The 51444-nt window shown below is 71.5% G+C and carries 36 protein-coding genes and 2 pseudogenes; 23 read left to right on the top strand and 15 right to left on the bottom strand.

The window, feature by feature from the left end:
* Positions 1-241 precede the first annotated feature (241 nt).
* Positions 242-1048: an SAM-dependent methyltransferase gene (locus Acy02nite_RS42790; protein ID WP_203755005.1), complete on the top strand. Its 807-nt coding sequence runs from the start codon at positions 242-244 to the stop codon at positions 1046-1048.
* Positions 1049-1726: 678 nt separating this feature from the next.
* Here Acy02nite_RS42790 and Acy02nite_RS42785 read toward each other — a convergent pair.
* Positions 1727-2638: a glycosyltransferase gene (locus Acy02nite_RS42785; protein WP_203755003.1), complete on the bottom strand. Its 912-nt coding sequence runs from the start codon at positions 2636-2638 to the stop codon at positions 1727-1729.
* 62 nt (positions 2639-2700) lie between these two features.
* Complete coding sequence (locus tag Acy02nite_RS42780) at positions 2701-3930, bottom strand: cytochrome P450 (protein ID WP_203755001.1); 1230 nt, start codon at positions 3928-3930, stop codon at positions 2701-2703.
* A 145-nt stretch (positions 3931-4075) separates the two neighbouring features.
* Here Acy02nite_RS42780 and Acy02nite_RS42775 point away from each other — a divergent pair, with 145 nt between their 5' ends.
* From Acy02nite_RS42775 to Acy02nite_RS42735, 9 genes are all read left to right on the top strand, one after another.
* The gene (locus Acy02nite_RS42775; protein ID WP_203754999.1) at positions 4076-7027 is read left to right on the top strand and encodes a type I polyketide synthase; all 2952 of its coding nucleotides are present in this window, start codon (positions 4076-4078) and stop codon (positions 7025-7027) included.
* Positions 7028-7039: 12 nt separating this feature from the next.
* The gene (locus Acy02nite_RS42770) at positions 7040-8986 is read left to right on the top strand and encodes a non-ribosomal peptide synthetase (protein ID WP_203754995.1); all 1947 of its coding nucleotides are present in this window, start codon (positions 7040-7042) and stop codon (positions 8984-8986) included.
* Positions 8976-9701, top strand: a complete 726-nt coding sequence (locus Acy02nite_RS42765) for a thioesterase II family protein (protein WP_239175784.1) — start codon at positions 8976-8978, stop codon at positions 9699-9701. The genes Acy02nite_RS42770 and Acy02nite_RS42765 overlap by 11 nt, the downstream gene beginning before the upstream one ends.
* Entirely contained in the window at positions 9698-10750 is a 1053-nt protein-coding gene (locus tag Acy02nite_RS42760) for an alpha/beta hydrolase (RefSeq protein WP_239175782.1), read from the top strand. Before Acy02nite_RS42765 ends, Acy02nite_RS42760 begins: the two co-directional genes overlap by 4 nt.
* A 1-nt stretch (position 10751) precedes the next feature.
* Positions 10752-12032 (top strand): aminotransferase class III-fold pyridoxal phosphate-dependent enzyme, encoded by a 1281-nt coding sequence (locus Acy02nite_RS42755; RefSeq protein WP_203754992.1) that lies wholly within the window; start codon positions 10752-10754, stop codon positions 12030-12032.
* 29 nt (positions 12033-12061) lie between these two features.
* Positions 12062-13105: a polysaccharide deacetylase family protein gene (locus tag Acy02nite_RS42750; RefSeq protein WP_203754989.1), complete on the top strand. Its 1044-nt coding sequence runs from the start codon at positions 12062-12064 to the stop codon at positions 13103-13105.
* Between the two features lie 28 nt (positions 13106-13133).
* A complete protein-coding gene (locus Acy02nite_RS42745) occupies positions 13134-13931 on the top strand; it encodes a phytanoyl-CoA dioxygenase family protein (protein WP_203754986.1) in 798 nt (265 codons plus the stop codon).
* Between the two features lie 99 nt (positions 13932-14030).
* Positions 14031-14771 (top strand): SDR family NAD(P)-dependent oxidoreductase, encoded by a 741-nt coding sequence (locus Acy02nite_RS42740; RefSeq protein ID WP_203754983.1) that lies wholly within the window; start codon positions 14031-14033, stop codon positions 14769-14771.
* A gap of 31 nt (positions 14772-14802) precedes the next feature.
* Entirely contained in the window at positions 14803-15705 is a 903-nt protein-coding gene (locus tag Acy02nite_RS42735) for a TauD/TfdA dioxygenase family protein (protein WP_203754980.1), read from the top strand.
* 75 nt (positions 15706-15780) lie between these two features.
* On the opposite strand, the gene Acy02nite_RS42730 is transcribed toward Acy02nite_RS42735, so the two are convergent.
* Positions 15781-16602: a glycosyltransferase family 8 protein gene (locus Acy02nite_RS42730; RefSeq protein ID WP_203754977.1), complete on the bottom strand. Its 822-nt coding sequence runs from the start codon at positions 16600-16602 to the stop codon at positions 15781-15783.
* A gap of 239 nt (positions 16603-16841) precedes the next feature.
* Between Acy02nite_RS42730 and Acy02nite_RS42725 the strand changes: the two genes are divergently transcribed.
* Complete coding sequence (locus Acy02nite_RS42725; RefSeq protein ID WP_203754974.1) at positions 16842-18092, top strand: multidrug effflux MFS transporter; 1251 nt, start codon at positions 16842-16844, stop codon at positions 18090-18092.
* An 85-nt stretch (positions 18093-18177) separates the two neighbouring features.
* Here the strand turns inward: Acy02nite_RS42725 and Acy02nite_RS42720 are convergent, their stop codons facing one another.
* The 4 genes from Acy02nite_RS42720 to Acy02nite_RS42705 all read right to left on the bottom strand — a co-directional run bounded on the left by Acy02nite_RS42720 (position 18178) and on the right by Acy02nite_RS42705 (position 24114).
* Positions 18178-20124 (bottom strand): elongation factor G, encoded by a 1947-nt coding sequence (locus tag Acy02nite_RS42720; protein WP_239175781.1) that lies wholly within the window; start codon positions 20122-20124, stop codon positions 18178-18180.
* 223 nt (positions 20125-20347) lie between these two features.
* The gene (locus tag Acy02nite_RS42715; protein ID WP_203754969.1) at positions 20348-21478 is read right to left on the bottom strand and encodes a glycosyltransferase family protein; all 1131 of its coding nucleotides are present in this window, start codon (positions 21476-21478) and stop codon (positions 20348-20350) included.
* A 42-nt stretch (positions 21479-21520) separates the two neighbouring features.
* Positions 21521-22702 (bottom strand): glycosyltransferase, encoded by a 1182-nt coding sequence (locus Acy02nite_RS42710; RefSeq protein ID WP_203754967.1) that lies wholly within the window; start codon positions 22700-22702, stop codon positions 21521-21523.
* Entirely contained in the window at positions 22699-24114 is a 1416-nt protein-coding gene (locus tag Acy02nite_RS42705) for an MATE family efflux transporter (protein WP_203754965.1), read from the bottom strand. Before Acy02nite_RS42705 ends, Acy02nite_RS42710 begins: the two co-directional genes overlap by 4 nt.
* A gap of 201 nt (positions 24115-24315) precedes the next feature.
* Between Acy02nite_RS42705 and Acy02nite_RS42700 the strand changes: the two genes are divergently transcribed.
* The gene (locus tag Acy02nite_RS42700) at positions 24316-25113 is read left to right on the top strand and encodes an LLM class F420-dependent oxidoreductase (protein WP_203754963.1); all 798 of its coding nucleotides are present in this window, start codon (positions 24316-24318) and stop codon (positions 25111-25113) included.
* Positions 25114-25150: 37 nt separating this feature from the next.
* Here Acy02nite_RS42700 and galE read toward each other — a convergent pair whose 3' ends face one another.
* The 4 genes from galE to Acy02nite_RS42680 form a co-directional block, all read right to left on the bottom strand.
* Positions 25151-26122, bottom strand: coding sequence for a UDP-glucose 4-epimerase GalE (gene galE, locus Acy02nite_RS42695; RefSeq protein WP_203754961.1), 972 nt, complete (start codon positions 26120-26122; stop codon positions 25151-25153).
* Positions 26123-26285: 163 nt separating this feature from the next.
* A complete protein-coding gene (locus Acy02nite_RS42690) occupies positions 26286-29342 on the bottom strand; it encodes a non-ribosomal peptide synthetase (RefSeq protein WP_203754958.1) in 3057 nt (1018 codons plus the stop codon).
* Between the two features lie 158 nt (positions 29343-29500).
* Positions 29501-30742: a helix-turn-helix domain-containing protein gene (locus Acy02nite_RS42685; protein ID WP_203754955.1), complete on the bottom strand. Its 1242-nt coding sequence runs from the start codon at positions 30740-30742 to the stop codon at positions 29501-29503.
* 130 nt (positions 30743-30872) lie between these two features.
* On the bottom strand, positions 30873-31943 hold the full coding sequence (locus tag Acy02nite_RS42680) for a glycoside hydrolase family protein (RefSeq protein ID WP_203754952.1): 1071 nt from the start codon (positions 31941-31943) through the stop codon (positions 30873-30875).
* 177 nt (positions 31944-32120) lie between these two features.
* Between Acy02nite_RS42680 and Acy02nite_RS42675 the strand changes: the two genes are divergently transcribed.
* The 4 genes and pseudogenes from Acy02nite_RS42675 (at position 32121) to Acy02nite_RS42665 (ending at position 35264) form a co-directional block, all read left to right on the top strand.
* Positions 32121-33446: a D-arabinono-1,4-lactone oxidase gene (locus Acy02nite_RS42675; protein WP_203754949.1), complete on the top strand. Its 1326-nt coding sequence runs from the start codon at positions 32121-32123 to the stop codon at positions 33444-33446.
* A gap of 50 nt (positions 33447-33496) precedes the next feature.
* Positions 33497-33613: pseudogene (locus tag Acy02nite_RS47840) on the top strand (DUF3885 domain-containing protein); the annotation flags it as partial.
* Positions 33614-33737: 124 nt separating this feature from the next.
* Positions 33738-34064 (top strand): annotated as a pseudogene (locus Acy02nite_RS46965) (DUF3885 domain-containing protein); the annotation flags it as partial.
* 507 nt (positions 34065-34571) lie between these two features.
* Positions 34572-35264, top strand: coding sequence for an NUDIX hydrolase (locus Acy02nite_RS42665; protein WP_203754947.1), 693 nt, complete (start codon positions 34572-34574; stop codon positions 35262-35264).
* Between the two features lie 51 nt (positions 35265-35315).
* Here the strand turns inward: Acy02nite_RS42665 and Acy02nite_RS42660 are convergent, their stop codons facing one another.
* Entirely contained in the window at positions 35316-35465 is a 150-nt protein-coding gene (locus Acy02nite_RS42660; RefSeq protein WP_203754945.1) for a hypothetical protein, read from the bottom strand.
* A 321-nt stretch (positions 35466-35786) separates the two neighbouring features.
* On the opposite strand from Acy02nite_RS42660, the gene Acy02nite_RS42655 reads away from it, so the two are divergent.
* The 5 genes from Acy02nite_RS42655 to Acy02nite_RS42635 all read left to right on the top strand — a co-directional run bounded on the left by Acy02nite_RS42655 (position 35787) and on the right by Acy02nite_RS42635 (position 44473).
* On the top strand, positions 35787-36752 hold the full coding sequence (locus Acy02nite_RS42655) for a hypothetical protein (protein ID WP_203754943.1): 966 nt from the start codon (positions 35787-35789) through the stop codon (positions 36750-36752).
* A gap of 538 nt (positions 36753-37290) precedes the next feature.
* Positions 37291-40314 carry an ATP-binding protein gene (locus Acy02nite_RS42650; protein ID WP_203754941.1) on the top strand — a complete coding sequence of 1008 codons (3024 nt, stop codon included), beginning with the start codon at positions 37291-37293 and terminating at the stop codon, positions 40312-40314.
* A 61-nt stretch (positions 40315-40375) separates the two neighbouring features.
* Complete coding sequence (locus Acy02nite_RS42645) at positions 40376-42829, top strand: AAA family ATPase (protein WP_203754939.1); 2454 nt, start codon at positions 40376-40378, stop codon at positions 42827-42829.
* Positions 42826-43200: a hypothetical protein gene (locus Acy02nite_RS42640; protein ID WP_203754937.1), complete on the top strand. Its 375-nt coding sequence runs from the start codon at positions 42826-42828 to the stop codon at positions 43198-43200. Before Acy02nite_RS42645 ends, Acy02nite_RS42640 begins: the two co-directional genes overlap by 4 nt.
* A gap of 43 nt (positions 43201-43243) precedes the next feature.
* On the top strand, positions 43244-44473 hold the full coding sequence (locus tag Acy02nite_RS42635; protein WP_203754934.1) for a phosphorylase family protein: 1230 nt from the start codon (positions 43244-43246) through the stop codon (positions 44471-44473).
* Positions 44474-44479: 6 nt separating this feature from the next.
* Here Acy02nite_RS42635 and Acy02nite_RS42630 read toward each other — a convergent pair whose 3' ends face one another.
* The 3 genes from Acy02nite_RS42630 to Acy02nite_RS42620 are packed head-to-tail and all read right to left on the bottom strand — an operon-like array spanning position 44480 to position 50223.
* Entirely contained in the window at positions 44480-47665 is a 3186-nt protein-coding gene (locus Acy02nite_RS42630; RefSeq protein WP_203754932.1) for an ATP-binding protein, read from the bottom strand.
* Positions 47662-48336 carry a hypothetical protein gene (locus Acy02nite_RS42625; RefSeq protein WP_203754930.1) on the bottom strand — a complete coding sequence of 225 codons (675 nt, stop codon included), beginning with the start codon at positions 48334-48336 and terminating at the stop codon, positions 47662-47664. The genes Acy02nite_RS42630 and Acy02nite_RS42625 overlap by 4 nt, the downstream gene beginning before the upstream one ends.
* A 27-nt stretch (positions 48337-48363) precedes the next feature.
* Positions 48364-50223, bottom strand: coding sequence for a hypothetical protein (locus Acy02nite_RS42620; protein ID WP_203754929.1), 1860 nt, complete (start codon positions 50221-50223; stop codon positions 48364-48366).
* A 428-nt stretch (positions 50224-50651) separates the two neighbouring features.
* On the opposite strand from Acy02nite_RS42620, the gene Acy02nite_RS47680 reads away from it, so the two are divergent.
* Together Acy02nite_RS47680 and Acy02nite_RS46960 are read left to right on the top strand one after the other, a co-directional pair.
* Positions 50652-50903 carry a transposase gene (locus tag Acy02nite_RS47680; protein WP_369009924.1) on the top strand — a complete coding sequence of 84 codons (252 nt, stop codon included), beginning with the start codon at positions 50652-50654 and terminating at the stop codon, positions 50901-50903.
* A partial coding sequence (locus Acy02nite_RS46960) for a transposase (RefSeq protein WP_239175779.1) occupies positions 50807-51444 on the top strand: 638 nt, incomplete at its 3' end. The genes Acy02nite_RS47680 and Acy02nite_RS46960, both read left to right, overlap by 97 nt.

Here is a 51444-nt window from a genome sequence, read left to right as displayed (position 1 = left end):
AGCAGGGTGCGCTCACCCGCAAAGGACGACACCGGCGACACGGCGGGCGAGTTCGGCGACGGCGGTCGCGTCGAGGTCGACCGTGCCGCCGTTGTTCAGATTCACCATGCCAACAGTCGACCAGCGGCACGCAGACGTGGCGCAGACGAAACGTTGACGGTCTCCCCGCGGTGGCATCCCGGCCCGCCGCCGGCCGTGACCGTGCGGACGGCACCACCGACCATCGACTATCGTGACTTTCATGACCGGGGACTCGTCCAGGCTGAACACCGATGTGCCGCACCCGGCACGGCGCTACAACTACTGGCTGGGCGGCAAGGACCACTTCGCCGCCGACCGAGCCTCGGGCGACGAGATCGAGAAAGCCTTTCCCGGCGCCCGGCTGGCGGTGCGCGCCAACCGCGACGCCCTGGGCCGGATGGTCACGTATCTCGCCGGCGAGGCCGGGGTCCGGCAGTTCCTCGACATCGGTACCGGCTTGCCGACAGCGGACAACACCCACGAGGTCGCCCAGCGCATCGCCCCGGACAGCCGGGTGGTGTATGTCGACAACGACCCGCTCGTGCTGACCCATGCCCGGGCTCTTCTCACCAGCTCGCCGCAGGGCAGGACCGCGTACATCGAGGCCGACCTGAACGACCCGGAGGCGATCCTCGACCACCCTCAGCTCCGTGAGGTTCTGGACCTCGGCAAGCCGGTCGCGGTGATGCTGATCGCGGTGGCACATTTCGTCCACGGCGCCGGCGCCGCCAAGCCACTGATCGACGCTCTCCTGGCGCCGCTGGCCCCCGGTAGCCACCTCGCGCTGACCCACGCCACGACCGACCTGATGACGCCGGAGGACCGGCAGGCCTATATGAAGCTGCTGGAGTCCGGACGGCTCGACGTGTGGCCCCGTGACCAGCAGGAGATCGCGCGGCTCTTCGAGGGCATGGAGCTGGTCGAGCCGGGCATCGTGGTCGGCACCCGCTGGCGGCGTGCGGACCAGCCCGGTGATCTGGCACCGGCCGACGCCGGCTTCTGGGCGGCACTGGCCCGCAAGCCGTAGACGCTGAACCGGTTCACGGACGCGCTGCCCTTGCCCGCGCGGGACCCGATGTCCATGGCGGCGGGTAGACGTGCGGTGCCCTTCCCGCCACGATGCTCCGGGACATCTCCGCGCTATCGGTAAAGGTCAACATCTAATGCACGGCGGGCACTCCGCCCACCGGGGATTTGATCAAAAACGAACGATGCAATTGATCATGAAATCCACTGTGGACAGGATGCCTTCGAGGGGAAGGCTGTCCGCTCCGGCGTGCCGCGAAAGTGGCAATCACCGCTATGAACTGGGGTTACGCGCCATCCCCGCCGCGTCGTCGAAGCGCGTCGACAAGTGCTGAGCGGCAACGTGTTTGCCTTCCGAATAGGCGGATACATTGATCGCAACGATTCCAACGGGGAGTATTAGTGATGATCACTTGGTCACATGCAGACACCCTGCTCAAGCCCGCACCGAGCAGCATTCCCGCCGGTCGACAGAACAAGTTGATCACCATAGCCGGGCGCTCCGGCTCGGACATCGACTGGCCGTGACCGCCAGGCGGCGGTGTCCGGACGGCGCGACCTCCGAGACACCGCCGTCTCCTCGATGCCGGCCGAGCGGACGGCTCGGACGCGGGCTGCGCAGAACTAAGGAACCGCCCGCGGGCATGTGCCCGCGGGCGGTCCCCCGTGTCACCCGGCCTCAGCGGCGCGCCGCCGCGAGATAGTCCTGGCAGCTCGGCAGGTTCTCGTTGCGGATGATGTCGTTGATGTCGAACAGGCTGATCATCGGCTCCACGCCGAGCAGGCGGGTGATCGGCGTGTCGTACTTCTCCGCCAGGTAGCGGCGGTTGCGCAGCAACCCCTGCCGGCTCTCCGCCGACCATTCCTTGGGGTGCGGGTGGTGGATGGCGGCGGCGTCGCGGTTCAGCGAGAAGATCGCGCCGTCGCGGTGCAGCCGGTAGCCCAGGTCGATGTCCTCCGAGCCCCACGAGGTGATCGACTCGTCCAGCCCGCCGACCGCCCGGAGCTGCGACGTGCGCGCCGACACGTTGCACGTCCAGTAGAGCCCCCACGGTGCCGGAAGGTTGCGCAGCGGGCCCGGCTCCCGGGCGTAGAACTCCTCCCGGAGATCCAGCCACCGCTGCTCACTCCGTAGTCGCGCGATCGTCGCGTCGACGTCGGCGAAGTCCAGCGTGTCCATCATCTCGGTGGCGTCCTCGTTGTCGAGGTTGAAGCAGTAGACGTAGCCGATCACCGCCGCCGGCTGGTCCTGCTCATGGCTGCGCAGGTGGGCGCGCAGCGCGCCGGAGTGCAGCAGCACGCCGGAGTCCACCAGCACCGACACGTCGCTCGTCGCGTTGGCGATGCCCAGGTTGCGGGCCGCCGCGACGCGGTGCCCCTCGTCCGGCTGGAAAAGATGACGGACGGCCAGCCGGCCGCGGAACTCGGCCACCATCTCGGCGGTGCCGTCGTCGGAGCCGTCGTCCGCGACGAGCACCTCGAAGGCGTCGGTGCCGATGTCCTGGTCGCAGAGCGCGTTCAGGCTCAGGCGCAGCAGGTCCCTGCGGTTGTACGTGGGGATGATGACGCTGCAAGCCGGGGTGGAACTCATCACTGATCTCCTAACACACGGTTTGGCAATACTCTGGCAAAGGCCTGGCGCGGGCGCAGCGGTCAGCGGTACACCAGGCGGATCGGCAGGGTCTCCGGGCCGGCGACCGCGATGGACCGCACCGGGTGCGCCGGGCCGGCCGCTTCGATCCGGTCGGTCCGGTCGAGCAACTCGCCGTAGAGGATGCGCATCTGCGCCCGGGCCAGCGTCGCACCGAGGCAGAAGTGCTCCCCGATGCCCAGCGCGAGGTGACGATTGGGGCTGCGGGCGATGTCGAAGCTGTCCGGTGCGGTGAAGACGTCCTCGTCGCGATTGGCCGAGGGCACCCACAACACCACCCGGTCGCCGGCCGCGATCCGCCGTCCGCCCACCTCGCAGTCGCGGGTCGCGGTCCGCATGCTGTGCGTCGCGCTGGAGGTCCACCGCAGCACCTCCTCCACGGCGGAGGGCAGCAGCGAACGATCGGCGCCGAGCCGCCGCCACTGGTCCGGGTGGTCGAGGAACGCCGCCATCCCGCCGGCGATGGCGAGCCGGCCGTTCTCCGTCGCCCCGACGATGTTCTCGCAGTTGAGCAGCACCTCCTCCTCGGTTAGCAGCTCGTCCTCGACGGTGCCGCCGAGCAGGGCACTGACCAGGTCGTCGGTGGGCTCGGCGAGGCGCTGCTCCATCATCGCGATGAAGTAGCGCATCAGGTCCTGGTGCGCGGCGAGCGAGACGCCCGCCTCGAACGCCTCGTTCGTCCACCGGAACAGGCTTTCGTGGTCGCGCTCGGGCACCCCCATCAGCGATCCGATGAGGTACATCGACACGCGCCCCGCGATGTCGTGCACGAAGTCCACGACCGGTGCCGTTCGCACCTGCTCCAGGCTGCCGCGGACCGCGGTGTGGATCGCCGCCTCGATCTCGCGGACCGCCCGGGTGGTGAACCAGTCGGCGACCACGGCGCGCAGCTGCTTGTGGCGGGGCGGATCGGTCAGCGCCAGGGTCATCCCGCCACCCGGGTCCACTCCCTGGTCACTGGGGCGCAGCAGCACGCCCTGCCGGGACGAGAAGGTGGCCGGGTCCCGGTAGGCGGCGCGGACGTCCGCGTAGCGGGTCAGCGACCAGAACGCGGGCAGGTCGCCGGCCGGGTGGTGGTGCACCGGGGAGTGGCGGCGCATCCAGGACCAGACCGCGTACGGATCACCCTCGGCGTGCCATCCGGCGTCGGTGAGCACCGCCGGATCCGGTGCCTCCGCCTCGGGTGCGGCGGTCACCACCGGCTCGCTGATCTCCTTCGAAGCCGATCGCATACGTCTTCTCCGTCCAGCGCTCGACGACCCCGGCTGTCAGAGCCAGGGTTTGTGACTAATCTTGGCAAGAAGGTTGCCACATGTTGCCTAATGCGGCAACGTGGGGGGTACGACAGATCGTGATCGCACATCCGGAGGTGGGTTCGTGAACCGAGACCGAGCGCTCGACATCGCCGTCACCGGGGTGGCCGCCCGCCTCCCCGGGGTGCCGGGCCTGGACTCATGGTTCGACGCCGTCCGGACCGGCCGGCTGCTGACCCGCCGGTTGACGCGCGACGAGCTGATCGAGGCCGGGGTGCCGGCCGAGCTCGCCGACAACCCCGACTACGTCCCCGTGCGCGGCGTGCTGGACGACGCCGACCGGTTCGACCACCGGCTGTTCGGCATCAGCGCGCGCGACGCCGAACTGATGGATCCCCAGCACCGCCTGATGCTCGAGGTCGCCTGGTCCGCGCTGGAGGACGCCGGGCTCCCGCCGCAGCCCGAGGACGACCGCGCCGACCGGGACATCGCCGTCTACGCCAGCGGCAGCGGCAGCGGCTACCTGCGGGCGATGCTCGCCGGTGGGCCGCTCGACCCGCTCACCCTCGACCAGGCGCTGCACGGGACCGAACCCGACTTCATCGCCAGCCTCGTCGCGTACAAGCTCGGCCTGACCGGTCCGGCCCTGGGTGTGCAGACCGCGTGCTCGTCATCCCTGGTCGCCACACACCTGGCGGTGCAGGCCCTGCTCAACGGCGAGTGCCGGACGGCGCTGGTGGTGGCCGCCGGCATCGACTATCCGCAGGGCGGCCACCTGCACGTGGACGGCGGGATCCAGTCGGCCGCCGGCGCCTGCCGCCCGTTCGACGCCGAGTCCGACGGTGTGGTCGCCGGGTCCGGGGCGGTCGCCGTGGTCCTGCGCCGGCTCGCCGACCTGGGCGACGCCCCGCAGCCGTACGGCGTCCTGATCGGCACCGCCGTCAACAACGACGGCGACGCCAAGGCCGGTTACTACGCCCCGTCGATCGTCGGCCAGGAGGCGGTGATCAACGCCGCACTGGACGCCGCTGACGTGGACGGCTCCTCGATCGGATACCTGGAGGCGCACGCCACCGGTACCCGGATCGGCGACCCGATCGAGTGGACCGCGGCGAACGCGGCGCTGACCGCCGCCGGGGCCGGGCCCGGACAGGTCGCGGTCGGCGCGCTCAAGGGCTCGATCGGCCACCTCGACGCGGCGTCCGGGCTGGCCGGGCTGGTCAAGGCCATGTGGGTGGTGCGCACCGGGCTGGTGCCGCCGGTGCCCGGGTTCACCCGACTGAACCCGTTGCTGGAGGACGCCGGTTCCGCGCTGCGGGTGCCGGTGTCCGCACAGCCCTGGACCGGGCCGCTGCCGCGCCGGGCCGGCGTCAGCTCGTTCGGCATCGGCGGCACGAACGCCCACGTCATCGTCGAGGAGCCGCCGGAGGAGCCGGTCCGGCCCGCGCCGCCGGCCCGCGACCGCGTGGTGGTGCTGTCCGCGGCGGAACCGGAGACGCTCGACCGTACGGCCGAGCGGCTGGCCGACCAGCTCGACCGGGAGCGGCCCGACCTCGCCGACGTGGCCACCACCCTGCTCGCCGGGCGGGCCCACCTCGCCGAACGCCTGTCCGTGGTGGGCCGGGACAGCGCCGAGGTGGCCGGCCTGCTGCGCCGGCGCTCGGCGGCGGCCCGCGGCCGGGTGCCGGCCACCGGCGCCCCGGAGGTGGCGTTCCTGCTGCCCGGCCAGGGTGCTCAGCGCCCCGGCATGGCCGCGCCGTTCGCCGCCGGGCTGCCCGGCTTCGCCGCCGAGTTGGACGCCTGCCTCGGCGCGTTCGGGCCCGAGGAGGCCGGCCGGCTGCACGAGGCGCTGTTCGATCCGGCTTTCCCGGCGGACCGGCTGGCCGCCACCGAGCTGGCACAACCGGCCCTGTTCGCGGTCGGCTATGCGGCCGGCCGGGCGCTCACCGGTCTGGGCGTGACGCCCTGTGCCCTGCTCGGGCACAGTCTGGGCGAGATCGTGGCGGCGTGCCTCGCCGGGACGCTCGACCTCGGCGACGCCGCCCGGTTCGTCACCGTCCGCGGCCGGGCCATGCAGGCCTGCCCGCCGGGCGCCATGCTGGCGGTCGGCTGCGACGCGGCGACCGCCCGCGAGCTGATCGCCGAGTCGGGGACCGGCCTCGAGCTGGCGGGAATCAACGGCCCGGTCGCCTGCACGGTGTCCGGCACCGAGCCGGAGGTGGACCGGTTCCGCCGGTTCGCCGACGGCCGGGTCTTCCTCCGGCGGCTGCGTACCAGCCACGCCTTCCACTCGATGCTGATGGAGCCCGCGCTGCCCGCGCTCACCGACGCGCTCGGCACGGTCCGGCCGCGACCGGCCACGACGCCGTGGGCGAGCAACCTCACCGGCGAGCTCGTCGCGGCCGGTGACACGGTCACGACCCGGTCGTTCGTCGAGCAGGTCCGCAACCCGGTCCGGTTCGGCGACGCCCTGACCGCGCTGGCGGCGCGGCACCCGGGCTGCGTGGTGGTCGAGGCCGGTCCCGGGCGGACGCTGTCCAGCCAGGCCGAGGCCGCGGGCCTGACCGCGGTGCCGCTCGACCTGCCGGATGCCGGAGACCCGGCGGGCCGCGGAGTGCTGACCGCGCTGGGCCGGCTCTGGACGCTGGGGGTGCCGGTGCCGGCGGAACACCTGGGCGGCCACGACGGGCGCCTGATCCACCTGCCGGGGTACGCGTTCTCCGGGCCGCGCCTGCGCGCCTCCGAGGCCGGCCGTGGACCGGCCGTGACCACGTCCACCGCCGCTGCTCCGGCGGCCGGCGCCGGCCCGGCGGCGGACACCGCCGGCGATCCCGACCCGGACGTGCTGATGCCGAAGCTGTGGGCCGAGGTCCTCGGCCGGCCCGACCTCGACGACGACGCCGACTTCTTCGCCCTCGGCGGGGATTCCCTGCTGATCACCCAGCTGGCCCGCCGCATCCAGGAGGAGCTGGGCGTCCGGGTTCCACTGCGCGACATGCTGGCCGGTCGCACCCTCGGCCGGCAGACCGCTCTCGTGCACGACGCGCTCGGCCGCCGCCGGGCCACGACCGACTGACGAGGAGATCTGATGTCCGCGACCACCGATCCGCCGACCATCGTCCACCACGCGAACCCCGCCGACGCCGTCGCGATCGGCATCGGCGCGCCGCTGCCGGACACCGGGCGCGAACCGGTGCACCACGCGGTGGCCCGGTTCGCCGCGAGTTGCCCGAACCGGCCCGCCGTGCACGCCGCCGGCAGCACGGTCACCTACGCCGAACTGGACCGCTGGGCCGGGCGCGTCGCCGCGGAGGTGGCGTACCGGGGGGTGCGGCCCGGGGACCGGGTCGGGCTGCTCGCCGAGCCGAGCACCGCGGCGGTGGCCGCGGCCGTCGGCATCCTGCGGGCCGGCGCGGCGTACGTGCCGCTCGACCCCGGCTGGCCGGAGCAGCGGGTGGCCGACGTGCTGACCGACGCGCGGGTGAGCGCGGTCGTGACCACCGCCGGCACCACCTCCCGGCTGGCCGGCTCCGGCTACCCGATGGTCGACGCCGACACCGACGCCGCGCATCCGGACGGCCCGCCGGCCGCCCTGCTCGACGTCCAGGTCGACGCGGCCGACCCGGCGTACCTGATCTACACCTCGGGCAGCACCGGAGAGCCCAAGGGTGTCCTGGTCACGCACGGCACGCTCGCCGCGTCCACGCTGGCCCGCCGGCAGGTCTACCCCGGAGCACCGACGTTCCTGCTGGTCTCCCCGCTGGCGTTCGACTCGTCGGTGGCGGGGCTGTGGGGCACGCTGAGCGCCGGCGGCACGCTGGTGCTGGCCACCCGCGACGAGGTGCGCGACCCGGCCCGGCTGGTCGAGGTGATCCACACCAACGGCGTGACGCTGACCCTGTGCGTGCCGTCGCTGTACAACGTCGTGCTGGACGCCGCCGACCGGGTGGGCCCGGCCCGTCTCGCCAGCCTGGACACGGTCGTCGTGGCCGGCGAGCCGCTGCCGCAGGCGCTGGTGGAGCGGCACTTCGCGGCGCACCCGCGACCGGTGTCGCTGGTCAACGAGTACGGCCCCACCGAGGCCACCGTGTGGGCCAGCTACCGCCGGTTCACCGGGCCCGGGCCGGTGTCGATCGGCGGCCCGATCCCCGGCACCCGGCTGTACGTGCTCGACGACGACCTGCGGCCGGTCCCGCCCGGCGCCGAGGGTGAACTCGTGATCGGCGGCGAGGGCGTCACCGCCGGGTACTTCGGCCGGCCGGAGGCGACCGCCACGGCGTTCCCCGCGGATCCGTTCACCGGCGACGGGGCCCGGATGTACCGCACCGGCGACCGGGCGCGATGGAACCCGGACGGCACGCTGGCGTTCCTCGGCCGGCGCGATCACCAGGTCAAGATCCGCGGACACCGGATCGAGCTGGGCGCCGTCGAGGAGGCCACCCGCACGGTCGCCGGCGTCCGCGACGCGGTCGTGGTGCCCGACGGCGCGCACACGACGCTCGTCGGATTCGTGCTCGCCGACCCCGGAACCGACGCGGCCGCCGTCCGCGCCGATCTCGCCGAGCGGCTGCCCGCCGCCATGGTGCCCGCCCGGATCAGGATCCTGGAGCACTTCCCACTCACCTTCAGCGGCAAGGTGGACCGGGCCCAGTTGCAGACGGCGGCCGACGAGGACCCGGTCGCCGGCGGCACCGAGGCGACCGACGGCGGGCCGAGCACCGTCGGGGTGGCGGCCGCGTGGTCGGAGGTGCTCAAGGTGCCCGAGGTGCCGGACAACGCGAACTTCTTCGATCTGGGCGGCCACTCGCTCGCGATGTTCCAGCTGCAGGACGCCCTGGAACGGCACACCGGGGTCCGGCCGTCGGTGGTCGCGCTGTTCCAGCACACCACGGTGGCGGCGCAGGCCCGGCTGCTCGACCGGGACCGCGGGCCGGGCCGGGGCGTGGACCGCTCCCAGCTCACCAACCGCCGGGCCGCCGCGGTCCGCGCCCGCCGCGAGCGGGCCACCCGGAACGGGGGACGTCGTGACCGCTGACCCGCACACCGTCTTCGCGCGCCCGGTGGACTGCCCCGACGCCCACCGGCGACTGATCTGCTTCCCGCACGCCGGCGGTTCCGCGTCGTTCTTCCGGGACTGGGGCCGGCATCTGCCGGACACCGAGGTGCTGGCGGTCCGCTACCCCGGCCGGGGCGAACGGATCGACGAGCCGTCGCCGGACGACATCGTCCGGCTCGGTGCCGACGTGGCCGCCGCGGCAGCGGAGCTGACGCCGCTGCCGCTCACCCTCTTCGGGCACAGCCTGGGCGCGGTGGTGGCGCTGGAGGCGGCCCGGGCGCTGCTGGAGCACGGTGTCACCCCGGCGCACCTGGTGGTGTCCGGCAGCCGGAACGCCCCGCTGCCGCCGCCCGCCCCGGACGACGCCGACGACGAGGACACCGCCCTGCGGCTGGCCGCTCTGGGCGGGACCGACGCCGCCGCGCTGGACGACCCGTTCTTCCAGGAGCTGGTCCTGCCGTACGTGCGCAGCGACGGCGCGATGTTCCACGCCTACCGGCACCGCCGGGCACCGGTGCTGCCGTGCCCGGTCACCGCGATCGTCGGCGACGCCGACACCGACGCCGACCGCCGGCCGTGGCCGGAGCTCACCGAGGCCGGCTTCCGGGAGCATGTCGTCCCCGGCCACCACTTCTACCTGGTGGAACGGCCGCCGTACGAGCTGCTGCACGACCTCCTGGCGGGTGTGCGGTGACCGGCACGCCGCCGGTCGGGCCGCCGCCGCCGGTCGACCACGAGCTGGCGGCTCCGCTGCGGGACATCCTGGCGATGCTGCCGGGACCGCTGACCCCGGAGCTCGTCGCGGACCGGCGGGCCCGCACCCGGGCCGGCAGCCTGTCCGACGAGGACATCCGCCGCAGCGGCGCGTTCACCGTCGACGAGCTGGTGGTACCCGGCCCGGCCGGTGCTCCGGAGATCACCCTGCTGATCTGCCGGCCGAGCGCCGCGCCGGGGCCGTACCCGGTCATCTACAACACGCACGGCGGCGGCATGGTGGCCGGCGGCACCCGCACCGTGGAGCTGGCCGACGAACTGGACCGGGCCGAGGAGCTCGGCCTGGCCGTGGTCGCGGTCGAGTACCGCCTGGCCCCGGAGCACCCGCATCCGGCGCCTGTCGAGGACTGCTACGCCGGTCTGGTGTGGCTCGCCGAGCATGCCGGTGAGCACCACCTCGATCCGGAGCGCATCGTGGTGAGCGGCAACAGCGCCGGCGGTTGCCTGGCGGCGGCGCTGGCGTTGCTGGCCCGGGACCGCGGCGGGCCGGCGCTGCTCGGCCAGATGCTGCAGTGCCCGATGCTCGACGACCGGTGCGACACCCCCTCCTCGGTGCAGCTGGACCGGGCCGGGCTGTGGGACGGCGCGTCGAACCGGGCCGGCTGGACCGCGCTGCTCGGCGCTCGCCGCGGCACCGCGGAGGTGCCCGCCGGTGCCGCCCCGGCCCGCGCCACCGACCTGACCGGGCTGCCCCCGGCCTTCCTCGACGTCGGCTCGGTGGAGGCGCTGCGCGACGACGCGGTGCGCTATGCCGAACGACTGTGGCGCTGCGGCGCCGAGGCGGAGCTGCATGTGTGGTCCGGGGCGTTCCACAGCTTCGACGAATGGGTGCCGGACGCGGTGGTGTCACGCACCGCGAAGCGGGCGCGAGCCGACTGGTTGCGCCGCCTGCTGGACCGCAGCGGGTGGCGGCCACCGGCCCTCCCGGCAGCACACCCCGCAGATCACCATCACGCTAGGAGCAGCTGACATGACCAGCACCGATCGCATCACCCGGGCGCGGGAACGCGACCGCCGGCACGTCTGGCACACCTGGTCGCCGGTGGGCGCCGACCGGGCCGGCCCGATGTACTCGCACGGGCAGGGCTACCGGATCACCGACGTCGACGGCCGGGAGTTCATCGACGCCTCCGCGCTCAACTCCACCTGCGGCTACGCCCACCCGGACGTGGTCCGCCAGCTCACCGAGCAGGCCGCCCGCCTGCAGCACGTCGACCTGTCGATCAGCAGTCACGAGCTGGCCGGCGCTCTCGCCGAACGGCTCGCGTCGTACCTGCCGGGACCGCTGAACCGCACGTTGTTCGTCAACAGCGGCTCGGAGGGGTTCGACGCCGCGATCCTGATGGCGGTCGCGCACGGTGAGCACACCGGCGACCCGCGCCGGCGGATCGTCTCGTTCGCCCGCGGCTACCAGGGCGCCACGGTGCTGAGCCGGAGCCTGTCCAGCCTGCCGCGCAGCCGGCATCCGTTGCGGGCTCCGCTGCCGGTCACCCAGGTCGAGCTGCCCCTGCCGGCGCACGAGCTGCGCCGTCCGGAGGCGTTGCCGGTCCTGCTCGAGGCGTTCGCCGGCGCGCTGGCGGCGGATCCGGACGAGCCGGTCGCCGCGGTGGTGGTCGAGCCGTTCCTCAACGTCGGTGGTGGTGTGGTGCTGCCGCCGGGTTTCCTGCCGGGCCTGCGGCGCCTGTGCGACGACGCCGGCGCGCTGCTCGTGGTGGACGAGGTGTTCACCGCGTACGGCCGGTGCGGTGACATGTACGCGGTCCGCCGCGCGGGGGTGACCCCGGACATCGTGGTGGCCAGCAAGGGGCTGACCGGTGGCTACTCGGCGCTGGCCGCGGTGACCGCGACGGACGCGGTCCACGACGGCTTCGCCGCCGACCCGGTGATCGGCGGGCTGCGCTACGGGCACACCACCAGCGGGCACGCGGTGGCCTGCGCGGCGGCCCTGGCCACCCTGGACGTGGTAGAGAAGGAGCACCTCGCCGAGCGGGCCGAGCACCTGGGCGCCGTCATGGTCGAGGCGCTGGCGCCGCTGACCGGCACCGGGGAAGTGATCGACGTCCGCCGGCTGGGACTGATCGTCGTGCTGGAGATGTCCACCCCGGAGGCCGCGACGGCGGTGGTCGACCGGGCCCGGCACGGTGGCCTGCTGCTGCGCCGGCAGGGCTCGGCCGTGCTGGCCGTACCTCCGCTGATCATCGACGACGAGGGCGTCGCCCTGGTGCTGCAAGGCCTGCTGGCAGCCGCCTGAGACCGACCCACGACTGCGAAGGAGAGCTCATGCGGTACGCCGGAATCGGCTGGGGTCCGGACGGATACCAGCTCGAGATCATCGACGACCAGGGGCAGCGCTGCGCACCGGCGGCGTCCTTCGGGCCGGCGCGGATCGCCGACCTGGTCGCGCACGTGCGCCGCGACGACCGGGTGGCCGCGGTGGTGGACAGCACCAACGGCATCCTCGACGGCCAGTTGATGGCGGCCGGGGTCACCGTGTACCGCGCCGACCCGCCCCTGCTGCCGGCCCGGCCCGACCTCGGCTCGGCGCCGGCGCTCGACATCGCCCGGGCGGCCCAGCGTGATCCGTCCGCGGTACGGCTGCTGGAGCGTCACCGCGGCACCCAGACCGGCCGGGAGGACGAGCTGGCGGCGTGCATCGCCGGCAGCGAACCGGCCCTGGAGGCGCTGACCGCTGCCGGGCGCTGTCTGAGCCACGGCGACCGGGAGGCGCCCCGGGTCGCGCTGACCTTCGACGACGGCCCGCAACCGCCGTACACCGGCCGGGTCCTCGACGTCCTGGAGCGTTACCGGGTGCCGGCCACGTTCTTCTGCGTCGGCCAGCACGCCGGCGCCTTCCCCGACGAGTTGGTCCGCATGCGCGAGCAGGGGCACCAGCTCGGCAACCACACGTTCTCGCACCCGTTCCTGCAGGAGTTGAGCCGAGCCCAGCTGGCCGCTCAGGTGCTGCGGGCCGGGGAGGCCGTCGCCCGGGCCGCCGGGACCGGCCTGCCGACGGTGTTCCGGCCGCCGTACGGCTCGCGGACCCCCGAGGTGCTCGGCTGGCTCGGCGAGCTGGAGCCGACGACGGTGTTGTGGGACGCCGAGGCCGCCGACTGGGCGATGCCCGGCGCGGACGTCATCGCCCGCCGCATCCTCGACCAGGCCCGGCCGGGCTCGGTGATCCTGCTGCACGACGGCGGCGGTGATCGGCAGCAGACCGTCGCCGCCCTGCCCGCGATCATCGAGGGCCTGCTGGCACGCGGATACCGGTTCGTGCCGGTGTCCGATCTGGCCGCCGACCGGGTGCACACCGTCGGCCCGGCCTGACCATCCTCCGATCCGAAGTGGAGTTCTCATGTCGTCCACCTCTTCCGTCAAAGCCACGTCCGTCCTGGACGCGGCGCAGATCGAGCAGTTCGCCCGCGACGGGTACGTCGTGCTGCCGGGCTTCCTCGACGAGGCCCTGGTGTCCCGGCTCAAGCGGGAGGTCGACCGCTGGGTCGACGACGGGCTGCGCGACAGGTCGATCGCCTCTGCTGTCGATCCCGAGGCCAACGGCCTGCCGCCGGTGATGGAGCTGGAGATGCCGGCCCACGCCGACCTCATCGCGTACCCGCCGCTGATGGGCGTGCTGACCGACGTGCTCGGCCCGTCGTTCGTCTTCCACCACCTGCACAGCGACCGGCAGGCACCCACGCTGCCCGGCAAGCCCTGGCACCACGACTACGAGCAGCGGCCGCAGCGCGACCGGACGTACGCGATGGTGCACGCCCTGCACTACCTCGACGGGCTCGACCCGGAGACGTCCTCGCTGGTGGTGCTGCCGGGCTCGCACCACCGGGTGGCCGCCAAGGACGCCAACGCGCATCTCGGCACCGAGTCCATCGACGGCGAGCAGGTGCTCGACGACCTGCCGCCGGGGTCCACGGTGCTGGCGCACTCGGCGGTCTTCCACGCCCGCCGCGCCCGCCCGGAGGGCATCGGCAAGGACCGGTATTTCGTCGACGCGTCCTACTGCCAGACCGGCACCCGCTGGCCGCCGGTGAAGCCGTACTGGCGGCACATGTTGAGCCGCGGCCGCGAGCTGGGCATCGGCGGGCAGCAGTGGCCGCACCTGTTCGACGAGGAGCACTTCGAGGAGTTCCGCCGCTGACCCACGGCCAGCCGTGTTGCCAACTTTGGCAGCACGGCTGGCAATGTTGGCAATGGTGTGTGAGGGTGGCGGGAGAGCCAACCGGAGAGGGGTACCGAGGTGGTCGACAGCGAACTGGTCGCCCTGGTGACGGGAGCCAATCGGGGACTGGGCCGGGAGACCGCGCGCCAGCTGGCCGGCAAGGGCATCGCCGTGCTGCTCGGCGCGCGGGACGCCGAGCGAGGTGCGGCGGTCGCCGCGGAGCTCGCCGCCGAGGGCGGATCGGTGACCGCCATCCCGCTGGACGTGACCGACGAGGCCGGCGTCGCCGCGGTGGCCGCCCGGATCCGCGACCGCTGGGGCCGGCTGGACGTGCTGGTGAACAACGCCGGCGCGTTCCGCCCGGCCACCGCCGTGGAGACCACCGCGGCGCCGTTGCGGGACATCTTCGAGGTCAACGTGTACGGCGTGGTCACCGTCACGCATGCGGTGCTGCCGCTGCTGGCCCGCTCCGCCGCCCCGCGGATCGTCAACGTGTCGAGCACGACCGCCTCGCTGACCCTCACCGCCGCGGGCGAGAGCCTGCCCGGGAACGCGGCCGTACGGATGGCCTACACCGCGTCGAAGGCGGCGCTCAACATGCTCACGATCCAGTACGCCCGCGCCTTCCGGCTGGATCCGGAACTGGCGCACTTGAAGATCAACTCGGCGACGCCCGGCTACACCGCCACGGACATGAACCAGCACCAGGGCATCCGCAGCGTCCACGACGGCGCCCGGGCCATCGTCGAGCTCGCCACGCTGCCGGCGGACGGACCGACCGGTGGCTTCTTCAACGATGAGGGGCCGGTGCCGTGGTAGCGCCGCGATCGGCCCACCGGAGGGAGACCGAATGAGCGACACGAGCACCTCGACGGCGACCAGGATCGGCGTGCATCGGCTGGCCGGCGCCATCGGGGCCGAGATCACCGGCGTCGACGCGGGCGACCAGCTGGACGCCGACGTCATCGATCAGGTCCACACGGCGCTGCTCGAGCACAAGGTGGTGTTCCTGCGCGATCAGCACCTCGACTACGAGCGCCAGGTGCGCTTCGCCCAGCGCTTCGGCGAGCTGTCACCGGGGCACCCGATCTTCGCGCCGCCGAAGCAGAAGCCGTTCCTGCGGGAGATCGACTCGTCGCAGGGCACCCGGGCCAACCATTGGCACACCGACCTGACCTTCGTGGACCGTCCGCCGGCCCTGGCCATGCTGCACGCGGTGGTCATCCCGCCGGTCGGCGGCGACACCATGTGGGCCAGCATGCCGGCGGCGTACCAGAGCCTGCCCCCGGAGCTGCGCGATCTCGCCGACCGGCTGCGCGTGGTGCACAGCAACGACTCCGACTACACCGACGCCACCGTCGTGCACAACAAGCTGGACTACGTCGCCAAGGTGTTCGAGACCGAGCACCCGGCGGTGCACGTGCACCCGGTGACCGGCGAACGGTCGCTGCTGCTGGGCGGCTTCGCCAAGCGCATCGCCGGGGTCAGCCCGCAGGCGTCCCGCGACATCCTGCGGGCGTTGCAGGAGCACGCCACCCGGCCGGAACACACGGTGCGCTGGCGCTGGCGCGTCGGTGACCTGGTGATCTGGGACAACCGGGCCACCCAGCACTACGCGATCTACGACTACGGCACCGAGCACCGGCGGTGCGAGCGGGTGACCGTGGCGGGGCAGGTGCCGGTGGGCATCGACGGCCGGCCGGCCACGGTGGTCCGCGGCGACATGACCTCGTACGACGGCCCCACGGACTGACCCGGCCGGGCCGGACACAGCGGTGGGTGCGGGCCCGATGCCCGCACCCACCGCTGTCGTCGTGTCACCCGTGCGTCAGGCCGGCACGGAGGCGTACTCCCGGTACAGGCGGCGCAGCGCGTTGTCCGGGAACTCGTCGTGCCACGGCTTCACCGCGCCGATGTAGTGGATGATGCCCTCGCGCCGGGTCAGCTGGTCCAGCCGTCCGGCACCGAACTTGCCGTGCACCGGGTGCTCGATGAGCTTGTTCCACTTCTCCGCCATCGGGGTCCAGCGACCGGCGAAGATGTGGTTGAGGATGTCCTGATCGAAGTGCGTGGTGTCGGACCCGTACTTGCGGTGCATCTCCACCGCCCGCTCGGTGATGCCCTCGTCGCGCCACCGGTTCATGTCGATGAGCAGGACACCCGAGTTGAAGTGACCGGGCGGCACGGCGCCGGTCTGTACCTGCCGGGCGCCCTCCGCGGTGATCTGGAGCGACCGGTCCGGCGCGAACCCGTTGAGCACCGCGCCGAGTGCGCTGCCACGCAGATCCTGGCCGTACAACTCGGTCAGGTCCTCGAGCACCAGGACGTCCGCGTCCAGGTACAGCACGCGCGGCACGCTCGCCGGGATGACGCTGCTGATGTGCAGCCGGGCGAGCGCCGCGTCGGACAGCCACATGCTCGGGATGCGCAACGACAGCCGGTCCGGGATCTGGTAGAACTCCACGTCCCCGGCCCGGCCCAGACGCTCCTGCACCTCGGCGCGGCGGTCCGGGCTCAGATCGCAGTCGACGACGTGGAACACCACCGGCGTACCCCGGTCCCGGAGCCCTTGCCGGATCGAGTGGGCGACGACGGCCGCCCCTCCCGCGTACCGGTCGTCGATCGCGAACATCACATGTAGATCGGTCATCGCTCGCCTTCCGTTCGTCGTCCCGGTCCGGCGCCGGGCTTCCCCGGATGCTGGAAACACCATGACGCCGCTTTGACAAAATGTGCCACGATGCGCCGCCGGTCAAACCTCACAGCCGTCCCGACAGGCTAGTTCCGCGATGGCAACGTTGCCAAGCACTCGCCCTTCGGCGATGTTAGGCTGGCAATTCACCTGCCACCGTTGCACCGTCGCCGACGAGCATCGCCAGGAGGAGACACGTGGCCAACAGCCATCCGGGCACGACGGCCCAGCACAGCGGGCCCGATACGTCCGCCACGCCGGCGCGGACACCGTGGACGGCGGCGCTGATCCTGGTGATGGGCATCGGGCCGTTCGCCACCGACACCTACTTGGCGGCCCTGCCCGAGCTGCAACAGTCGCTGCGGACCAGCGCCACCGTGGCTCAGCTGACCCTCACCGCGTTCATCGTCGGCATGGGCGCCGGTCAGCTCGTCCTCGGCCCGATCAGCGACTCCCGGGGCCGGCGCGGGATGCTGCTGTCCGGCGCCGTCGTCTTCGCGATGGTGACCGTCGTCTGCGCGGTCAGCCCGAGCGGGCCGATCCTGGTCGCCGCCCGCCTCGTGCAGGGCATGGTCGCCGGGGGCGGCGTGGCCATCGGCCGGGCCGTCGTCACCGACAGCTACGGAGGGGACCGGGCCGCCGCTACGTTCGGGGTCATCTCGTCGTTCACGTTCCTCGGCCCGGTGGTGGCACCCGCGGCCGGCGGACTGATCCTGACGCACGGCACCTGGCGGACCGTCTTCGCCGTGCTGGCCGGGCTCGGCGTGCTGATGACCGTCGCCATCGCCGCCGGCATCCCCGAGACGCTGCCGGTGGAGCGCCGTCAGGCACCGGGCCTGGGCCGGCTCTTCCGGCGGATGGGCGGGCTGCTGCGGGACTGGGGCTTCACGCGTCACGTCGCCCTGCTCGGCCTGGCCAGCGGCGGCTTCTTCACCTACATCGGTGGCTCGTCGTTCGTCCTGCAGACGGCGTTCGAGGTGAGCCCGGCCAGGTACACCGTCATCTTCGCCACCAACGCGGCGTCCATGGCCTGCGCCAGCCTGGCGTTCCGCGTGCTGGTGGCACGCCTGGGCGCGGCCCGGCTCCGCACGGCCGGCATCGTCGCCTCCGCCGTGGGCGCGACCGGCCTGCTGCTGCTGGCCCTGACGGACCCGCACGCCCGGTCGCCGATCGCCGCCGTGTGGCTGCTGCTCTGCCTGGTGACCGCCGGGATGGGACTCATCATGCCGGCGACCACCACGCTCGCCCAGGAGGCCGGGCGCCACGCCGCCGGCACCGCGTCCGCCCTGCAGGGCGGCTTCACCTTCCTCATCGGCGCGATCGTGACCCCGCTCACCGGGGTGGCGGGCTACGACTCGCTGCTGCCGATGGCGCTGGCCATGACGGTCTTCTTCGTCACGGCCCTCGCCCTCGCAAGCCTGACCCGGTCCTCACGCCGGCCCGCTTGACCCGGTCCCCCGGCCGGCCCGCTTGCCGCTTGACCCGGTCCTCACGCCGGTCCGGCCGCACCGGGCTGCCGGCCGCGGAGGCGGATCATCGGGGCATGGCCCGGAACCACGTCTCCCGGTCGTCCGGGTCCGGTCCGCGCCTGGGCTGCACCGGCACGTCCGCGTCGGTGACCGGCGCGTAGTGGTCGAAGCGGGTGGTCAGCACCGCCTCGCCGCCGGTGAGGTCGGGCAGGGCGGCCACCACCTGCGGCACCTGCGCGGACGGCAGGGTGCCGCTCACCTCCAGGTACCCGCCCGCGGAGACGCTGTCCAGGATGATCGCGCCGAGCCGGCCGAACAGCGCCAGCGCCGTGTCCACCGCGTGCGGCGGCAGGTTCACGTCGAACCGCTCGATGGGCTGGCACACCCGGCTGCCGGCCCGCCGCAGCGCGGCGGTCACCACGACCGGGGCCAGGTTCCGGAAGTCGGCCGCCACCGTCGAGAACGACTTGTTGAACTTCTGGTGCGCGTGACTCTGCCGGGGCCAGTACTGCGAGGACGTCATGGTGACCGTGCAGTCGGTGACCGGCCAGCCGTGCCGGCCCTGCTGCAGCGCGGCCCGTACGCCCTCCTCGGTGGCGGCGATGAACGCTGGAGGCAGCCGGCCCGGTTCGATCCCGGGCCGGAACTCGATGCCGTGGCCGACCGGGGCGGCCTCGACGCGCAGCCCGAGCCCGGCCAGGTACGGGTTGTCGCGCTCCCCGATCCGGTCCTGCGCCGTGCCGGTGCCGGCGACGCGTTCGATGCAGGCGGTCAGCGTGCCGGAGAACCGCACCTCGACGCCGTACCGGTCCTGCAGCAGCGCGGCGAGCACCTCCTTCTGGACCTCGCCGTGCAGGCGGATCACCGCCTCCTGCTGGTGCTCGTCGAGGCGCAGGTCGACCAGCGGGTCCTCGTCGGCCAGCTCGGCGAGCCCGGCGAACATCGCCAGCCGCTGCGCCGGGTCCACCGGTTCGACAACCGTCTGCCGGGTCGGCGGCGGGAACCGGTAGGCGTGCCGGCGGGGCGGGTCGCCGACGTGCTGGCCGATCCGGGCGGACAGGCCACGGACCGCCGCGATCTGACCGGCCCCCGCCGCCGGGCGTACCTGGACGCCGCCGGGCTCGCTGACGGCGATCTCGGTCACCGTCTGCGGCCGGCTGCCGGCCAGTTCCACCCGATCGCGTACGCGCAGGTGCCCGGACCACAACCGCAGCCAGGCCCGCCGCCCGCGGCCGTCCCGGTCGACGGCGAACACGGTGCCGGCCATCGGGGCGTCCGGCTCCGCGTCGAGCGGCAGCAGCTCGGCCAGGAGCCGGCGCAGCTCGGGCATCCCGGCCCCGGTGATCGCCGAGCCGCAGGCCACCGGCGTGATCCCGCCGCACCGGACGGCGTGCCGGATCGCGCCCCGCACCTCGCGGCCGGGCACCGGCTCGTCGGTCAGCCAGCGCGTCGCCACGGCGTCGTCCACCTCGGCCACCGCCTCGACCACCGATCCGGTGCTCAGGCCGACCGCCCGCACCCGGGCGTCGCGGGCGCCCTCACCGGTGACCGCGGTCAGCACGACCGGCTGCGCCGCGAGCCGGCGGCGCAGCTGGGTCACCACTCGGTCGACGTCGGCGCCACGGCGGTCCACCTTGTTGACGAACACCACCGTCGGTACGCCGATCCGGCGCAGCGCCCGCCAGATCGCGACGGTCTGCGGCTGGACGCCCTCGACCGCGGACACCACCAGCACAGCGGCGTCCAGCACGGCCAGCGACCGCTCGACCTCCGCGATGAAGTCCGGGTGGCCCGGTGTGTCCAGCAGGTTGATGCGCAGGTCGCCGAGGACGATCGAGGTGACGGCCGCCCGGATGGTGATGCCGCGCCGGCGCTCCAGGTCCATCGAGTCGGTCCGGGTGGTGCCCTCGTCGACGCTGCCGAGGCGGGTCACGGCGCCCGACTCGTAGAGCAGGCGCTCGGTCAGGCTGGTCTTCCCGGCATCAACATGGGCGACGATTCCAAGATTCAACAAAGTCAAGGCAGAGCTCCACGAGAGAACGGTCAAGGGCCGAAGACGTGGAAGCTGCTCGCATTGTCACTCCAAGATGGTGGGTACGCCGGAGTTCAGGTCTACCCGGTGCGGCGAGTGCTCGCCACCCATTTGCACCCGAAAGTCGTATGTCCGAGCGATCACTTGCCACCGATGCCCGCCGGTGGACGGCGCCGGAGCGTTCCCGGCGCCGTCGCGCGGCTCAGAGTCCGAGGCTGTCCCACAGGCCGGCCGAGTCCCCGGTGTAGCGGCGCGTGGCCAGCGCCCGTGCCGCCGCGGCGTACTCGTCGCGCCGGGCCAGGAAGTCCCGGACCACCTCGGGCGAGAGCTCCTGGGTGTTCGCACCGAAGCCGAGCTGCTCCACCATCATGCCGTTGAACTGCTGCTCGTAGACGTCGAACGGAACGGTCAGCGCCGGCTTGCCGAGGTAGACGCATTCCGACAGCACCGCGTGCCCGGCAGTGGTGATCACGGCCGAGCAGGAGGCCAGCGCCGACGTGAACGTGTCCCGGTCGAACGGGCGTACCTCGATGTTGGCCGGGGTGTCGGCGATGGAGGCCTTGGTGAAGACCGAGAACTTCACGTCGCCGCGCGATTCGGAGAGGATCTGCAGCATTTTGTCCAGGCTCTGCCGCGTCGGGCCGAACGGCGACAGGTAGACGACCACCGACGTCTCGTCCGCCTCGGGCGTCAGGGCGAGCACCTCCGGGCGCAGGACCGGCTCGATGATCCGGCCGGTGTAGCGCTCGTCGCGCTCCCAGTCCAGGGGGAAGAACGACGAGGCGATACGCTCGTCGGCCGCCGGGAAGAAGTACCGCAGCCGCGCCGCTTCCGCCTCCCGCGTGTACCCGCCGGCGTCGGGCGTGCGGTACAGCAGGAACTTGCTCTGCTGCTCGAGGGTTATCAGCCGGGAGCCGAGCATGTACGCGATCTGGGCGCTGGCCGGCTCGTAGTCGGTGAGCACCACGTCCGGTGCACCGCCGAGCTGCTGCATGACCTGCTCGCACAGGGCGAAGTTCCAGGCGTCGCCGCGCGGGTCCAGCGCACCGGCGTTGGCGGCACTCTGCGGCACGTCGACGCCGTCACTCGTCATGGCCAGCCAGCTGCCGGGGTGATGGGTGGGCACCGCGACCGGGACCGGCTGGGAGAAGGCGCCCGCCAGCGGGGGCAGACCGTCCCCGAAGGTCACCAGGGACACCCGGTGACCACGTTCCTGCAGCTGTCTCACCGTGGGGATCTGCAGGGAGATGTGTCCTTGGCCGTTCCCGCACGCGCCCACCAGGACGCGCTTCGCCGTTGCGGCGGTGCCCGTCGCGTTGTCATGGCTCGTCATGTTCGAGGCTTCCTTTCGGTAGCTGGTCCGGGCTCGGGTGTGCTACCCGATGGGGGAAAGCACATCGACGGCCGGCGGCTTGCGCGAGACGCGACCGGCCTCCGCCACGATGACGTCCCGCCATCGCGGGGGTAGTGCGGAGACGGCGGGCAGCACCCGGCACTGCTCGACGTCGCCGTCGTCGAACGGCAGGGCGAAGCCGGCCAGGGACAGCACCTGGGTGGGCGCTCCGGCGTCGAAGAGGGCGCGGTGCTCGGGTACCGGCGCCGCAGTCCGCCGGTCGAGCTCGACGCCGACGACCAGGGTGTCGACGCCGCCGACCAGGCCGCGGGCCACGCCGTGCGTGCGGCCGGGGCCGGACACGGCGTCGGCGAGGTCCCGCTCCGCGTCGTCGTGGAGTGCGTCGGCGTCGAGCCAGCCGCCGAACGACATCGCCAGCTCCAGACCCAGATGCGGCCATTTGGCGAGGTAGTAGCGGTTGTTGGGCCAGGCGGTCCGGCCGTTCTCGGCCTGGTCGCGGTGGTGCGGCAGGTGCAGTCCGTAGACGTCGGACGCCAGGACGATCGGCGTCCCGCTCGCGGCGACCCGGTAGGCCCACTCCTGGTCCTCCGGCCCCCAGCCGTGGAACCCCTCGTCGAACGTGAGGTCGTGCCGGAGTAGCACGCCGGTGGACAGGGCGATGATGCCGCCGCGAACGTGGGCCCACGGGTAGCGGCGTACGGCCGAGGCGAACTTGTCGCTCCATCGGATGTCCAGCGCGGCCCGGTCGGCGGTCGCGAGGCCGGCCAGGGCCTCGCGGTGCACCTCCCACGGTTGCGACCGGGGTGCTGCCACGTCCGCGTCGACGGCCTCGTCGTAGCCGATCATCTGCCCGGAGACGCAGACCTGCTGCCCGTGCTGGTAGTAGCGCTCCCACAGGTTGCTCAGGAAGTCGGCGGGGATCACCATGTCACAGTCGAGGAAGAGCACGACGTCGCCGGTGACCTGGCGCAGGGCGAGGTTCCGGGCCCGGCTGACACTCCAGTCGTCCCCGGCCACGACGGTGACGATGCGCAACCGGCCGGCGTACTCCTGGCACAGCGCGACGAACTCCGGCGAGTACTCCAGGCACCCGACGATCACCTCGAACGCGGTGTGTCCCAGCGTCTGCTCGGCGAGGGACGCGAACGCCATCCTGACGTTGGCCAGACGTTGCCGGTACGGCATGACCACACTGAACTTCATGAGACCTCCTCGACGACGCGACGCATCCAGCGACGCCGGTAGACGCGGTGGCCGCTGATGACGGTCTTGACGATCTCCTCGCTGTAGATGGCGAGGAGGATGACGCCGAACGGCAGATGCCAGACGAGCGCGGTGAGCGCGATGAGCGGCACCGCGACCAGCCATTGGCAGCCCAGGTCGGCGAAGACGATGTAGACGGTGTCGCCGCCGGCCCGCAGCAGACCGTTCTGCAGGGTGATGGCGAGGGAGCGGAAGACGAACAGCGCGCCGACGATGACCACCGCGTCCTTCGCCACGGCGAGCGATGCCGGGTCGACGCCACCGTAGATGTCGTCGATGAACGGCCGGGTGGCCATCAGCCCGAGCCCGAGGACCACCGCGGCACCGGTGCTCCACAGCAGCAGAGCCTTGGTGGTCCGCCAGGTCTCCTCGGCAGGTTCGTCCCGGCCCAGCCCGTTGCCGACGATCACGCCGGTGGCGGTGGCGATGCCGTTGACGAAGGCGATCGCGATGCCCTCGATCGCGATGACGATGGACAGCACGGCCAGTTCCAGGGTGCCGGCCCGGCCGACCAGCGCGGCGAAGACGAGGGTGCCGATGGCCCACGAGACGGAGCTGATCGAGACCGGCACGCCGACCCGGCGGATCACGGTGAGCAGGCCGGCGCGCAGACCGTCGCCGACGTCGGCGACGGTGAAGGCCATCGGGTGGCGCTTCGACCAGACCCAGGCGGCGAACAGGCCGGCCTCGACGATCGTGCTGATCAGCGTCGACCAGGCAGCGCCGGTGATGCCCAGCCGCGGCAGGCCGGCGTTACCGAAGATGAGCGCCCAGGCGAGCGCGATGTGCACCGCCAGGCCGACGAACGTGAAACGCATGCCGATCCGGGCCTCGCCGAGTGAGCGCAGGCTGCCGGCGAGGGCCGAGATGACGCCGAACGGCAGCACCATCCAGATGACCACCCGGACGTACCGCGTGCCGAGCTCGACCACGTGCGGATCGGACGTGCCGATCGACGCGATCTGCCGGGCGAACAGAAAGCACACGGTGCAGGCGACCGCGCCGAGACCCACCGCGACGAGCATGGTCAGCGCGGTGGCCTGCCGGGCCTTCGCGACGTCGCCGCTGCCCCAGAACTGGGCGATGAGGACCGCACCGCCGTCGGCCATGCCCATTGCGGCGAGCATGACGACGAGCAGGACCCGGCTGGAGTAGCCGACGGCGGCCACCTCGTCGGTGCCGAGTTGCGAGACCAGGAACGAGTCGACGACGCCGCGGGTCGACGACAGCAGCGCCTGGATGGCCACCGGCACCGCGGTCACCGCCAGCATCGCGACGAACCGGCGGTCCAGCGCGGTCCGGACGATGCCGGGCGAAGCCGTCGAGAGCGGTTTCCTCTCCGCTGCGGTCATAGGTGATCTCCGTACCGTGGTTGTCGGCCGTCCTCGTGGACGGTGGTGAGCCCGACGAGCCGGAAGTGGACTGTCAACAGCTTGGCATAATCTGGCAAAGCTGGCAACAACGCGCGCCTCGATCGGGTGGCCGGCCGCCCGGCAGGTTGGTAACGTCCCGGCAAGCAGCCCGGCAACTTCGTCCTACCCCGAAGGCGGACCATGACGACTCGACCCGTACGGATCGCGCTGCAACTTCAGCCCCAGCACGCCGACTACCGCCGGATCCGGCGTACCGCCGCGGAGGCGGAGGACCTCGGCGTCGACGTCCTGTTCAACTGGGACCATTTCTTCCCGCTCGACGGCGATCCCACCGGCCGGCACTTCGAGTGCTGGACGATGCTCGCCGCCTGGGCGGAGTCGACCTCGCGGGTGCAACTCGGCCCGCTGGTCAGCTGCAACAGCTATCGGAACCCGGACCTGCTCGCCGACATGGCCCGCACCGTGGACCACATCAGCGAGGGACGGCTCGTCCTCGGCATCGGATCCGGCTGGTTCGACCGGGACTTCGCCGAGTACGGCTACGCCTTCACCCCGGACGGCAGCCGCCTCGACGACCTGGCCGCCGCGCTGCTCCGGATCGAGCGGCGCTGGTCGCTGCTCAACCCGGCGCCGACGCGCAGGATCCCGGTGCTCATCGGTGGCGCCGGGGAGCGCAAGACGCTGCCGCTGGTCGCCCGGCACGCCGACATCTGGCACTGCTTCGGCGAGCCGGACGTGATCGCCCGCAAGCTGCGGGTGCTCGGCGAGCACTGCGCCGCCCGGGGCCGCGACCTCGCCGAGATCGAGGTGTCCACGACGGTCACCGGCGGCCCGACCGCACCGGGTGAGCCCGAGGATCTCGGCCGGCGGCTGCGCGATCTCGGCGTCTCGCTGTTCACCGTCGGCGCGAGCGGCCCCGACTACGACCTGGCCCCGCTGCGGCGCTGGCTCAAGTGGCGGGACGAGGAGAACAGCTGACCGAGCAGGGGCCGCCGGACGGGCCGGCGGCCCCTTCTCAGGCCGCTCCGTCCTCGGCCGGCGTCCAGTTCTCCCAGGCGCTGTGCACCATGTCGGTCACGTCGTGCCGCGCCCGCCAGCGCAGGTCCCGGCCGATCTTGTCCACCGCCGCGACGACCTCCGGCGGGTCCCCGGCGCGGCGCGGCGCGGTCTGCACGTCGACGGGGATGTCGGCGACCTCGCGCAGGGTGTCGATGACCTCCAGCACGGAGTAGCCCCGGCCGGTGCCGACGTTGTACACCTCGGCGACGGCGGACTCCTCCAGCCGCCGGATCGCCGCGGCGTGCGCGTCGGCGATGTCGGCGACGTGCACGTAGTCCCGGACCCCGGTGCCGTCGCGGGTCGGGAAGTCGTCGCCGGTCACCACGGCCGGACGTCCCGCGGCGACCCGCTCGAACACCTTCGGGAACAGGCTGCCGCCGCCCCGGTCGGCGAGCACCTCGTCGTCCGCGCCGACGACGTTGAAGAAGCGCAACGCGATCCACGAGATGCCGTGCGCCGCGCCGGCGGCGCGCAGCATCCACTCGCACATCAGCTTGGTCTCGCCGTACGGGTTGATCGGCGCGGCCGGGGTCTCCTCGGTGACGACCGGCTCCTCCGGCACGCCGTAGACGGCCGCACTGGAGGACAGCACCATCCGGGTGACCCCGGCGGACACCATCTCCTCCAGCAGCACCCGCATGCCGTCGAGGTTCTGCCCGTAGTACATCAGGGGGTCGGCGACCGATTCGGGCGCGGACTTGCGGGCGGCCAGGAAGGCCACTCCGGCGATGCGGTACTGCCGGAACAGCGTCGCGAGGGCTTCCCGGTCGGTGTCGGCGGCGACGATCAGCGGCACGTCGTCCGGCACCCGGGCCCGGTCGCCGGTGGACAGGTCGTCCAGCACCACGACCGGGCGGCCGTCGGCGATCAGGCGGCGTACGACGTGGGAGCCGATGTAGCCGGCGCCCCCGACCACCAGCCAGGTCATCGGAGCCCGCCCGGTGTGCGCGGCAGTGGTGCAGTTCGGGTGGAGGTCAACGGAATCTACCCCTCTCCGGATTCGTCGATCTGACGGTCGGGACCCCTTCAGCTTGCCAGCGTTGGCAAGTTTTGGCAAAGGGAGCGGGGAGATTGGCAATAACAGAGCCGGATCAGGCGGTACGGGCGAGGCGTGCACCGATGCACTCGGCAAGCTGCCGGGCGGTGGACTCGGCGACCACGTCGCGCCGGAAGAACACGGTCATCCGGTATCCGCCGTCCGCCCGTGGCCACAGCTCGGCGTGCAGGTCGAGCGGAACGTCGAGATAGGGCTGCCGGACGAAGGTGGTTCGCGCGCCGTCCAGCTCCAGGATCGCCGGAGCGTTGTTCTGCACGGCGAACATGGTCTGGAACAGCGGCGGCCGCTGGCGGCCCGGCGGCTCGTTCAGGATGAGGATGTCCTGGAACGGCACGTCCTGCGCCGCGAACGCCTCGGTGAACCTGTCCGCCGTCGCCCGCAGCGCGGCCGGTCCATCGGCGGGCGCCGTGCCGCGGTGGCGCAGGCAGAGCAGCGCGATGTGGCAGCCGACGGCCAGCTCCGAGCCGGGACCGTGGCGCTGGGCCACCGGTATGCCGACCGCGAAGTCGTCCTGGCCGGTGATCTCGGCCAGCGCGGTGACGTAGTGGTGCAGCAGCGCGGCGAACCGGCTGACCCTGGCCGCCCGCGCGGAGGCGTCGACCGCGGCGACCACCCGCGGCTCGATCGGCACCTCGACGAGGCCGAGTGCCGACCGGCCGCTCGCCGGCTGATCACCCGGCCACTGCAACGCCGGCACGCCGTTCAGCTCGGCACGCAGCCGGTCGCGATGCTCGTCCACCGAACTGGCAGCGACCCGGGCCAGATAGTCGCGGTGCGAGCGCGCCAACGACGGCGGAGCCGGGCTGTCCGGCAGCGCCGTGCCGCGCCGCGCCGCGTTGTACGCGGTGGCGAGGTCGCGGGCGAACACCGACTCCGACCAGCCGTCGAAGGCGATGTGATGCACCACGCAGCCGAACACGCTGACGTCGCCGGCCTCGACGACCCCGGCACGCCACACGTCGCCCTCCTCGATCAACAGCTCGGCGGAGAACAGGGTGCGCAGCGCGGCCACCGCCGCCTCCACCGACGGCTGCGCCGGCAGGGTCTCCAGCGGCGGCGGGTCGATGTCGAGGACCCGCGCCACCGGCCGCGGGTCGGACAGGTAGGCCGCACGCAGCGGCTCGTGCCGCGCGTGCACCGCGGCGAGCGCCGTCACCAGCGCGGCGTGGTCCAGCGGGCCGTCGACCACCCAGGTGACCAGGCAGTGCGAGGTCAGATCGGCAGGGTCCAACAGGTGCCGGGTCAGGTAGATCAGCTGGATCGGCGTCAACGGGACGACGCCGACGTCACGGGGCTCGGCGGCGTCGTCGTCCCCGGCCGGCGGACCGGCGTCGATCCAGGCGGCGACAGCGCGGGCGGTCGGGTCGGCGACGAGCCTGGCGAGCGGCACCGGCCGGCCCAGCCGGGCCGCGAGCCGCGCACACACCCGGCCGAGGTCCAGCGACGTGCCGCCGAGGTCGGTCAGGGGCACCTCGACCGGTACGCCGGAGCGGCCCAGCACTTCGGCGAAGATGCCGGCGACGAGGGCGGTCGACGCATCGCCGGCGGCCGCCGCGGTATCGCCCTGCGGGACGTGGTGCGCGGTCCCGGCCGAGCCGGCCAGCAACGCCCGCTCGTCCAGCTTGCCCTGGGCCGTCGTCGGGAACGCGTCGACGGCCACGACCTGAGCCGGCAGCTGGTACCCGGGGAGCACCTCGCCCAGCGTGGACCGGGCGCCGGTCAGCGGGTCGCCGGCCCGGTGCGGCACACAGCAGGCGATCAGTCGCGGCTCGGTGCCGGTGCGGTCCACCACCACCCGGCACGACCGCACCGGCAGCAGCTCCTCGACACGGCGCTCGATCTCGGCCGGCTCGACCCGATGTCCCCGCACCTTCACCTGCCGATCCGCCCGGCCACGGAAGTGCAGCAACCCGTTGCCGTCGACCGTCCCCAGGTCGCCGGTGCGGTACGCGCGCACGTCACGGCCGTCGATCCGGACGGTGACGAAGCTGCTCGCGGTGAGCTGCTCGTCGCCCAGGTACCTCAGGCCCAGGCCGGCGCCCGTCACGCAGACCTCGCCGATCTCGCCGGGCGCGCACGGCCGGTCGCCGTCGAGGACGTGCACCTCCGTGCCGGGCACCGGCCGGCCGAGCGGAATCCCGTCCGGCCGGTCGACGTCGGAGGGCACGATCCGGTGGGTGGTGGCGAACACCGTGCTCTCCACCGGGCCGTACCCGTTGAGCAGCACGATGTCCGGGTGCCGGCGCAGGAATCGCTCGACGTGCGTCGGGGAGAGCCGCTCGCCGCCGATCATCAGGTGACGCAGGCCGCGGAACGCGTCAACGTCCTCGTCGACCACCATGTTGAACAGGCTGCTGGTCAGCCAGGCGGTGGTCACGCCGTGCCGCTCGATGCCGGCGCGCAGCCCGTCGGCGTTCAGGTACGGCCCGTCGACGATCACCGAGGTGCCGCCGTTGAGCAGAGCGCCCCACAGCTCCAGCGAGAAGGCGTCCCACGGCACCGGCGCGGCCAGCGGGATGACCGTGTGCTCGTCGAAGGGCAGGAACGAGCCGGGCCGGAACAGCCGGGCGGTGGCGCGATGCGGGGTGAGCACGCCCTTGGGCCGTCCGGTCGTCCCGGACGTGAAGAACACGCAGCACGGCGCGTCGCCGCGCAGCTCGGCCGGCCGGAACTCGGGCGGCGCGGCGACCTGCGGCGCGGGCGAGGTCCACACCGGCAGGTCGAGCCCGTCCACCTCTGCGGAGGCGATCACCAGGGGCGCGTCCAGCATCGCGGTGACCTCCCGCAACCGGGCGGCCGGCCAGGCCGGGTCCAGCAAGGCGTACGCGGCCCCCGCCTTCAGGACGGCCAGCAGCGCGATCACCAGATCCGCCTCGCGGGGCAGGATGATCGGGACCTGGTCGCCCGGGCCGACGCCGGCGGCGGTGAGCCCGGCCGCCCACGCGTCAGCGGTGGCGTCCAGCTCGCCGTAGCTGAGCCGCCGCTGAGGTGCGATGACCGCGGGAGCGTCGGGCCGCTGCCGGGCCAGGCGTGCGATGCGCTGGTGCAGGCCCTCGTCGAGTTCGATGGACGGTTCCGCCGACACTGCCATTTCTGTCAGCACAGACTTGCCTCCCCGCATGCCGAGCCGCATGACGGCGCGGTCGTTGCCAGAACCCTCGTCATGTTGCCACCGCTTGCCTAGTGCGGCAACTTCGCGGGGAACGGCTGGCACGGCCAGGGCAACGGGCTCCGGTGGGAGGCGGACCGCTACGACTCGAGGCGCTGGGCGAGGGCCTCGGCCATGGTGCGCCACAACTCCGCGGCCAGGTCCGGGTTGCGCGCCTCCTGCGCCTCCTGGGCGAGTTGCTGCAGCTTGTGGATGCCCTTGTCCCGGTCGCCGTCCAGGATCTGCATCCGGCAGCACAACGCCTGATAGCGGATCCGGTCGCGGAACGACAGCAGCAACGTGTGCTCGTCGATCTCCGCGCAGATCGCCCGGGCCTCGTCCAGCCGGCCCTGCTCGAACGCCAGGTAGGCACGCAACGTGCTCAGCTGCTGATGGTGCAGCTCGCTGCCGACCACCTGCAGCACCGGCGCCACCTCGTCGAGCCGTTCCTGTGCGCAGGTGGTCCGTGCGGGCGTCAGTTGCAGATACAGAGAGGCCGCGGCCAGCCGCAGGCGGACCCACAGCAGCAGGTTCTCCCGGCCGTCGGAGCCGAGCAACGCCCGCTCCAGCAGATCCTCGGCGCCACGGTAGTCACCCTGCCGCATGCGGACCGTGGACGCGGCCCACAACGCCTCCACCCGCAGTGTCCCGGTCGCATTGTCGGTCAGGGCGCACAGCTCGTCGGAGTGTGCCCACGCCTCGGCGAGCCGGCCCAGCTCGGCCTCCGCCGAGACGAGCGCCTGCAACGCGCCGGCCCGGTCCTCGACCGACAGTCCCTCGGCGGCACGCCACGCCAGCAGCGCGTGCTCCAGCGCCGCGTCGTTGTCACCCAGCATCCGGCTGCACCGGGACAGCTGGGTGTGCGCCCGGGTCCGCAGCTCCGGCACGCCCAGCTCGTCGCTGAGCTGGACCAGCTCGATCAGGAGCGCCTGCTGCTCCTCCGACCGCCCCTGCGCCTGGTGCGAGCGGGCCAGCAGCCACAGCCCCTGCCAGCGCAGTGCCGGGTCCCAGTCGTCGCCCTTGCGCAGCGCCTCGGCGAGTAGTTCGCTGGTCCGCTCGTCGGCGTTGCCGGAGATGACGGCGGCGAGGAACTGGACCAGCGACGACGTCTGGGTGCTCGGCGGCCCGCTCTCCCCTGCCGGCGACGCGGCGAACTGGTTGACCGGCACCCCGAGCCGCTCCGCGAGGTAGTCCGCGATGCGCTGGTTGGGCTTGCGAGCACCGGACTCCAACCGGGACAGGTACCCGGTGGACATGCCGTCGCCCGCGAGGGCGGCCTGTGAGAGCCCCTGCTTCACGCGCAGCGCTCGCAGACGCTGGCCGAAAGTCGGTTGATCGAGCATCTCACCATCTCGGGTACCAGGTTGTGGGAACGTATCTCTGCTTGGAGTATGCGCACATGCCTCCTGCACTGGCAACTCTTGTCAAGCCGTGGAGCTGGGCGGCTGCCCCGGCCGCACCGCGAAACACCGGTCAGGTGGCAACCGGTGAGCGGCTCGTCGCCAGCGCCGCGTCGACGAGGAACTTGGTGGCCCAGATCGGGAAGGCGTTCGGCTCGAACGCTCCACTCTGCGGCCACGACCCCGGCAGCGCACCCACCGCGGCCGGTTCCAGCGGTTGCCACACCTGCAGCGCTGCCAGCCGGTCCATCACCTCGAGGCACCGCTGGGCGAGAGCCCGGTCGCCGCGCCGCGCCGCGACGTCCCACCACACGACGACCATCTGGGCGTCACCGGTCAGGCAGGCATAATCGGCGTACGGCTCGAATCCCGGCCCGATCTCGCCCGGCAGCAGCGGATGCAGGGGGCTGCGCAGGTCGGCCAGCCGCAGCGCGCAGTCACTGGCCGCCGCGACGCAGCGGGCACCGAGGTCGCCGCCGACCAGGTCACCGCCGCGCAGCAGGCCCCGCAACGCGTACCCGATGGTGTGGGTCCACGGTGCCCGGTTCTCCTCGAAGGCCATCGCGTCGATCCACCCGTCCGGCCGGACCCGGGTGAGGATCCAGTCCAGCGACCGCTCGGCGTGCCGCGCGTACGCCGGATCGCCGGTGGCCCGGGACAGCTCGGCCAGCGCCCAGGCGACCCGGGAGGAGTAGGTGTTCGGGAAACCGAGATGGGACAGCCAGGACCCGTCCGCCCGCTGCATGTCGCCGACCCACCGGCCGGCCCGCGCCGCCGACTCCAGCAGGGCCGGGTCCTCGGTGCGTCGCCAGAGCGCCACCAGACCCAGCACGATCTGCCCGGCGTCGAAGACGGCCGGCTGCCCCTCGAGGCCGAGGTTCGGGAAGGCGCCGTCCGGCAACTGGATCTCCCGTAGCCATCGGCCCACCTCGACCGCGCGGTCCGCCAGCGGGGCCCGGTCGAGCACCCGCGCGGCCCGCAGCATGGTCGGCAGCAGGTAGCCGCTCGTCTCCGGGTACGCCGGTTGCCAGCCCGTGGCCAGGTCGTAGCCGGCCGAGATGCCCCGGCGCCCGGTGACGTCGTGCGCGCGCTCGATCCAGGTCATCCCGGCCGCGACGATCTTCTGCGCGGTTCCGTCCATCACGCGGTCCCTTCGTGGTGAGCACTTGGTCGTCTCACCATCACACCTCTTGCCAAGACTGGCAAATCTTGTCAATGACTGGCACAATCGTGATCCTGGCGGCGTCGCGCTCACTCGCCGACCGCTTCCCGGAGCTGTTCGAGGGCCGCGCCCCGGGCGCCGCGATCGATTGGAGACCCCATGACCGACGTCTCGACGCCCCAGCGCAACTGGGCCCGCAACGTGACCTACCGCGCCGCGCGACTCCACCGGCCCGCCACGACGGACGAGCTGCGTCGCACTGTCGCGGAGAACCCGCGGATCCGGGCACTCGGCAGCGGCCACTCGTTCAGCCTGGTCGCCGACACCACGGCCGACCTGGTCCGGCTGGACCTTCTGCCCGCCGGCGTGGAGCTGGACACCGCGGGCCGGACCGTGCGGGTGTCGGCCGGCACGACGTACGCGCGCCTCGCGACCGAGCTGCACCGAGCCGGCTTCGCGCTGGCCAACCTGGCGTCCCTCCCGCACATCTCGGTGGCCGGCTCGTGTGCCACCGCGACCCACGGCTCCGGCGCGACGCTCGGCTGCCTGGCCTCCGCCGTACGGGCCGTCGAGCTCGTCGGTCCCGACGGCGACCTGCTGGCCCTCAGCCGGGACAGCCATCCCGACACGTTCCCCGGCACGGTGGCGGCACTGGGCGCCCTCGGCGTGGTGGCCGGGCTGACGCTCGACGTCGAGCCCACCTACGAGGTGAGCCAGCGCATGCTCGTCGACGTGCCCCTCGACGCGGTGCAGGAGAGTCCGGACGACGTCTTCGCCACCGGGTACAGCGTCAGCGTCTTCACCAAGTGGCACGGCGGCCGGGCCAACGTACTGGTGAAGCGGCGCCCTGACCGCCCGGCCGGACCGTGGTCGTGGGGCCGGCAGGCGACGGTGCCGGTGCATCCCGTGCCGGAGCAGTCCGCGGAGAACTGCACCGCGCAGCTGGACCAGCCGGGCCCCTGGCACGAACGGCTGCCGCATTTCCGGCCCGAATACGTGCCCGGTTCCGGACGAGAGCTGCAATCGGAGTACTTCGTCCCCCGCCACCGCGCCGCCGAGGCGATCGCCGCCGTCCGGCAGATCAGCGACCGGCTCGCACCGGTCCTGCAGATCTCGGAGCTCCGCGTGGTGCGCGAGGACGACCTGTGGCTGAGCCCGGCCTACCGCCGTGACAGCCTCACCCTGCACTTCACCTGGGCCGACGACCTCGCGGCCGTACTGCCGGCGATCGAGGCCGTCGAGGAACAGCTACGGCACCTCGAGCCGAGGCCGCACTGGGGCAAACTCACCAGAATCCCGCCGCGCGAGATCGCCGCCGGATATCCCCGAGCCACCGACTTCGACAAGCTCAGGAACACTGTCGACCCGCACGGCAAGTTCCGCAACGACTTCGTCGACGCGCTGTTCCCGGCCACCTCCCGGCCCGACCCCACCCTCAGCGCCCCCGGCGGCCACTCCTCCTGCATCTCCCCGGAGTTCCTGTAACCGCGCCAGGTCACCCCCGACCGGGCTCCCTGCTGCTGTAGAACTACCGAATGTCCCCGCCTGCGCAGCGGTGGCCGGAGTGCCTACCGGTCGCACACGAGCTCAGGATGCACTACCCACAACGGTGGGTCAGATTTCACAGCCTGCCGGAGTCGAGACGCTACCCGCGAACCGAGGACGAGTACGCCACGGTGTCGATGCGGCACCGCACGGTCTTGGGCAGGCTGTCCCGCCGATTCGGAACTCCTCGTCGTCACGAACGAATGGACCGAGAGCAAGGCACTCCCCTCTCCACCGTCGTCACGACGCGCGGACCTGATGCCCCGCGCACAGTACTGGCGCACCGTTGCCCTGGATGCCGACACCGACTCGGACGAACAGCTCCACATGCAGCTGCACGTCGAGTCTTCGGGCCTCGACTCCCCTGAACTGGACCCGTTGCTGCGCGCTGTCGCGGATGACGAGCTGGCCAACGTCATAGTGACTCCGCCAGGCTTGGAGTGGCTCTACCACCCCTACGACGGAGGAGCCGACGTCATTCTGCCGACCCGTGAGCAACGCGACGCCCTGAAGCTGGAGTACCGGAGTTGGCTGTCCAACCACCCAGCGTGGCTGTAGACCGCTCCCCCAAAGCCGGCTGGCCACAGCAGCGATCGGCACCTACTGGGCACCGCCGGCCGCAGCGTGCTATGGCCGGCGCAGCAGATTGGCCGCGCGGCGCCCTGCCCGTGCCCGGTCGGCCGCCGGCAACATCCAGCTCACCCCGAAAGCACCGGCCTGCTAAGCCAGCGGAGCGATTCGTCAGGTAAGGAATGCCCCAGCAAGACCACACGACTCCCAGGCCGTAGGAGTAGTTGTTCCCGCACGTCAAGCAATATGTGCGACGTTCACAGCCTCGTGCCATTACGAGCCCGACATGGCTCGCGCTGGAGCCTTCGTCCCCGCGCCCAGAATTCTTAGCGCGTGGTAGCGAACAACCATTTCGAGGATCTGAACCACCTCGCTAAGTCTATCTGGCCTGTAGCGACGCGAACCTGCGCTGACTCAACAAGAAGACGGAGCCGACGCACTGAGGCCCTGATCCGACCCGTTCATGTCATAGTCACATTAAGCTAAACTCGCCCCATGACCACCAGAGACCATGCTCTCCTGCGCATAGCGGTGGACCTCTGTGTCTTGACGGTGCGCGAGGGCAGTCTGCAGGCCCTCATCATCACCCGGGGCAACGAGCCGTTCGCCGGACGGCTGGCCCTGCCGGGCGGTTTCGTGCGGACCGACGAGGACATCCCCGATGCCGCGATACGCGAGCTGGGTGAGGAGACCGGCCTCGATCTCGGCCGCCTGCACCTTGAGCAATGCGGCGTGTATGGCGAGCCGGACCGTGATCCCCGGGGCAGGGTGATCAGCGTGGCTCACCTGGTTGTCATGCCTGATCTCCCACTGCCGGTCGCCGGATCCGACGCCAGCGGCGCCGCATGGAGGCCGGTCGACGAGATCCGCGGTGGTCTGGCGTTCGACCACGACCGCATTCTGAACGAGGCGGTCGAGCGGGCCCGGCGGCGGCTGGAGCTGACCACGCTCGCCACAAGGTTCTGCCTGCCCGAATTCACCATCGGCGATCTGCGAACGGTTTACGAGATCGTCTGGGGTGAACCCGTGGACCCGCGCAACTTCAGCCGCAAGGTCGTCAACACCGAAGGGTTCGTCCAGCCGACCGGCACGAAACGGGTACCGCCGACCGGCCGGCCTGCGGCGCTCTACCGCACCGGGGCGGCCACGACGCTGAATCCGCCGATCTTGCGCGCCGGCGGCCACTGACGACGGTGTGGGCATCCCTGGCGGGCTGCCCACACCGCTACCGGACCGCGGTCAGCGGCAGGCCTGGATTCTTCCGTCCCAGTTGCTACCGGCCGGGCACACGGGCCCGGCAACGGCCGGGGCGACGAAGGTGGCCGGACTCAGAGTGAGGGCGACAGCCGTGGCCACGAGGATCACGGCGCGGCGCAGGTTCTTACCCATGGTGATTCCTTTCTGGAGCTGGCTCGGTGGGTTCGTGTGACGAGAGGACCCGGCGCTCGCGTTTCTCCGGCGTCCGGACGGGACGGGGGAGGCGAAGGTTGGCCGACCTTCACGCGGCGCCCCGCGCGGCCGGTCCCCGGCAGGACGGCACTTGCGCCGACTGCCCAGCGGCGTGCGAAACCCTGGCGATCGTCCGCTCGACCGGGCCCACAAACCTTACTGTCAGACTCACATTAACCACGCCTCGACTTTATGTCAATCACACATAAATTCTGTTACCGTCAGTTCAGCCCCCGACACTCTCTGCACCGAGGTGCGACTATGACGCTTCGCAGATTCGACCTCCTCCTGACCATCGCCATGGCCCTCTTGGTCGGCGTGCTCGGCGCGCTCGACCTGGTGAGCCCCGCGGTCACCGGCGGCACAACCCTCGCCACCCTGGGCCTGCTCGCCATCAGTTCCCTGCACAGCCGATCCGCGCTGGCGGCACTGAACCAGTCGGTCGCCGACCTCGACCACGATCTGAACGGGCGCGGCAGCGCCGATCAACTGCTCGGCCGTTCGACGTTCGGCGCGGATCTTGACCTCGGCACCACCGGCGATATCCGCATCATGGGCGTCACCCTGGCTCGGACCCTACGGAGCCAGTACGCGGCGCTGGGCCAACGTCTCGATCACGGCGCGAGCGTGCGCATCGCACTGATCGCGCCGCAGCCGGTGACCCTCGGCGAGGCGGCCCGTCGCAGCACCATGGCGGACAATCCCGAGATCTTCGAGCACCGGCTGCGGCCCACTATGGACCTGCTGGACGACCTAGCCGCGCGGGCGGCGGGCGGACCGGGCCGCCTCCGGATCCGGCTCCTGGACTTCGTGCCGGCATTCGGCCTGATCGCGCTGGACCCCGAACTGCCACACGGGCAGGCCCACGTCGAGGTCTACTCGCACCGCAGCGGCACTCCTGAGCCGACACTCCCCCTGTACGCCGACCCCGACCCGTACTGGCTGAGGCATTTCACCGCGGAGTTCGACAAGGTCTGGGCGGCCGGAAAGCCCTACGGAGGACCACAATCAGTTGGTGCGCCCGCTCGCGGCGGCCAGCATCCGCAGGGCACGCGACGAATCCCGGAAGCGGTCACCGGTACGCAACAGGCGGCGGATGGTGGTCACGGCGTCGTCCGCCGCACACCAGGACAGGTCAATTCCGGTGGCCGGCGGCAGCTCCAGCCGGCCGGCGACACTGGGATGGACCACCACGACGGCACTCACGCGGTGTCCTCGAGGCTGTAGCCGGCGCAGGCGGCGAACCGCGCCGAACAGGGGGCGCACCGACTGACCGATATAGGTTTTGCCACAGTGGACAGCGCCGGCTGGCGACGTGACGTAGGAACCGGGCGGCCAGGCGACCGTCTCGACCAGCACCACGTGCGGCCCGGCGCTGACGGCGTACGGCAGCGGCGGGTGACCGTCGAGGCGGACCGCCGGGTACAGCCGGACGCCGGGCACCCGGCCCAGTCCGGACAACAGCTCGCCGGTGCGGCGGGCCACCTCGTACGCCGTCGTCCCGATCGGACGGAGCGGGCGCCGTTCGGTGTCGACGATCCCGGCCAGGTGGCCATGCCGGTCCTCGTGCATCAGCAGCGCTCCCCCGCACTATCCGTTACGTCGCGATGATGTCGCGCAATTCAGCCACAACTGTCTACGGTGGTGCTTCCTCAGCCCTACCCGGCAGTGGGCATCGGTCCGCCGGTGCTGGCGAAATTCCGCCCCGACTCTTACCGTCAGACAGCGGGTGATCGACGCGGGGTGAGGGGCGGAGGTCCGCTACGTGATCTACGGTGTCCTTGGTGAGCTGGAGGTTCGCGATCCGCGCAGCGGCATGCCGCTGGAGCTGCCGCCCGGACGGCAGCTCAACGTGCTGGCCGCACTACTGATCCAGCCCAACAAGCGCTTGCCGCAGGCCGACCTTCTCCGGATGGGCTGGGGCCGGACCGATGTCGCCGAGGCGCAGCTGCACAAGGCCGTGTCGGGGTTGCGAACCCTGCTGCGCCGCGTCGGCCGCGACGGCGATCTCATCACCCACGCCCGGTTTGGCTACGAGCTGCGGGCCGGCGCCCAGGACCACGACCTGCTCGCCTTCGACGAGCTGACCGGCGCCGCGGAGAAACGCACCGATGACGAGGTCGAGCTGCTGAGCCGGGCGCTGCGGTTGTGGCGGGGGCCGCAGCCGCTGTCCAACATCTCCGCGCCCTGGGCCGGCCACCGCGTCCAGCCACTTCAGCAGCGCCGCAAGAGAATCGCGGTGCGGCTGTTCACAGTGCGGATGCAGCGTGGCGAGTTCGGTGACGTCCTGGACGAATTGCAACCCATCGCCGCCCAGTTCAGCCCCGACCACCACCTGCAGAAGCTTCTGATGATCGCGCTGCATCACAACGGGCACCGGACCGAGGCGGTCGAGTCCTACGAGCAGTACGCGCAGGCCCTGGACGCCAGGATCGGTGACGTGGACGCCGAGCTGCGCTCCATGGCGTACGCGATCAGCAGTGGTCGGGACGACCAGGTGGCGAAGGTGTTCCCGCTGGCCGCGCATCCCGTGCGTGCTGTGGCCGCGGTGCCCCAGCAACTGCCCGCGGCACCGCCGGAGTTCGTCGGCCGCGAGGCGCTGGTGGCTGAGCTGACCTGGTTGCTCGGCGCGGGCAGTTCCTACCAGGTCATGGTAGTGCCGGGACCGGGCGGGATCGGCAAGACGTCGCTCGCTCTGCACGCGGCGCACCAGCGCCGGTCCGACTACCCGGACGGACAGCTGTGGGCCGAACTGCGTGGCACATCGACCGATCCGGCCACGCCGGCCGAGATCCTGGCGCAGTTCCTGCGCTCGCTGAACGTCTCCACCGTTCCCGACTCCCCGGCTGAGCGGGCAGCGCTCTACCGCAGCTTGCTGGCCGACCGGCGGATGCTGGTGGTGCTCGACGACGCGGCCGACGGCGCGCAGATCGCCCCGCTGATTCCGGCCGGTGCCGGCTGCAAGGTGCTGGTGACCGCCCGCCGCCACCTGCCCGACGTGCGCGGTGCGCACCACGTCGGCACGCTGGATCCGTTGCTGGAACCGGACGCCACCGCCCTGTTCGAGTCGGTCGTGGCCGCCTCGCGCATCAACCTGGACGGTGAACGCGAGGCCGTGAGTGAGGTGGTCCGGCTATGCGGGGGCCTGCCGCTGGCGCTGCGGATCGCCGCTGCCCTGCGTGTCCACGACCACCCGCATCCGACCGCAGAACTGGCCCGCCGGCTGCGCACTCACGGGCCCGCGGCGTACGCGTTCGGCGCGGACAGCCTGGCTCGCACCCTGGAGACCGGGCTGGCCCCGCTCACGGCCGCCCAACAGCGGCTCTTCGTCGATCTGGGCCTGCTGCCGCTGCCCACCTTCGGCGCCTGGACAGCCGCCACCCTCACCGGGGACGCCGCTCGGGGCCGGGCAGCGCTGGCCGAACTGGCCGCGGCGTCGATGGTGGAGACCACCGCGACGCGGAGGCCGCGTCGTTTCCGGTTCCATGACCTGACCCGGGAGTACGCGGCCCGTCGCGCCGAGGCCGAGTATCCGGATCCGCGGTCCCGGGAAGAGTTGCTCGGCCGGGTGTGCGCGGCGCTGCTGAGCCTACTGCGACACGCGCACGCCCGGCAGTGCGGCGGGGACTTCGATGTCGTGCACGGCGACGTGGCCGAACCGTCGCTGCCGGCGGACGCCTACGCCGAGGTCGACGACGATCCCCTGGCGTGGTTCCGGGCAGAACGGCTCAACGTCCGAGCAGCGGTCGGCCTCGCCGCGGATCTGGGACTCACCGATTTGTGCTGGGATCTCGCGGTCTCCGCCCATGAGTTCTACACGATCCTCGGACTGCACGACGACTGGTACGCCACGCACACCACGGCGCTACAGGCCTGCCGTAGTGCCGGTGACCGCAGGGGCGAGGGCATCGTGCTGGCCTGTCTCGGCCAGCCCGCGCTGGCCACCGGCGGCAGACGGCCCGGCATCCCCGGGATCGACGAGCTAAGCCGTGCGGTGGAACTGCTGGAGGCCGAGAAGGAGGTACACGGGCTGGCGATCGCGCGGCGCACGCTGGCCAACGCCGTACGCCGCCGCGGCCGGTCCACCGAGGCGCTCACCCTGTTCACTGCGGCGCTGCACGGCTATCAGGCGTCCGGGGACACCGCCGGCCGGTGGCAGACGCTGCGCTTCATCGGCCAGGTGCACCTCGATCGGGGCGAGTACGCGCAGGCGGCCGGCACGCTGGCCCGCGCCGAGGAGGTGGCCGTCGAGCTGGGTCATCCACGATTCCTGGCACAGACCCGGTACTGGGTGGGCTGTGCCGCACTGGCCGTCGGCGACCTGGCGGGGGCACAGCGTGCCTTCACCATGGTGAGCGAGGCATTCGGGCCTGACGACGGCGTCGGCTTCGCGTACGCCATGCACGGCCTCGGCGACCTCGCCAGGCACCGGGGCGACCGGTCCCGCGCGAAGGCACAGCTACTCCTTGCCGCGCAGGTGGCCCATGACCGTGCGGACAGCCTGCTGGAGGGGCGGGTCCGGCTGTCCTTGGCCCTCCTGTGGCACGACGACGGACGGCCGGGCGATCAGGTCTCCGAGCTGGACCGGGCGGCCTGCTGCTTCGCCGGCGCGGACGCCGCCTATCTGGAGATCCAGGCCCGGTCCCGGCTCGCCGCGGTGCTGGCGGCACAGGGCCCGCCCGAGGTCGCACACGCGTCGTGGTCCCGGGTGGAACAGCTGTACGAGGCCGGCGATGTGCCCGCCCACGACCGGGTCACCCCTCTGCCACCCGCGGAAGAACAGCGGTAGGAACACGGCCGACACTCACGACAGCCTGTCCGGGTCCGGCCGTACGTTCGAAGGGCTGATCGTGAGCGACGACAATCTTCTTCTCGGTGAACTGACGGCCCGGCTGCGGGCCGCCCGGACCCACCCACCGGTGACCGACCTCGTTCTCGCCGCCTACCGCGACGCCGAGAGCCTCGACATGCTCCTGGCCGGCGGCGACCCCACCCGCCCGGACCGAGGCGGGCCGGGCGAGACCTACGACCCGGCGAGCGTGTGGCTACGTTCCGTTCAGGTCGAGGGATTCCGTGGCATCGGCCCGCGCGTGACCCTGGACCTACGACCGGCGCCCGGTCTGACGCTCGTCGTGGGCCGCAACGGCTCCGGCAAGTCCAGCCTGGCCGAAGCCACCGAGCTGGTCCTCACCGACGACTCGCAGCGGTGGGCCCGGCGTCCCGTAACCTTCCGGCAGGGCTGGCGCAATCTGCATCACGACGGGCCGACCGGGATCACCATCGGGCTACGGGTCGACGGGCAGGCCCCGGTCGAACTGGGCCGCCGTTGGCCCACGACGGCCACCGATCCCGCCGAGGCCGAACTCACGGTCGCCCTCGGCGGCCGGAGCCGTGCCGCGGATCAGCCACCCGGCTGGCTCGACCGCATCGACCTGTACCGGCCGTTCCTGTCCGCCCGTGACCTGGAGCGGGTGATCACCGCACGACCCGCGGAGTTGTACGACGCCCTGTCCCCCATTCTCGGGTTGGCTCCGTTGTCGGCCGCCGACGGCCGGCTGCAGCAGCGGCGCAGAGAACGCGCCGACCGGGTCCAGGACCTGCGCACGTCGTTCACCCGGTTGCGAAGTGAGCTCGGTGAGCTCGACGACGACCGGGCCCGGCAGGCGCTCGCTGCCCTGGGCCGGCAATCCGCCCGAGCCGACCTGACCGCGCTCGCCGCTCTCGTGGACGGCACGGCCGCAACGGGGGATCAACCCGCGGTGGCAGCGGCACGGCGCCTGATCGGCGCGGAGTTGCCGGACGTGCTCGGCGCGTTCGACACCTTGCAGAAGGCAGAAAGCGAGGGCGCCGCGCTCGCCGGAAGCGACAGCGTGGCGGCCGTTCGCACCACGGACCTCCTACAACGAGCGTTGGACCTGCACCACCACCGCGGCGACCAGCCGTGCCCGGTCTGCCGGACCGGACGGCTCGACTCCGGCTGGCGCGAGAGCGCCGAGGCGGAGATCGCCCGGCTGGGTGCGACGGCCGCAGCCGCACGTGCGGCTCACGACCGGACGTCGTCGGCACGCCACACCGCAGTCCATCTGCTGCGGGCGGCCCGGGACGAGCTCGGCGTGGCGGTCGCGGCCTTGGAGGAGACGCTTCCCACGGCCGCGGCCCGGCTCCGCCTGGCGCTTGCCGATGTGCCGTCACTTGACCACGAGCCGGGCGGCACCGGCGAGCTGGGAGCCGTTCGCCTCGCCTGGCAACCGGTTCTGGCGGCATACGCGGATCTGGCCGAGACGGCGACCCGGTGGCTGGTCAACCGGCAGGACCGCTGGCGTGAACCGGCCGCGTCACTGCGGCGTTGGATCGACGCGGCCGGCATCGTTCGGGCGGAAGCGGACGCGCTGTCGCGCCTGGAGGACGCTCGCACCGCACTGCGCTCGGCGACGGACGCCATCCGCGCGGAGCGGTTGTCCGCGTTCGTCGATCACTCCGAGCAGATCTGGCAGCGACTGCGCCAGGAGAGCAACGTCGAGCTGCACCACATGCGGATGGAGGGTGTCAGCACCCAGCGCCGGGTCAGATTCCCGGTGACGGTCGATGGCGTCGAGACCAACGCGCTGGCGGTGATGAGCCAGGGCGAACTGCACGCCCTAGGGCTGGCGGTCTTCCTGCCGCGGGCGTGCGCGCCGGCCAGCCCGTTCCGGTTCGTGGTGGTGGACGACCCGGTGCAGAGCATGGACCCGGCAAAGGTCGACGGGCTGGCCGAGGTGCTGGGCGCCACAGCGGAAACCCGGCAGGTGATCGTGTTCACCCACGATGACCGGCTGCCCGAGGCGCTGCGCCGACTCGGCGTGCCGGCCACCGTCTGGGAGGTGTGCCGTCGGGCCCGGTCGGTGGTCGAGTTACGCCCGGCTGGTGACCCCGCGGAACGCTACCTCGACGACGCACGGGCACTGGCCGCGGCGAAGGAGTTGTCCGAGCAGGCCCGGTATCCCGTCGTGGCGGGCTTCTGCCGCTCGGCACTGGAGGCGATCAGCATGGATCTCTATCGCACCCGCCGGTACGCCGCCGGGGAGCCCCACGAGACGGTGGAAAAGGCGCTCGCCCGGGCGCACACGCTGCGCCAGCGGCTCGCCCTGGGACTGTTGGACAGCTCGGACCGGGTCGGTGAGCTGTCCATGCACCTGCGCAGCACCTACGGTGGCTGGGCGGCGACCACTGTCACAGCGGCAGCCGACGGCGCTCACGGCACCGCCCGGACGCCTCTGCCTCAGCTCGTCACACGGACCCGCGATCTGGTGACCAAACTGCGATGAGCGCAACGACGAGAACGGTGTATCTCGAGGCGGCGGACCGCCTGCTGCACACGGCGCTGCCCGGCGCCGTGGGCACCTGGCCACGGGCGTGCGCCTGGTTGCTGCGCATCGAACTGGAAACGGCTCTGGACGGTTTCTGGGCCCGGACGTGCCCGGAGGTCGGTACGGCGACCCGTGCGCAGCGAACCAAACTGCTGATGCTGACCGCCTACGCCGATCCGGGCATCACCCGGCGGGCCGGCTACGCCTGGTGGGCACTGTCACGCGCCGGTCACCACCACCATTACGAGCTGGGTGTGACAGCCACCGAACTGGCCCGGCTCCGCGACGAGGTGGTCGAACTGATCAGGCTGCTGCGGGCGCACGAATGAGCCGGACCGGCAGCCCACGGAATACGAACCGATAGGGGTACGCGTGGACCAGGCCAACCGTATCGACGTTCTCGTCATCGCTGCGCTGAAGGAGGAGTACGACGCAGCCAGAGCGGCCGTCGGCGACGTGCCGTGGCATGACCATCGAACCGGCAGCGCCGAACCGTACGCCACGGTCTGGCACCGAGGGCTCGCCGTTGCTCTCGCCCGGCCGGTTCAGATGGGCGGCCGCAGCGTCGGGGCCCTCACCACGACCCTGGTCAACGAACTGCGACCAACCTGTCTGGCGATGTGCGGGGTGTGTGCCGGCAAGCCCGGGGAAACCGCCCCCGGCGACGTCGTCGTTGCCGCACCCGCCTATGAATGGGACGAGGGCAAGCACGCCGGTCCGGCGTTCCTCGCCGACCACCAGCAGTTCCCGCAGGACATCCGCTGGCTGCGAGCGGCGCAGGACTTCGATCCGGCGCCTCTGCCCACCCACGGCGCGGCCACCGCCGAAGAGGCGGATGTCTGGTTCCTGGAGCGGTTGTACCGGGAGCAGAACCCCCGTAAGCATGCGGCCCGCAGCCGGTATCTGCCCGGCCAAGCCTGGCGTGATCGGCTGGCCCGGCTGGAAACCGACGGTTTGATCCGATGGCAGGCCGGAGAACTGGTGCTCACCGACTCCGGCCGTGATCACATCCAGCGCGTCCTCTACTTCGACGACGGCCCGCAGCGGCTGCCGTACCAAGTCGTCGCCGGGGCGATGGCCAGTGGCAGCGCCGTCATGGTGGACCCGGAGATCTGGGACCGGCTGGAGATCAGCCAGCGCAAAATCGTGGCGCTGGAGATGGAGGCGGCGACCATCGCCACGGTGGCCCACGAGCGTCAGGTGCCGCACTGGCTGGTCGCCAAGGGGGTCATGGACCACGCCGACTTCACCAAGGACGACAGATTCAAAGCCTTCGCCGCCCGAGCTTCCGCCGAGGTGTTGTTCGCGCTGCTCGTGCAGTTGCTGCCACCGGCAGCGCCAGAGACCCGGGCCGGCCCGCCGGCGGTCGGGTTCCCCGGGCCGGTCAAGCTGGCGGTGATCCGACGTCTCACCTACGATTGGCCGGATCTGGCCGATGTGGTCGGTGTCCCCTCGTACGAGATTCTCCGGTTCCGCAGTGGGGACGAGCCGCGCGCACTATGGACCTGGATGGAGAGCCGTGGCCGGCTGCTCGAACTGCCGGAGGCGCTGACCGCGATCGGCCGCGCCGACCTCGCGGCACTGCTGCGCCAGAACCGCTGACGGGGCTCACCCCCGGGCCCGGGCCATCACCTCGTCGTCGGTCAGTGGACTGCTCGGGTGGTGGCTCAGGCACATCGGCGTACGCGCCTGATGGGGCACTTCCCCTTCCAGCGCGACATAGAACTCACCTGCGGTGAGGCTGCCGATGCTGGGCACATCACCACCCTTGACCTTCGCCATCTCCCGCGCGGCGTCGATCTGGACCGGTACGCTCAATCGCCCGAAGAAGTGCGTCGCCGCATTGCCGGGAATCCGATTGTGCAGGTTTTTCGGTGCCTGGGTGGCGAAGATCAGCCCGAGGCCGTACTTGCGAGCCTGCGAAGCCAGGGCGAGGGTGCTCTGCGTGCACGCGGTCATCGTGCCCGACGGCGCGAAGGCCTGCGCCTCGTCCATCACGAGCAGGCCCAGCAGCGGCCGGTCCCGCGCCGGGTGCTTCCTGATCCAGGCGAACAGACCCATCTGCAACTGGTTGACGAAACCCTGCCGGGCGTCGTCCCCGGGGATTCCGACCAGGCTGATGACCGAGATCCGAGCGTGTTTGCCGGGAGACGGGGTCAACAGGATCCCCGGATCGGCCGGGGCGCCGCTCCCGCCGAAAAGCGGATCATTGTCCATCGACGCGGTCAGTGTCTGGGCTAGGCTCGCGGCGATCCTGGCCGAATCGTCGAGCCGGCTGACCCCGTCCGGCAGGTCGGCGAGCAGGGCGATGAGCCCGTCGACGCTGCCGGTGCCCTGCCGGCCGTAGTGTTCCACCGCCTTGCGCAGCACCGCCAAGCCCAGGTGCACCCGACTAGTGCGGCCGGTCAGGTTGGCCCTCGGCGCGAGCGCGGTGACCGCCGCCTCCACCGCCGCGTTGAACTCGTCGGCGTCGTCGCGGACCGCACCGAAATCTGGCAGCGGCTGGAAGCTCAGCGGGCGGCCGGCTTCACGCCGTGGCGTCCACGTGATCACCTCGGTGCCGACCAGATACCGCTGGGCGCGTTCGGCGTCGCCCGGCCACCAACCGTCCGGCGGTGCCGGCCACGGGTCGCCGAGGCGAGCCAGGTCGTTGTTCGGGTCCAGAACGATCGCCGAGACCCCCAGTAGGGCGCATTCCTCGATGAGCCGGCGTAACAGCACCGTCTTGCCGGACCCGGATGCGGCGAAGACCGCCGCGTGCTTACGCAGGGATTCCAGCGACACCGGGACCGGCACGTCGTCCTCGACGCCGTACCCGATGATGAAACCGGTGGGCCCCGGGTCCGGCGCAGCCCGATCCGGGGCCTTCGGCTCCTCGGGCCCGGTGTCGCCGCCGATGTGCGGACCCAGGCCGTCGCCGGTCAGGGCCTCCTTGAACAGGGTGAGCTGCTCAGCCGGCCGGTATCGCGCCAGCCAAGCGTGCAGGTGCGCCGGATTCTCGTCCCGGAGGCCGTGCAATGCGGCCAGGACACGCAGATCGGCCTCGTCGACGCGGAGGGTTACACCACCGTCCGACTCCAACTCCTTGATCACCTCCTGGGTCTTGGCCGATTGACTCCACGGGCCGTTGCGCAGCAGAAAAAGCTTGCGCTTGGTGACGTCAGCGGTGAGTCCCGCCGCGGTTCGGGCGCGCCGGATGCGGTGCAGCGCGGCCAGACCATGGTGGGTGTCACTGATGGCCCGGAACGACCAGTGCATCTGATCCTCAGCACGCGACTGATCGGCAGCACCCTCGCGTTCCTCCTCGGAACGGCGGTCCAGGTCACGGCGTAACCGGGCGTGCAGATCCGGCCGGGAGCTCGGTGGCGGATCGATGCTGAAGCCGGCGCTGTCATCGCCGCGTTCGGCCACCCACGCCCGCAGCCCTGCCGCGAGCAGAGCCGGGAACGAACTGTCCTCGGTGTCCCGTTCCAGCGGTGAGGTCACATCGGCGGTACGCCGCAGTTCCTCGAACCGCCGCTCGATCCGGGCGAGTTCGTCGTCGGCGACCACTGGGGCGGTCCTGGCGGATGTTCCGGTCCAGGCCTCCTCGGCCGGCACCTCGTGCAGGCTGGTCAGTTCGCGCACCTGGTCATCGACGAGGCAGGCACGGATGTGCCGGTCGACGGAGACGAGCAACCGGCGGGGTGTGTAGCGCACGGCCTCCTCGAAGACGTGGTCCCGGATCGGCCAGGTCGCATACGGTGGGGTGAACCCCACTGAAGAGAACCGCGGCGCGAAGCGCTTCTCCAGGAGCCTGCGGGCTACCTCCGGGGTCGGGATGCCCTGGGGGATCTCGCAGCGCCGAAAGCGCGCCGGAAACGACGACGGCGCGCGGTCCGCGATCTGATTCCAGGTCGTCGAGAGCGTGGCGACGATCGTCAGGGTACGCCGTGTCGTGTCCCGCAGGTCGATGAGACCGTCGGCCAGCCCAGTCGCCATGAGGGCCAACTGCAGGTGTTGCTCCGCGGCGGAAACCTTGGCCAGGTCCTCCTGCACGGCCGCCTGCGCGACAGCGGTGTCGATCTGGTCGAACGCGATCACCGATGGCCCGGTCGTCGCCAGCAACCAGGACACCTCGCGAACGATCTCCTGGGCGGTCCGGGAGGTATTGCGGATTCCCCACTCCCGGCGCTCGCCGAGTATCCCCTCCTCCGCTCCCGCGAAGAAGTTGTCGGCGATGTCCTGATGTCCCTCGTTGTCCGAGGCACGTAGCGCGAGGGCGCGAAGCGTGTCCCGGCATCGATAGGCGACATGCTGATCGGAATCCCGCAGCCCGGCGACAAAAGTGTCCAGCGCTTCGCGGGTCAGGGTGGTCTCGCCGATGACCGCACGCCGGTCGGCCCGCGGCGCGCCGACCCTCGACGCCAGGCGTCGCAGCAGCAGGCTGAGCTGGGTCTCTCCGCCGGGCACCTCGCGGGCCAAGCCGTCCAGCAGGAAGACCAGCAGGCCGTCCCAGAAGTTTCGGCTGTCCAGGAGGCCGATCAGGAAGAAGTAGCCGCCCTGCTGTTGCACCTGCTCACGAACCCAGCCCAGCAGGTGGGTCTTGCCCGAACCATGCCGTCCCTCCAGTACCAGGCCGATCGGGCTGGAATCGGGGCTCGCGGCGGCGTCGGCGATGCCGTCTCGGATGTCCAGGAACACCGAGTCGTGCAGCCCGTCGATGTGGAAGGGCGAGCGCCGCCACACGTCATCAGGCGCCATGGCCCAGCTGAAACGCAGGGCGGCGAGCGCGGTGCGCTGGGCCTCGTTCATCGCCGACCAATCGCGAGCTTGTGCCGGTCCTCGCCGCCGATGTGGACTGCGGCGCGCCGCTCCGACTCACCCACCCGGTGCATGAACGCCTCCGGTTCGAGAAGCACGTCGCCCGCGTCGAGCAGGCCCGCCAGCGCCCGGTCCAGCTCCGCCTTGGAGACGTCCTGGAGCAGTGGTCGCAGCGCGGTCAGATCGATCCACTCTCCCGGAGACCCGGCCAGTTGCGAGTAGGCCGCACGGATACGCCCGGCCAGATCGGCGGGTTCAACCGACTCGGCCATACCCTCGTGCCCAGCCTCAGCGGCCACGCCGTTACCGGCCGCGGCGGCCGGCCGGTCGCGCGCCAATCGCTCCAGCAGCTGCTGGGAGGCGATCAGTGCGGCCCAGAATAGCTGCCGTTCACCGGCCGAGCGCTTCTCCCCGTCGACCGGTTTACCCTGGTCGACGGTCAATGACACGAGGACGGCCTTCTTGCCGTCGCTGGTGATGGTGTGCCGGTAGGGACGGCGCTTGGTGTCCGAGCTCACGTACCCGGCCGCGTTCAACCGCTCGTAATCCGGGCTAACCAGCCGGACTCCGTACAGCCTGCTCAGTTCGGTGTTGGAGAGTTCCCGGTCTGCCGCCTTCAGGATGATCAGGTACGCGTAGTCCGCAGAGGTCAGCTCGGCCATCAGAGGGTCCTTCCCAGGCACGTTTGGTCAAGGCATGGAGGGCTGGGTGACGAGCGCACCGACGGCGTCCAGCCCGTAGGCCCGCAAGGGAATCAGTGCGGAATGGCCCAGCGCGGTGTGGAGCGCCAGGAGTCGATCGGCGGCGCCGGCCGTGCCCGCGTTCAGCTCAGCCCGCAGATTGGCCTCGTCACGCAGTTCGAACAAGAGCGTGCACAGCCGCAGTGCCGCCTCGTGACTGCCTTCGTCGACCTCCGCCCGCAATCCGGCGATCTCCGACTCGGGGCTCTCACCACGGGTGGTGGCCCGGCGCAACTTCGACAGCCGCAGCTCGGCGGCGCGTTCACCCCGTTCGGCTCGTTCTAGTAGCCGGTCCACCTCGCCCCAACCGGCGTAGAGGTCGGCCAGCGCCTCGGCTGCACGGGGCTCTCCCCGGTCCGCCCGATCGCGGATCTCGTCCAGGTGCCCGCGGTCGACCAGCCGCTCAATGAGATGCTCGGCGGCGATCGCGTCGCCGGCGTCGGCGTCGCGGCGCAGACCGTCACAGACTCCGCCGTCGGCAAGGAACTCCGCGACGACGGGATCCAGCCCGGCGGACCGAGTCCGGCCCGCCGGGCGCATCTGATCGACGCGCCACACGAGGTCCTGGACTTGCGCCAGCTTCCGGGTAGCGATCAAGTCCCGCGGATCGGCGTGCAGGCGCAGCCGCAGCACCTCGAGCGCGGTGTCCAGGCGGTCCTGGCGGACCAGAAGGTCGACCAGCTCGGCAGCCGCCCTGCCATCGCCGAACTCCTCGGCCAGACGCGTCAGCGCCTTCTCGGCGTAGCGGTAACGCAACCGAGCCGAGGCGGCCGCGGCGAGACGGCGCAGGTCCTCCGGTCGACGCAACCCGGTCACCAGCGCCTGCCAGGCTTCGTGCGGCAGCGGTTCGGTGCGCCGCTTGCGCCGCACGTGCTGCGCCAGATAGTCGGCGATCGTGTAGCCCGCGGAGGTGCCCGCGCGACCGTCGTCCACCTCGTACAGTGGCCGCACATCGCCGTAAAGAGGTTGAGTGGCGTGCGGTAACGCCTCGGTGAGCCAGTGGTCGACGGTCGGCACGCGTTGATGCTTCTTGAGATAGCCGTACATGGCCTCGGTCAGCAGAGCCGTGCTCAACGGTGATTGCACGCCCAGCCGATGCGCGTCCGCCGCGACAGTGATCATCGCCTTGGCGTACGCGGTCGGCGGCTGCTCCCAGCACATCACCAGCCGTGGTCCTCCGGCCAGCACTTGGGTCAGCCCGGCTTCGCGGGCATCCAGAGCATCGCGGATCCGGCTGTCCCGCTTGGCGACGTCCTCGGCGGTCGACCGCTCCTCGGCATTCAGCGCATCCGGCACGGGAATCACGAAGGCGCTCTTCACCAGGAGATGGACGTCCTCGCGCCCGGCAGTCCATTTGGCGTATTGATCCGGCCACAGCGTCCCCACCACAAGATTGCCGCGCCGCACCAGCGCACGAATACACTCCGACGTCAGTGGTGGATGGGCGCCGAGGAACTGCTGCAACTCGTCCAGCCAGAAGACGGTCTCCCGCGGCGGCGCATTCTTCGCCTCCAGCAGCTCAGCGGCGTCAGCCGGCTGCAGCAGATCCCATTCCGGCACGAGTTCGTAGATCGCCTCGTACAGCGAACGCGTTTTCCCGCTGGACGACCCACCGACCATGACGACGAAACTCCCCCGGACCGGCAGATTTGTGGCCAGGGCAATACGCAGCCGGGAATCGAAATCCCGCTTCACATAGGCGGGCAATTCATCATCACCGTCGAGGATCGGAGCAGCGCTGTGAATTCCCAACTCCCGCGGGACAGCAAGGTCCACTCTGGGCCGGTCGAGCAACACGACGGAATCCACGCGCTCATCCGGTCGCATCGAGCCCGCCGCAATTCTCGTCCCCAATTCCGAGGAAAGTGCATGAGGTCACGAATGTCCTACCGTTCTGCGAGCCGGACGCCCGACTTCCCCGATCACTCGTCAAACATTTTCGACCGACGATGCAACGAAGGCTAACGCATCGACAATCAAGATCGCCAGCAGCGGAAACCGCTATTCCAAAGCAAATTTGCCCGGCACTTTCGAAAATCCGCAACATAATTCCAGACACTTCTACCGTTTCCCTACCGCGCACATCGACGGCCGCGCGGACCTCAGTGAGTGTTTGAGAAGGCTGTCGCGCGGCGTGTCCCTGGACGCGGCGAAAGTGGTCCGAAGCTGTCCCGGTGGAGCGTGAGCGGCGGTATCCGTCTGACCTGACCGATGAGCAGAGGGATCTTGTCGAGCCGATGCTTCCGTTGATCAAGTCTCCGGGGCCAATTCCGGAGCATCCGCGGCGGGCGATGGTTGATGCGATCTTGTATGTGGTCCGCAGCGGCTGTTCCTGGCGTCAGCTGCCTGTCGATTTCCCGCCTTGGCAGATCGTGTACTGGCAGTTCCAGCAGTGGAGAAACGCCAGGTCACCGAACGGATTCTTGAAGAGTTACGCGAGCAGCTTCGGCTGGGCAAGGGCCGCGAGGCGCAGCCGTCGGTCGGCGTGATGGATTCGCAGTCGGTGAAGGCGGCCGACACCGTCGGCGCAGATAGCCGCGGCTACGATGCCGGGAAGAAGATCAACGGCCGGAAACGGTTCATCGTCACCGACACCCTCGGCCTGCTGGTCGTGGTCTGCGTGATGTCGGCATCCTGGCAGGACCGCGACGGCGCGAAGACAACCCTGCTCAGCACGTATCTGTTCACGCCGATCTTGCACGTGTCGCCGACCAGGGCTTCGCCGGCCGCCTGGTCGACTGGGCCGCGCGGACGATCGACACCACGGTCGAGATCGTCCGTAAACCCGCTGACCAGCGCGGATTCGTCGTACGTTCGAAGGGTGGGTGGTCGAACGCAGCCTCGCCTGGCTGACCGCACACCGGCGTCTGGCCCGCGACTACGAACGCGATCCCGCCGTCTCCGAAGCACTGATCCGCTGGGCCGCGATCAACACCATGGTCCGCCGACTCGACCGCGGGCGGCCCGCCACCCGGCAACGCCGTCGAACCCTCAGCACGCCCGGATAACAGCCCTCTCAAACACTGAGCC

Origin of the sequence: Actinoplanes cyaneus (assembly GCF_016862095.1) — a bacterium.
Taxonomy (GTDB): domain Bacteria; phylum Actinomycetota; class Actinomycetes; order Mycobacteriales; family Micromonosporaceae; genus Actinoplanes; species Actinoplanes cyaneus.
The sequence above is the reverse complement of the archived record's forward strand: the minus strand, read 5'-3'. Positions and strand labels throughout refer to the sequence as shown.

Bases quoted from the DNA above. Each gene is read 5' to 3' on its own strand.
- Acy02nite_RS42790 (WP_203755005.1), top strand. From the start codon at position 242: ATGACCGGGGACTCGTCCAGGCTGAACACCGATGTGCCGCACCCGGCA.
- Acy02nite_RS42785 (WP_203755003.1), bottom strand. From the start codon at position 2,638: ATGAGTTCCACCCCGGCTTGCAGCGTCATCATCCCCACGTACAACCGC.
- Acy02nite_RS42780 (WP_203755001.1), bottom strand. From the start codon at position 3,930: ATGCGATCGGCTTCGAAGGAGATCAGCGAGCCGGTGGTGACCGCCGCA.
- Acy02nite_RS42770 (WP_203754995.1), top strand. From the start codon at position 7,040: ATGTCCGCGACCACCGATCCGCCGACCATCGTCCACCACGCGAACCCC.
- Acy02nite_RS42755 (WP_203754992.1), top strand. From the start codon at position 10,752: ATGACCAGCACCGATCGCATCACCCGGGCGCGGGAACGCGACCGCCGG.
- Acy02nite_RS42750 (WP_203754989.1), top strand. From the start codon at position 12,062: ATGCGGTACGCCGGAATCGGCTGGGGTCCGGACGGATACCAGCTCGAG.
- Acy02nite_RS42745 (WP_203754986.1), top strand. From the start codon at position 13,134: ATGTCGTCCACCTCTTCCGTCAAAGCCACGTCCGTCCTGGACGCGGCG.
- Acy02nite_RS42735 (WP_203754980.1), top strand. From the start codon at position 14,803: ATGAGCGACACGAGCACCTCGACGGCGACCAGGATCGGCGTGCATCGG.
- Acy02nite_RS42730 (WP_203754977.1), bottom strand. From the start codon at position 16,602: ATGACCGATCTACATGTGATGTTCGCGATCGACGACCGGTACGCGGGA.
- Acy02nite_RS42715 (WP_203754969.1), bottom strand. From the start codon at position 21,478: ATGACGAGCCATGACAACGCGACGGGCACCGCCGCAACGGCGAAGCGC.
- Acy02nite_RS42710 (WP_203754967.1), bottom strand. From the start codon at position 22,702: ATGAAGTTCAGTGTGGTCATGCCGTACCGGCAACGTCTGGCCAACGTC.
- Acy02nite_RS42705 (WP_203754965.1), bottom strand. From the start codon at position 24,114: ATGACCGCAGCGGAGAGGAAACCGCTCTCGACGGCTTCGCCCGGCATC.
- Acy02nite_RS42700 (WP_203754963.1), top strand. From the start codon at position 24,316: ATGACGACTCGACCCGTACGGATCGCGCTGCAACTTCAGCCCCAGCAC.
- galE (WP_203754961.1), bottom strand. From the start codon at position 26,122: ATGACCTGGCTGGTGGTCGGGGGCGCCGGCTACATCGGCTCCCACGTC.
- Acy02nite_RS42690 (WP_203754958.1), bottom strand. From the start codon at position 29,342: ATGGCAGTGTCGGCGGAACCGTCCATCGAACTCGACGAGGGCCTGCAC.
- Acy02nite_RS42685 (WP_203754955.1), bottom strand. From the start codon at position 30,742: ATGCTCGATCAACCGACTTTCGGCCAGCGTCTGCGAGCGCTGCGCGTG.
- Acy02nite_RS42675 (WP_203754949.1), top strand. From the start codon at position 32,121: ATGACCGACGTCTCGACGCCCCAGCGCAACTGGGCCCGCAACGTGACC.
- Acy02nite_RS42665 (WP_203754947.1), top strand. From the start codon at position 34,572: ATGACCACCAGAGACCATGCTCTCCTGCGCATAGCGGTGGACCTCTGT.
- Acy02nite_RS42660 (WP_203754945.1), bottom strand. From the start codon at position 35,465: ATGGGTAAGAACCTGCGCCGCGCCGTGATCCTCGTGGCCACGGCTGTC.
- Acy02nite_RS42655 (WP_203754943.1), top strand. From the start codon at position 35,787: ATGACGCTTCGCAGATTCGACCTCCTCCTGACCATCGCCATGGCCCTC.
- Acy02nite_RS42640 (WP_203754937.1), top strand. From the start codon at position 42,826: ATGAGCGCAACGACGAGAACGGTGTATCTCGAGGCGGCGGACCGCCTG.
- Acy02nite_RS42630 (WP_203754932.1), bottom strand. From the start codon at position 47,665: ATGAACGAGGCCCAGCGCACCGCGCTCGCCGCCCTGCGTTTCAGCTGG.
- Acy02nite_RS42625 (WP_203754930.1), bottom strand. From the start codon at position 48,336: ATGGCCGAGCTGACCTCTGCGGACTACGCGTACCTGATCATCCTGAAG.
- Acy02nite_RS47680 (WP_369009924.1), top strand. From the start codon at position 50,652: ATGCTTCCGTTGATCAAGTCTCCGGGGCCAATTCCGGAGCATCCGCGG.